Source organism: Pseudoalteromonas sp. M8 (assembly GCF_018141365.1).
Classification (GTDB): Bacteria; Pseudomonadota; Gammaproteobacteria; order Enterobacterales; family Alteromonadaceae; genus Pseudoalteromonas.
This window is the reverse complement of sequence record NZ_CP047240.1, coordinates 2752289-2809342: the sequence shown is the minus strand read 5'-3', so window position 1 is coordinate 2809342 and position 57054 is coordinate 2752289. Positions and strand designations below refer to the sequence as shown.

Below are 57054 nucleotides of genomic sequence, written 5' to 3'. Positions count from 1 at the left end.
TTATCATAGGGTGGTTTGCTGCGCTATGGACTGCTGAGCAGTTGCGTTTGTATGCACTGTGTATTCTCGTACTACAAGTTCCTTGGTTTATTGCAGGCCTTTTGATGCCGCAATGGCGAGGCTTTGCGGTGTAACATCAATTTGCTTAATTAAGTGCTCTATTTTGAGGCGAGAAAATCTTGTCGATAACAAGACAAAGATTTTGCTATTTAGTTATTCTAAATAAGAAATCTTTAACGCAGTTAGCGTCAGATTTGCTCCTTCAAATTGAGCAAGTATAAAGACAAACTGGTGTCATTGTCAGGTTTTGTAAAGGTGCTTGGATTTGTCTGTTTCCTAGTGCAATTATATTTACTTGAAAACTAAAGGCTCTAATAAAAGGATAGTTTATGAAGCAGATGAGCATTCTAGTTGCTATGTTTTGCAGTTTAATAATTTGCGATAAAAGTTATGCCCAAAACAATTACGATTTAGGACAAAAAACACCGGGATTAACACCCGAGTTATTTGCTCCAGGTGTCGTTTCTACGGATGAGCACCGCGAGACTGAAGTGTTGTTTTTGCCAGATATGTCAGAGCTTTCTTTTACTCGCTCTGGTGGGGAATATCAAAAACCAACATGGATTGTGATGCAATATAAAAACAATCAATGGATTGAAAAATCAATACCCGAAGCAGACATAAAAGCATATCAGGAGCAATTTAGCCCACCGGTTTCACACATACAAAACATCGAGCCTTTTAAAGATATTCCAATCAGAGGTTATATCACCTCAGCAAAAGGGACACACTACTTTTATGTCTTAGATTTGAAAGACGGCAGTGGGCATTTGAGTTATTCACGGCTTGTTGATGGCAAATATGAAACACCGCACAAAATGAGTAAGGCAATTAACCAAGGAAAGTACATTGCTCACCCCTACATCGCGCCAGATGAGTCTTATATTATGTGGGATGCTGAAAAGGAAGGTGAAAACACGCCTGATATCTACATTAGTTTTCGTAACCAAGATGGCACATGGACAAACGCAATAAACATGGGAGATACGATTAATACGGCTGCGTACGAGCAACGACCTAAAGTATCACCAGACGGAAAGTACTTATTTTTTTGGCGAGGTGACAAAAAAGTCAAAAAAGACGGCACGAGTTACTGGGAAGGTAATCCATATTGGATGGATGCGAAGGTTATTGAAACGCTGAGACCAACACGCTAGCACTCAATTATTCTTGGTTATACTACCACTAAAAACCTAGACTAAACGGCATGCATGCCTTTTTCTACATCACTGAATTTTTTATTAATGGTCTAATAAAATTACCTTGAAAAAAGGAACAAAGGTGATTTAATAAAAAAGCATGGATACTGCCAGGGTTTGCTGAGAATAGTATCGTATTTAGATAGTATGGTATGGATATCGCAAAATAAATCCAAAAATCTAGTGCGTCTATTTATCTCCCTTACAACCGTCAGCATAAGTACGAACACATTCGAACCGACAATTACGCAGTACGTCTTACTTGATTGAGGCTTAAATTTTTATGAAGGTCTTTTTAATACTGTTATTGGTAGCTGCGTTTTCGGGAGATGTTGTTGCAGACATGCCAATAGAAACTACTTTACCAAACAACTTAGATAAGGAAATAGCAATGGACTTAAAGGATAGAACAATTTATCCCATTATTAAGGCTGGAGATTGGCCAGGTATTCAATACGGTGCGGTTTATTCAGTATTAATTGGCCCAGAAGATGACCCAGAAGTCGTGATTGGTTTTGGTTATGATACCCCAGATAACTTCGTTTTTTTAACACATCAAGATGGTCAAGAGATCGATTTAAATGTGGTAGTTCCACAGGCTTTTCAAAATATTGATGCTTTAGATGTAACCTTTGTCCCGTCCGCAGTGCTAAACAACCAAGTATTAACTGCCAGCGGAGAGTCTTTTAGTAGTGAAGCGATTTTATCTCAAACGCAAATGCTGAAAGCGCACGAAATGCTAGATGCCGAACAGTTACTTGTCTCAATAGCGAGACGTACCGGATTAATGGTGGTATCCAGAGATGCATCGCACGATTTATTGGATAAGTTTATTTATTTACATAGCGAAGCTTGGAACGATGATAGTTACGGTAACGCACCTATCGCAAATAGGCTCTTTTTAATCGAAAATGGCAAAATAGTTGGGTCGATGTCATTAGCGGATAAATAAGCCTGCGGATCTGTTTGGTGTGTTATCCAGAGTGTAGTGTATGGAGGTTGTGCCATGTCAGATTTGATTGACTTTGATAAGTTGAAAAGTCTCGTCAAAGATGCCGTAAAAACTACTTTTACAAACCTCCAACGTATACACCAGCCAGATGAGTTGCTCGGTTATGCCTTATGTACTGATGACAGTGTAATGACGCTCTATCACGTTGCCATGACACAACAATGGCTTTCACAAGATGATAATACTGAGTTTGAGTTCTCTCCCGTTGAGTGGGATTTAAGCGATAGGGATGTGCATTTTAAAGGTGTTGCTACTTTACTCGCAGCTCGCCTTGAACTGGAAGATGCAAAGCTCTATGAAAATTATCTTGAAGAAATTATCAACCCCACTTTCAAGGCTTTTGTATTGGCGCTTTTAGAGTTGAGGCAAGAAGGCGTCTTTGCCAAAAATGTTTTTCTGTCAGTGATAAGTACAGATCCAAGCGAGCATATGTTGGAACTTGAAAGCGCAGCAAATCGTAAGCTAAATAGCGCAGAGTTGCTGAACCGATTCAATGATTGGCATGCTCGGTTTGGTTGAAGGCGGATGAGCAAACACGCGTATTTTAGATATCAATGGAATTAACTCTTAGATTTAAGTGATAAGGAAGTAATTAAAATGAATTTGATTGAATGGGTACAGGCGACATTACCTGAGCTTTTGTGTGATCTTAATCAGCCGGCGACAGCGAGTGAAATAGCAAGTCTAGAGAATAAGCTCGGTGTTGAACTGCCTGAGCGATTGAAAGCGATGTATCTCGAACATAACGGCCAGAAAGATGAGATCAATACTGGTTTATTTTACGGACTCAATTTTTTACCTTTGAACAGAGTTTATGAAGAATGGTGTTCGTGGGCTGAAATCATCGATTCACAAGGTGAAGAGGGAATGAAAGAGCTGAGCATGTTTTCAACCTCTCACGTTCCTGGGTTTATCAAAGAAGTTTATGCCAATAAAAAGTGGGTACCGTTTGCCCATGATTGGGCAGGCAACTACCTTGGTTTAGATTTTGATCCGGCCGAAAATGGCACAGTTGGACAAGTGATAAACTTTGGTCGTGATGAAGACGAAAAGTTTGTGATTGCTAAGTCGTTCTCTGAGTTTATGCAGTGGTATACCGCTGAACTTGAGTCAGGTAATTACAGTATTGTGGTCGAAGACGATGGTGGTAGAAGTTTTAATACTAAACAGCCGCAATCCGGCCATTTTTTAGATGCAGTCAAAGTGCTATTTCGCGCAGTATAAATAACTTTCACCGTGCTATTTATCGCGGTTTGAAGTTATCTCAGTGTTGCGCTTTGAATGTTAAGGAGATCAATATGCAATTTCCAGAATTTGAAACACCACGCTTGAAGTTGACGGCGCTATCCGAATGCGACAGTAATGCTATTTTTGAACTATTTTCAAACCCAGAGGTAGTGAAATACTACGATTTAGAGGCGTTTAGTGAGCGATTACAAGCTGAAAAACTCATAGATTTCTTTCATTCTCGATTTGATAGCGGTGTTGGGATCCGTTGGGCTATCCGATTAAAAGACACTGAGCAGCTTATAGGTACGTGTGGTTTTAACTCATGGAACTCAGCGATGAAAAATGCAGTTATCGGTTATGATTTGATGCCGAAATTTTGGGGAAAGGGTTATACCACTGAAGCATTACACCAAATTATCTCCGCCGCGTTTGGTGGTTTACTAGCATGTGGTGCACTGAATCGAATTCAAGGAGATACGGTGCCGGGAAATCATGCGTCAGAGGCTGTGTTAGAAAAGCTAGGTTTTAAAGCTGAGGGAGTTAGACGACAAAGTGGGTATTGGAAAGAACAATTTCATGACCTAACGTGCTTTGGGTTATTAAAGTCAGAATTTAATCGCTGAGCCAATATTTTTTAAAGGAAAGACAATGGAAATCTGGACACTACTTTTATTTATTCCAGCCTGCTTTGCCTTGAATATGGCACCAGGGCCAAATAATCTTCTAGCGCTAAATAATGCTCGTCGTTATGGTTTTCGTATAGCTCTTCTTGCGGGATTTGGAAGGCTCGCCGCATTTTGTGTGATGATTGCGCTTGCCGCTTCAGGCCTTGCTGTTGTGCTGTATACGTCGGAAATATTGTTTCTTGCCATTAAGATTTGTGGCGCGCTCTATTTATTATGGATTGCTTATAATTTATGGCGCTCAGACGTTAGTCCAGTTTCGGATGATGTCCGCAATCTGAGCATTACCGGACTGATGAAGCAAGAGTTCGCTGTTGCTGCGGGTAATCCAAAGGCAATTTTGATATTTACCGCTTTTCTCCCTCAGTTTGTCGACGTCGCAAAAAATGTGACAGAGCAATTTTCACTATTGGGGGCTACTTTTCTCGTTCTGGAAATCGTGGCTATCGCTATGTACGCTGTTATTGGGCTGTATCTAAGGCAGTGGTTTAGTAAACCTAAACTGGTTAAACGTTTTAATCGTGCATGTGCTTCATTTTTGGCGCTATCTGGCGGCAACTTACTGTTGAGTAGACAGTAGCGATGCCAAAGTTAGTGACTCGCCAGCCCACAAAGTGATGCTACTTCTCAATTCACTCATCTGGCCTGCGTGTGCTTGACAATAACTAATCATTACGTGAAAGTATCGGTATGAATATAAAACTATTTCTCACAAGTACACGAATTATTACCATTCCTTAGGAGTGGTGGTTTTGTGTGCTTTTTTAATGAACCCACCAAAGTAAGGTGGGTTTTTTGTATCTGCCTTGTGGGGCCACAGCAAGGAGGTTACATGAAGAAAATAGCAGTTTTTGGTAAACCGGGAAGCGGCAAGTCTACGGTGAGTAAAGGACTGGCCGCGGCAATACACATCCCGTTATATCAATTAGACTCGATGCTCTACCAAGCAAATGGCGAGTTTGTTGACAGAGCCGCTTTTGATAAAGCACATCAAAACATATTGAATACTGATGCGTGGATCATTGACGGCTTTGGTCCGTTAGATGCGTTTAAACAGCGCTTAGATGCAGCAGATACCTTAGTCTACATCGACTTACCATATCGAGTGAGTTATTGGTTTGTGATAAAACGTCTTTTAAAAAGCATGCTCAATAAGCCTGAAGGCTGGCCAGATGGTAGCTCAGTGTTTAAAGGGACGATTGCCAGTATTAAAACGTTAAGGCGCTGCCCGCAATTTTGGAATGAAAAATTCTTATCGCAGTTAGAGGAAAGTGCGCAAACCAAAACACTCTATGTGATTAAGTCGGTTGCGGCGCTTGATAGCTTTGTACGCCAACATGCGAAGTAATATCATCAAAGGGTAAACGTGAGTAATGTATTGATTTGATTTACAGCCTTTGGTGTTACGTCTTTTGCGCTGTAAATGATGAATAATAAACTGGTAGCGGTCTTACCCACACTAAAACGGTGATAAATCATCTAATCGCAACTATTATTTGCTATTTGCTATTTGCTATTTGCTATTTGCTATTTGCCTTTGTACTTTTTTGTTGTTCTTTATACTTAGCCGGTTTGATAGTTGCGCATGGAGAGGTGCATGAGAAGAGTTGTAATATTTAATAAGAAAAAGCATTTTTTCGCGACAACCAGACGTTGAGTTACTCAACCAACAGATTGAACAGATAGAGCAAGGTGGTTGGAAGGTGTTGTCTGTCACGGCTAACTGCGATTTTTTAGGATATTAGGGCCTGTTGATCTTTCAAGTTTGTTTTTGCAGCAGTTTGATTGGTATTTATACAAGGCAGAGCCAGCGTAGCATAGTCATTCTATGTAAGTCTGGTGATAAAGACTTTGTGCTCCTGCAAAGTCACCTTACCCCACATCCTTGTGGGGCAACACAGAAGAAATGCCAATCAAGCGCTGCCCTTTGGGTTCACCTGAGTGCGCTTTGTTCATTGTTGCTCAACTTTTGCCTAGATTACTAGGCGACAAGTCGAGCGTCGCGACCAAAACACACTCAGAAGAACAAAAATCAAACAGCAAAGGTCAACAGGCCCTCGCTCTTTTACAATTTTAATTGAGTCTTAATTTGTTTGCCGTGAAGCTTGAATTAGCTTCACGGGCGTGCTAATTTTCTCTCGCTCTGGTGGACGACCTCCAGAGCTTTCTTTTACTGGCGGGGACGACCCCATTTTGGAGTTGTCATGAGCTGGTTGCTACTTGTTTTTGCAGGTTTATTGGAAGTCGTTTGGGCTATTGGTTTGAAATTTACCAACGGTTTTACGAAGCCTGTTCCCTCAATTATTACTTTAGTGGCGATGGCCGCAAGTTTCTACTTTCTCAGTGTTGCACTACGAACTTTACCGCTTAGCGTTGCTTATTCTGTCTGGGTTGGCATTGGTATGCTAGGGTCGATTATTGTTGGCTTTGTCTATTTTAAAGAGCCGTTGTCATCACTTAAGCTACTCAGTTTACTGCTGATAGTGATTGGGATTATTGGTCTAAAATTATCCTCTCAGGGTTAAATTACAGCTATAGTTAATCGGAGCTTAGGTTAGATAATTCCACTTCAGATGAAAAGGAAATTCGATGACGATTGAACTGAATATGACGGGCTTACAAACGCTTGTCGAGACTACCCTCACACCACTTAAAGACTATCATGGTGATTTGTTACCTTGGCGCGGGGAAATGGTAGAAAGCCATAGCTTCGCATTGGAAGATATAACCACAAGTGTTACTGGTGAAAGTAAGATAGAGCTTATCAACGCGAGCACAGTCATCGATGAAGACGGTATTATTGGTGAGCAAAAGGAGGTTAATGCAAATCTCGAACCTACCACAACACTTACCTATAGTGATGAGGTGTGCTGGATAAAATACAGCACACACATTGACTTTGATCTCACCGGTGCCTCCAAAGCGGAACTGCTTGGTATTAATACAGATGGGCAGGCACAATGTAAACTAGCAGCCTACCTTTGCCATCAACCACATGAAGCTGTGGGTTTTGCCTTAGGCCGCGACCTTGCAACTATGCCGGTTATTTTCGATGTTGAGGATATTAAGTCACTTGCACCTAATAATGCATTAATGATGGAAACGGCAGGGGCGTTAACGGTGAGCGCCAATTTTAGGTGGTCAGATATAATCGCGCAAAATCTCGATATGTTTAGTCGTTGGTTGGATCAAGGAGAATTACTTGATATTAACCTTGATTCGGCTTTAAATGCGGACCTTAATATCGAGATCCGTGGTGGCTTTCGTGTTGTCTTTTCTAAACGCTTGGATAAACCACACCATACTTTCCTCGCAATTAAAAAATCAACATTGTCGAATACTGCTTTAACAATCACTGGGGGAGTGAACGCCAAATTTGCCGACCAAGCCGGATTTAAGCAAGCTTATTCGAGTATTTTGACAGGGATATTCAATGCACCTCTGGATAAGGTTGAAGAAGTCCTTTCACTCGTCGCAACAGACTCTCCCGATGAAGCGCAAAACGACCTGATCTTAAGATTAAAAGATCGCTTACAGCTTGATCCACTAATGGACAGTTTAGAACGACTCCAAAGCGAGCTGCTGACCATTAAAAAAACGGTGTTAGCAAATATTGAAACGGCTGCAAAGCTGAAAGCCGAGTTAAGTGCTAAGTTTGAATATACGCGTTTATCCAGTCATCAATCGCTGCTTGAAGCTAAATTAACTACCAAAGGCCTAGAGCAGGTGCATCTTGATGCGCTATTTGGGCGGGTTGGTACTATCACTCAGCCTAGTTACCAAGATGAAATCGAGATAGAGCGCTTCTTCTTTCAAACCAGTACTGAAATCAAGCAAGCCTATGGGTTCAATTTAGGCTTTGGTGCTTGGTCGGCCATGAGCCGTAACAGCTATTCATTTAAAACCATTGAAACGAGAGACAAGCTAAATAGAGTGCAACTTGCTACGCTTGGAATGCGTGGTTATCAAGATGATATTAATGGCGATAAACGTCATTACTATCTCAGCTTTGATGCTCAGATGGTGGCCTTTTCAACATCAACGCCGCCCAAGCTAAACGAGTTTACATTGGGTCTGACGCTCTTACATAAACAGCAAGAGGCGAGTGTGACCAGTAACGAGCTGGACCACTTGGTCGATGATTTATCGGTATGGGGTATGATCCCAGAGTTTGACTCTGAGGATACAAAACACCGATTGAGCGAGATACTCAAAGATGCCGATAATGTGCGGATCGTTAAGTCCTTACACCTTGACCATGACGCGTTTGTTCAGCTACTAGCTTTATTAGGTCAGTTTGATAGTAGAAGACTGGCCATCTCGCTTGCCGCTGCATTACCTATCAATCACAAAATACTTCCTGAGCGGGCGACTATAGAAAATCGGGTGAAATTATATGATGCGATTTTTGAGGCATTGTTAAATTCGCAACTTAACTCTCATAACGAAGTGGCTCTGGCGACATATCAATATCTCAAAGCAAAGGGATGTCGAAAACTTGCACGCAAAGAGCGGGATTGGCGCAGGCTAGGTGCGAGTAAATTCCAAACCCTTGCAGGAATAGTCGAGTTGCATCCGCGGATTTTGCACGACATTAAAAACCTATGCGATGGTTTTGCACAACTTAACCTCGCTTATCACCAAGAAGGGGATTATTCTGTGCTTGAAAAAGCATTTAATCTTTTTGATGACATGGGCGAACATGGATTTTATAACCGCTTTTTCGCCCATTATGTATTGCAATGTACGCGCACTTTTCCTCAGGCACAAAATGGTACCAAAGTGACGGTGAAGCTAGAGTTTGTTAAAGACGGTAAAGAAATTGATGTGCTTTGGGGCAAACGCTAGGGGGTTATTGCTCTCGCTTCGCTCTAAACTTGAACAGCCATCACTCTTCTTTAAGATCATTGCTTAATTTTCTCTTCAGTTTCGCTACTGCATCATGTTGGCAATCTAAGCCCATATACAAGTAACACATTGTAATTGTGGGTGACTTTTATTTGTTGGACTTACGGTCGGTTAAATAAAACGAGATCAGTCCATGTAAAGGCGGTTTGTATCCATATGAATGATGTAGTTACTGACAAAGTACGGTTTACTTTTAAAAACCATCCCCAAGGATGTGCTGAAGAATTTATTGTTGCGACGGCAGTGAGCGATAATATTTATCAAATAAAAGGCGCTCCGCTTTTTGCTTTTGGTGTTAACTACGACGACCACGTTTTGGTTGCACCAGATAGCGAAGGTTCTTTAGACGTCATCGAGATTGTGGCTCGAAGTGAGTATCACTCTTTGCGGATCCGCTTTACAAACGAGTTAGAAAATGCCAAAAATATAGAGCTACTTCAAGAGCTTACTCTATCTGGCGTGGAGAGCGAGCAATTGGATGATGGGTGCTTTGCCTTGACGGTTTCACCGCAAAGAGAATACGAATCTTTTATCGATATCTTGCATTATTATCAGGAGCTTGGCGTATTGAAGTATGAACTTACCGGCGAGCCCCACGATAGCTTCGATGGTAAAAGTGCATAGCTAAGGAAAATTACCTAACTCTTCTCAAATTCAGTGGCTTAGTGTTCAGTTTTGTGTTTCACTTGGAACTTTAATAGGCACGGTAATTTACTATCGTACTTGGTTTAGGATAATGGCGAAATACTAAGGAAACACAAGGATGGCTGTCAATTTTGTTGGAGGATGTTTATGTGGGCAGATCCGTTTTACCGCGATTGGCGTCCCTCGTAACCCTCATACCTGCTCATGTAAAATGTGCCAAAGACATAGCGGTGCCCTAACCGTTACATGGGTAGAGTTCGCAAGTGAAGAGGTAAGCTGGGATGGGCCTGGCGGTGCGCCTAAGGCGTGGCGTTCATCGGATTATTCATCGCGCGCTTTTTGCCCTGAGTGTGGTAGCACATTAGGTGCAATAGATGACGCGCCTATCATTGCATTAGTGCTCGGCGTTTTTGATGCCAATAGTCGTAAAACCCTAGAACCCAAATCCCATTCTTATATTTCAAGAAGGCCAAAATGGTGGTGTATAGGATGCAATTAGTCTCTGTGCTGTATGTGAGTAAATTATGACTTATTACGTTATCGAAGATGCGTCGTGGCCTGAGATCCTAACGCTACAAAATCAGGCGTATCATGATGTTGCGCCGGAAACTGTGGATATCCTAAAAAGTATATGGATGCGCTCGCTAAAGAGTTGTTTTGTTTTTAAACAACATCGAGCCGTGGATGCCTATTTACTGGCGCACCCTTGGTACGATGAAAAGCCGCCGAGTCTGTTTACATTACTTCCTGAACAGCCGCCTAGTTCGTCGTTGTTTCTACATGACCTAGTTGTTTCACAAGCCGTATCTGGGCAGGGAATAGGTGCCTTGATGATTAAACGCTTAGTTGAGTTGGCGACCCAAATGGGGTACTGTCGCATTCGGCTCGTGGCTGTACAAAATAGCGTAGGGTTTTGGTTGAACCTAGGCTTTGTTCCAAAGCCAATTAAGGTATGCAAAAGTTATGGTGAAGATGCGCTGCTGATGGAAATGAAAGTGTAAGGTGCGCCAGCTAAGCTTGGAAGTTATGAAAGTAGCCATACGGTAATTTACGATGATAAAAAAAATAGTAATTATATTCTCGCTGCTGTTTGCATCTAGTCACGGCAGTGCCGATGAATTAAAGCCATTCACAAGCGATGGCTGTAGTGCATTTCCTGATGGTACTTTGGCGCAAAATGAACTGTGGTTGAGCTGTTGCACGGCACATGACCTTGCCTACTGGAAAGGTGGTACCGCTATAGAGCGCGAAAATGCCGACATTGCCTTGCAAAAATGTGTTGCTGCGGTAGGTCAAGAAGAAGTGGCAACCTTGATGTTAGCGGGTGTACGACTTGGTGGGCTTCCTTATTTACCTACGCCATTTCGTTGGGGGTACGGGTGGTCTTATCCTAGACGTTACGCCGAATTGACCGCTGAAGAGATAGAGCAAGTAAATAAGCACATGGCAAAACTAGCATTAGACAAAAAATAAATTGACGCAAAGTCAAATTCTGTATATTTTCTCCGCGATGTTTCAATGAGGGCCATACAGTCAACTCGTCAACCCAATATTAGGCAGATCCTCACACGCATTAAGTGCCTGTGATTTTAACCTTTTGTTCTGAATTTGGGAAACGGATAAGACTGCATCAGCCGCTGTTTATAGCCGATGTTGCGTCCCTTTTTTCCGCTGCTCAAATTCCTTTGATTTGGGAAATTCGCATGGCTGAGCCAAGTGCAATTAGCATCATTCCCCCAGTCGTCGTATTGACGCTTGCAATTATCTTACGTCGTCCTATCTTGTCCCTTGTCTTAGGGGCACTTGTAGGACTCGCATTGTTAGACCCTGCCACCGTATTGGCAAATTTTGCTGATGCTTCGCTAAAAGTGATGGGCGATGAAACCATCGGCTGGCTTATTCTGGTATGTGGTACGTTTGGTGCTTTGATAGCATTGTTGGTGCACACGGGTGGTGCCTTAGCATTTGGTCGCAATGCACTGAAAATGGCAAAAGGGCCAAAGTCGTCTTTGCTTATGACTTATTTTTTGGGTGTGATCATTTTTATTGATGATTATCTCAATGCGCTGACGGTTGGTGAGACGATGCGCCGCGTTACCGATAAGTTTAAGATTTCTAGGGAAATGCTTGCCTATGTAGTGGATTCAACCGCTGCGCCTATCTGTGTTCTCGTACCACTTTCGACTTGGGCAGTGTTCTTTGGTGGTTTGCTGGTTGATAACGGTGTCGCCGGAGAAGGGCAGGGGATCAGCACGTATATTCAGGCCATTCCTTACATGCTGTATGCTTGGGTGGCTGTAATTATGGTGCCACTGGTGATATTTGGTGTTGTTCCACTATTCGGCCCAATGAAAAAAGCAGAGCTTGCAGCTAAACAAGGACAGCCTGCGCTTGAGCAGGTTGATTTGGAAGAAGTGCATACACCGGATCACTATGCTGCAAAAGCCATTGAGCAGGAATTTGAACAAGCCGACACTCAAGGCAAACTGGTTAACTTTTTAGTGCCCATTGGTTTGTTGGTGGCGTTTACAGTGTATTTTGACATTGATGTATGGAAAGGCTTGTTAGCGACTTTGGCTGTGACTATCCCATTTTATATGGTGCAAAGGTTGATGCCGCTTGCAGACATGCTTGAGCAAATGATCAATGGTTTTAAATGCATGCTACCCGCGATAGGAACGGTTATCGCCGCATTTATCTTTAAGGATGTGTGCGATCAGCTGCTATTGCCACAATATGTGATAAATGCGCTGAGTCCTTATATGACTGCTGGTTTACTGCCTGCGATGGTGTTTTTATCTATGGCTATTTTGGCTTTTGCAACAGGCTCTAGTTGGGGGATCTTCGCTGTGACTATTCCTATCGTGATGCCATTGGCCGTTGCTGTAGATGCTAATATTCCTTTGGTAATAGGCGCGTTGTTGTCGGCATCATCATTTGGAAGTCAAGCGTGTTTCTACTCGGATTCTACAGTATTGGCAGCTCAAGGCTCAGATTGTAACTTAGTCAGTCACGCCATCACTCAGCTACCTTATGCGTTGATTGCGGCTGCTATCGCCTTTGTTGGCTTCTTGATCATTGCATAATCGCAAGTAAGTTTTAGGGTTAGTTTTGCTAACCCTTCGAAGCTAACTTTCTAAAATACATTACTCTATTGCTCAAGTCTTGCTAGGCTATATAACCAGACTCTCAAAGTGTAAGGATAGCAATGTTCACACCTCGCAAGTTAGCCGAAAATTATCGCGAACTGATAAGTAGTATCGGTTTCTACCCCTCTTTACTTGCAGTTGCATTTTTCATTTTCGCGCTTATAACCACTGCACTTGAATATGCAGCTCCTATCAGCAACTTTAAGGAGCTTATAGCGATTGTACTTGTCGACAGTGAAGAAAACGCACGAACCATTTTAAGCACGCTCGTGGGTAGTATCATCTCATTGACGGTATTTAGTTTTTCAATGGTGATGATTGTGCTGAATAATGCCAGCGCTGGGTTGTCACCTAGGGTACTGCCAGGCCTTATCACCAGAAAGTCGCACCAGCTGGTATTGGGGTTTTATCTCGGCAGTATCATTTATGCCATCATTATGCTGATAAACATTCGTGGTGTGGGCAATGGTGAAACTGGGATCCCGGCGTTAGGGGTTTTACTTTCGCTGGTGTTTGGACTGATCTCATTAGGCTTTTTTGTATTTTTTATCCATTCAATCTCCCGCGCCATACAGGTCGATAATGTGCTAAATGACCTGTTTAACAACACCAAGAATGAGATGAAGAATATTATCACCAAACAGCAAGAACAGCCTTTTGATAACTTTCCTGACTTTTCGAGTTGGCATAATTTACCCAGCACAGAAGAGGGATATTTTAAGGGAGTACACAGTGACAAACTGTGCGGGTTGTGCGAGCAACATGACTTAAAAATATATATTGCAGTTAAACAAGGGTTTTTTACCGTTAAAGGCTATCCGTTTCTTAAGTGTAATAAGGATCTTAGTGAAAATGAGGCGCTACAGGATGCGTTACTTGGCTGTTTTATTTTTTATGTTGAAGAGTACATCAGCGACCATTATCGCTATGGTTTAACACAAATCTCGGAGATTGCAGTGAAGGCCATGAGCCCAGGGATTAATGACCCCGGTACTGCGGTAAAGGCGATTGATATGCTGAGTATTTTACTTATCCAGCGTTTGGATATTTGCGATGTGAACTACTCCTTTAAACACGCTAAAAATGAGCCGCTTTTATATATTCACGAAGCGTCTTTTGATGAATTACTGCATGATAATTTTACGCCGATAAGAAACTATGCAAAGACCGATGGCTATGTCATGGTTAATGTGTTGGAAGCGTTTAAAAATATACTGTTTCGCTCAAGTGCGGGTCAACAAGCGACGGAAAGTTTATTTAATTATCTAGAGGCCATCATCGACGATGTGCGCAATACCATCACTAACCCGTTTGACCGTCAACGGATCATTGAAATGCTCGAGGCCATTGAGAAAATCAATGGCGACAAAGGAGAAGCGCTTATTACTCAATTTAAACGAGAATAAGCGCGAACTTTTTTAATTCAGCGCAAGCTTAGCAAGACCGGCGGCAATGGCAGAAAGGGAGAGTAACCTGAGTAAAATGATGGCAATATCAGAGCTGCCGCCTGCAGACGTATTTCGATAAACTAAGGGATAATCAAAGAATATAAGTAAGTAGAGTAAGTCAAAAAACCGATCCGAGTGCCATTGAGTTCTACTTTTGTACCATCTTTTAATAAGATTTCGGCAAAGCATAAATTGGCCGTTGTTTTTATTCTTCCGCCTTTGCGGTCTTTTAATAGTAAGTAATGAAAGGTGATTTCAGTAATATCTTCTCTAGCAATTTTTTGCGTACCAGTTACCTTTGTTTTTATTGCTTTGGGCGAAATGGTTAATTGGTTTTTCGACACGTCCATCACCCATTGAGAGCCAAAGCCAAATTTTTTGTACAGCATGACTCTTTTAGTGAAAAAGATAATTAAAAATGCGATTAAACAAGCAGGAAAGGCAAGGTAGCGTGGGTACTCGCCATCAATAAACGACGCTGTGATAGCCAAGGCGAAGACTAATAATGCAAATAAAAACTCAGCGCCACCGGAAAGCATGCCCAGCGCTGCGATAGATTTGAGTGATACTTGAGAGTTATCGTTCAATTCATTTTTGTTTTTTAGAGTCACATATTTGAACCAAACTTTATCCGTTAGTGATAAATCGAGTGTGTGTTTAGCTAACGACATGAAACGCTTCCTTGATCTTATGTAAATTATTTTTAGTGTGCGTTGTTTATACCCTATAACCGCAACAACTTGAAATTCATTAGAAATAATACCAGGCTCTATCCGCCCTAAATACCATCGTTTTGTTTAAAATTTTAGTGTTTACCTGAGTTCTAGCCGTTAACTGCAGTTTTAGCAGTGGGTTTTGGTACTATCAGCACTAACTCTTGACTCTGTGGCTGGATCGGCGAGTTATGTGGCCATTCAATAGCATAAAATTGATAATTCAGATGATTTCAATATTAAGTTTCGTTGTGCTAATGGTGCTTTGAGAGGCGGACAATAACGACCGACTTTTTAGCATGGCTTATTATTGCAATCAGCAATCGTGCTGGCAAAGCAATTAGGTAAACAATGGACTAAATTAATGAGATAATATGTCCTATGGCGTATCTAGTAGATACGCAAGCACTGTTAAACACACCAGCAAGAGTACTTTTTGAAGAAGTTAATTTAAAATGTGCGAGAGAATTGCGTGAGATCAATTCAATGCTAGAAGATCATAGCGAGCACGTTCTCGCGTTAGATTTACTCAAAGAACTGCTGATTGGTGAGGGGAACCGAGCTGGACTAGGTTTTGCGTTTGGTTATTTATTCAAGGCCATTTGCGAGATAAAGGGACAATTTTTAAACAATAGTGCGTGGTACCCATGCGATATGGATAATCTTTATGATATCCCGTTCACCATCTATGATGGATATGCCTTATAAATTTCCAATCCCAGATGACTTTCCTGCAATTTTCAGCATTGCACCTGAGAGCATCAATACAGACGAAGCGGACTATGGTGAGCTTAATCAAACCCAAATCGCGCAGCTCGAAAGTTGGTTTAATGAAGCTAAAATGAAAAACCAGCATTTGTATCTTTTCTTGCATTGATCTCGCAAAGTTAGAATGAATCGTTCTCATCAAGAACGGAATGCTCGGCGCATACTTTAGAAGTATGCAATTTTTGTTAATTGTTTGTTTATAAATACTTTTTTTGTATCTAATAGAGGTTTTTTTTACAAGAATCCCTTTTCTAGGTAATTTAACAATGTTAGCATCGCTTCCTTTTGGGTTGTTTATAGGGACGTTTATGTTAACAGTTAAGCATTTACCGATTGCAATTGTATTAACCACTTTGTTAGGTTGCTCTTCAGATAAAGTTAAAGAAGTCGAAGTAGTTAAAGAAGTCGAAGTAGTTAAAGAAGTCGAAGTAGTTAAAGAAGTCGAAGTAGTTAAAGAAGTCGAAGTAGTTAAAGAAATCGAAGTAGTTAAAGAAATCGAAGTGATCAAAGAGGTTGTTCTTGGTCGTGAAAATCTGGGCAGCGTTGTTTTGACATTTGATGACGGCCACTGTGTTGACTCGTGGGTAGAGCATGCGCACTTGTTTGAAGAGCACGGAGCCACCGCGACTTTATACGTGAGTAAGTATAATAGTGATATGGCAGCAAATCTGCTCGACTTGCAAAGTAGAGGCTTTGAAATTGCCCACCATACTACTTATCACGCAAATGCAGTGGAATGGGTTGAAAAACATGGTGTAGAGTCTTGGCTCAAAGGTGCAGTGTTGGATTCTCTTACGAACATGAGAAATGATGGTCTTAACGTAACTGCCTTTGCATTTCCGTTCGGCTCATATAATTTAGAACTAAGTGAAGCTCTGAAAAGCGAGTTCACTTCCGTTAGGGGATATTTAAGTCCCAAAACGGATAGTTTGAGATTTGCGACACAAAGTGATGGCTATTTCTATAATGGTGTGGGTATTGACAGCGTTTATTTTGAACCTCAAGAAAGAGTGTTTGGAGCGATGGAAAGAGCAATGAAGACAGGTAGAGACCTAGTGTTGGTTGGCCATTGTATCGTCGAGGGAGAAGTCACAGATCGCTGGCAAACACCGACAAATACATTGCTAAAAATCTTCGCTCATGCGAAAAAAATAGGAATGGAATTTAAAACAATGAATCAGTTGAGATAGCCAACTTTAAATATGATTGGGTGCGCTCGAATTTGGAAAACACCGACTTAAGCGCACCTAATACGTTAAAATGTGAGAAATTTGCTGTGATTCGACAATTAGACAATCGCGATGCGTTGGTGGCGATAGAGATTTTCAGTGTGTTTCAACGCTCATACAAAGTAGAAGCAGAGTTAATTGGGGCGAGTTATTTTCCGCCTTTATCTCGAACGGTAGAAGATATATGCAGCGCGACGAGTCACTTTTATGGATATTTTGAAAATCAAAATCTTGCTGCTGTCATTGAAATTGTCATTGTTGAGAAAACGCTAGAAATAGATAGCCTGACCGTTGATCCCAGTTATTTTCGCAAAGGGATTGCGGGTAAATTACTGCATTTTGCGTTAGCTGAGTTGGGTGCGGAGAAGGTAATAGTTGAAACAGCTAGCGCAAATATCCCCGCCATAGCGCTTTATCAAAAGTATGGATTTATTGAGTTTAAACGTTGGTTGCCAACACATGGAATAGAGAAGCTGGCGTTTGTATCAGTAATTAAACCCGCTCAATAATAACTCATCCTTAAGATGATAAAATGTACACAGTAAACTTTTTTTGCTATAAAAGGTACGAACTCTAAAAATAAATGTTACAACGGGCTAAGGAGAATTCGATGATTAAAGGATGTTTAATAGGCATATGCGGCTTAATTACACTCAATACAACAGCAGCTTATGCAGAAGATATGGAAATGGATTTTATTAAAAATGAGGTTGAAATATCATTTCAGCAATATAAAGATGGCTCAATTGAAAGTGGAATCTATGCTTTAGAATCGTTGGCTAGGCTTTTGAATCAAGCGGAGTCCTCAAGCGTTCGTGCTGAATTGGGGCCCAATATTTTAGCATTTACTTACATCCGTATCGGATTATTGCACGAAAAGCTTGGAAACTCACTAACAGCTGAGCCGCTTTTCGCAGCAGCCCAGCAAAATCTTAGCAAAGAGTTTAGTGCAGAAAAAGTCACAGTTAATGAGCTAAAGTCGATGGTGAAACAACTCGATGAAATGTCCATTTAGTATTTGTGTAAATTGATTTGCCAATATTAAGTGAAAATATCATTAATGCTTAACTCTTAAACGTTATGTGTCAGAACACAGTGAAAGAGTTTTAATTTATTCTTTAATGTCATAGAGTTGACATACCTATGTCGCCTAAGTGGCGTAATCAGTAGGAAGGTCTCCGAGTATAGTTGAGCTAACTAATACAGGAGACCAATCATGGAAATGCAAATTAACAAACAACTTATAAAATCGAAAAGAGTAGAGCGGGCGTGGAGTCAATCCGAATTGGCACAGGTTTCTGGGCTAAGCCTGCGAACCATACAACGTATCGAAAAGTCAGGGACGGCATCGCTCGAGTCGATAAAAGCACTTGCTGCGGTTTATGAAGTTAAGGTGATAGAAATTCAACATCAGCCTAAGCTAAAAGGTGCCAAATTAACACGCAAAGCTGCGGCATTTTTTGCAGGTACTGCTGTGATGGCTGCAAGTGTTTTTACCTTAACGGCGTCAGCTAAGCCCGTGATGGTTGACCTTATGCTAACCTCTCAGGGACAAACGCTGGCTGATGTTCAGGTTTTGAATGACGAAGGCGCATTCAGCGAGATTGTATTTTCAGATAAGCTAAAAATTCGCCTCACCTCAAAAATTGAACAAGAAAACCAAGTGAAAATAGTGACCGAGATTTACAGCTTATCTTCTGAGGGTCAAGTTCTTATCGCTTCCCCTAGTGTTACGGTTCAACATCAAAAACAGGCTGAAGTACACTTTGATGATTATCAACTCTCGTTGTCACCAAATCTGTAATACAAAAAGCTCAGTAAGTTAAAGCAAACTTACTGAATTTTTTCTGATTATTGAGGCAAAGCAATAACCACACTAAACAAGTCAGTATAAATTGTCATGTAAACTTGATGTTAATAAATTCCTGGTATGTTATATTGTATCTAAAATGGTGCAAGGTTTATTTTATGATCACAATAACGGATGGGCCACTTCATCTTTACCAAGTGGAGCAAGGTGGTATTTTGGTTACAGGCATTTTGGCCGAGCTTGACGTTTCAGTGTTACCTGAGCAAGCGATTCTGCCGCACGAGTCGGTTTCGGTTACCCATGCTATGGCGCTGAAAAAGCGTGTTCAGCTCGAGAAGTTGCTGTTACCCCCGTGTCTTTTGGTCGGAAAACTTAATTTGGACAAGGTGCGATGGCAAGCGGAATGTGTTGAAACTGCGCAGTGGCACAGTGATTGCGGTGAGTGTAGTCATCGCCTCTATGCTGTTGAAAATCGTCACATGCTACAAGAATTCAGACAACAGATCGCAATGCACCAACAATGGCTAATTGCTGATGGACATCACAGGATGTTTGCTGCCAGCCAACGTCATGCGCCTCAATCTCGGATGATGGCATGGTTAGTTCCACAGCAAGATGCGGTGATAACGAGTTTCGCGGTGCAGGCATCTTACACACAAGCTGTAGATGTTACTAAATTCAAACAGCACCTTAGCGATTTTGATATCTGTGAATCCTCGGAGACTGAGGGCGATTATACTATTTGGTTGGGGAAAGCTGCTTTATGTTTTGCTCTCCAACGCGCGACAAGCGATTCTTATCTTATTCAGACCCAGTTGCGTAGAGCACTGCAGGCACTGCCAGCGTTTGAGGAGCTGTGGTCTAAAAATAAAGTTGAGCTAAGTGATGACGCTCATATTGTAACCGCCATCTGTCGCGCCCCCATAATTGAAGACATCTTTGCTGCTGCCAAAGCAGGCAAGTACTTTCCAGAAAAGTCGACCTTATTTACTCATAAGGCCGACAGCCAAGTACTTTACCATTTAAATCAGCAGGCAGCTTGTGCTTAAAAGCCCTCACAGAGGGCGATACTTACAACTGTTTAAAGGCTTCAAGCACCCTAAGGTTTTGCTCCGGCAGTCCGATGCTTACTCTTACAAAATGATCAAAACCTGATTCTAGCCATGGTTTTGTCATTATTCCTTGTTGCAGCAGCAAAGATGCGACATGCGCAGACGGCTGCTTGACATCAATAAATAAAAAGTTGGCTAGACTTGGCGCGACAAAATAACCCAGCTCGGTGAGGGCGGCGCTGAGTTTTTCCCTTTCGCGATTCGTTTGCGTGACCGTGTCTGCCAAATAGGAGGGATCTTGTAGTACCGCGATCGCTGCAAGTTGTGCTAGTCGATTTACATTGTAAGGTGTACGTACGCGGTGCAGATAATCCGCCAATTGTGCATTTGCCATTACGCCGTAGCCCACTCTAAGCCCTGCAAGACCATAGGCTTTGGAAAAAGTCCGTAATACCGCGTAGGGACGAGGCTGTGTTTGAAGTAGTGTTAAGCTATCGGCAAACTGTTTATGGCCTTGGGCATATTCGCAGTACGCTTCATCAATGACGATAACCGTATTGAGCGGACAGGCATCAATGAGGCGCTGCAAATTATTGGCATCAAACGTACAACCTATGGGGTTGGATGGGTTAGCAAGCATAAGCATTTTTAAATCTGGGTGGCATGCGATAGCATCGAGCCAATCATCAATTCGATAGGACAAATCGCTTTGCATCGGCACTTCTAGGACCTTTGCCCCCATCATATTGGCGTAAATCCCATGAAGCGCAAAGGTAGGCTTGGCCACTAACACCTTATCGCCTTGACTGAGGAAAGCTTTACACAGCATTGAGAGTACATCCTCAGAGCCATTGCCGAGTACAATTTGTTCTCTGGCAACGTTAAGTTTAGTTGCCAGCTGCTCATTTAGCTCAGTGCATTGGCTGTCTGGATAGCAGCTAGCGGTATGCAGTTGTGCTTTAAAAGCATTAAGCGCAGCAGGACTTGGCCCTAAAGGGTTTTCATTCACCGAGAGGTTTATCATATTGGGGTGGAGATTACGCGCTGCTGCTTGCTCAATGGTTTGTCCCGCACCATAGGGCGGTAGTGCAATGACTTCCTTGCGGGCTGGGTTTGGCATTGTCGTTGTCATGCGTTTTGCTCCTTGAGTGATGTGGGCTCAAGTAAACGATTAGCCCTATGATTAAAAAGCCAAATCTCAGATAGCGCTGTGACCGCAAGTCCTAACATTAAGGCGTACCAAACGCCCAAAATACCCAAAGAGAAAAATTCTTGAAATAACCACGCACCGGGAAGACCAATGCACCAATAACCAATTAAAGACAGCATTAGGGTGCTTTTAACATCGCCAAGTCCACGCAGGATACCGAGCCCGATATTTTGCCACGCGTCAAAAAACTGCAAAAAGGCGGCAATAACGAGTAGCTCTATAGCGATAACAACGACATCGGAGTTTTGTAATTCTTCTGCACTTAAAAATGGCCGCAGTACAAATTCGGGTGTGAATAAATAGATTAAGGCGAAAACAGACATGACCACGGCACCGCAAATAATCCCCAAATTGCCGATGCGTTTTGCATGATGAAAGTCCCCCGCAGCATTGGCTTCGCTGATGTAAATAGAACAAGCAGATGAAATGCCAGCAGATACCATAAATACGATGTACACCATTTGGCTTACCACGTTGTGGGCGGCTAAGGCATTTACGCCGAGTGTTGCCACAAACAACGCAAGCACGGTGAAAAAACCAGCTTCAAGCCCGTAAGTTGCGCCAATTGGCACGCCCATTTTCCATGTTTTACTAAGTGCTTCACGGTCGGTTTGCCAAAACTTTATAGTGAGGTAGGGGCTGAGTACGTCATCGCGCTTGGCAAATAGTACAAACAGTAAAAACGATAAATACAGCACGATACACGTGGCGGCTGCAACCCCCACAAAGCCGAGTTGTGGTAGGCCAAACTGACCAAAAATTAGACCGTAATTGAGCACGATAGTGAGTACAACAGATACACCCGTTATTAACATCAATGGCCCTGGTCTTTTCAATCCAACACTAAAATGCCGCACGCTTTGAAACCAAAAACAGGGTAATAAGCCCAAAGCGACAACGGTTAAATATTGGGTCGTCAAATTGGCAATTGCCTCGGATGTACCGATAAACCTTAAAAATGGCTCTATGGCAAACATCGCGGCGGCGAATAGCAGACCCAAAAATGTTCCGATAAGCATGCTGGCGTTAAAAAGAGGAGTGATCTGATCTAGTTTAGCCTTGCCGATTGCATCAGATACCAGATTACCCGTTGCCGTGACTACGCCCGTTCCCATGGTTCTAAATTGATTAAAAATACCAATGGCGAGGCCGCCAGCAGCCAGTTCTAACGGGCTCAACATACCGAGCATGATAAGATCTATCGTTGCAATTGCCACGTAGAGCAGATTGGTCAGAATAAGCGGCCCTGCGAGCTGACTTACTTTAAAAATATCGGCGCGCGCTGAAGCTACCATAACGTTACTTCCTCCACGTTTTCTTGTGTGATGGCAAAGTCTGCAACCGCTCTTCCGAGTGCCACGTCAGTAATGATCATGCCGCTGTTATAGACAAAGATAATTTCATCAGGGTGGGTTCGTGCCCGCTTTTCACCATTTAGTATTTCCGTCAATGTCGCATCAACGGCGGGTAGCTTATCGTTCTCGTCTAATAAATCGTCTCCGGTGACCTTCATTTGTTCTGCATCCGTTGTGAGCAATCTATCAGCTCGGTGTAGCACTGGTTTTTCGATCCCATAGCCAACTAAAATCACCACAGCGCCGGGTTTTAACCATTCATATTTTATGTTCTCTTTGGCGGATAACCCAGTAACGGCAAGGATCACATCGGCTTGTCTTACTGAAGCTTCTAAATCTTGTGATACCGCAACTTGTCGCTGTGGGTGATGCTCCTTTAGTTTTTGCTGAACCACTTCCAAACCTGCTTGATAGCTGCCATGAACGGTTAGATTTGTGAGTTGTGGTAATGCCGTGACGAGCATTGGTAAAGCGATTTGCCCTTGAACACCGGTGCCTACAACCAACGCATTTTTAGCATCTGAATGAACGGCATATTTTGCGAACAAGGCGGAGGTGGCTGATGTGCGCATAGGACCTAGTTCTTTTACATCCATTAGGGCCACAGGGTGGCCTGTGGCATCATCGCAAAGGAAAATAAAGGAATAGAATTGATATTGGTTGCGACTTCTGTCTGGGTCGTATTCATAGACGACCTTAAACCCTACGGTATTACTTGCGGCATCTCGGCCAGCCATACTATAGGCAATGGATCGACCATCTTGTGGCGTCATAATCACTTTGAGTGGGTTGGCAGAGTCAGGGTGGTGCAGTGAACGAAAGGCATTTTCCACCACCTCAATGACTTTACTATAGGGAAAATCAAGTTGCGCCAGTCGGGCTTCATTTAGTATCGGCAGAACAGTTTGTTGGGTCATGGTTAGGCTCTCGCGGCAGGTTTATATTGCGTTAATAGGTCATCGAGCTCTTGCTCGATGTTAATGTCGATAAGGTCGTGTTTTGCCATCCAATCATCATTGAATACCGTATCGAGATATTTCTCGCCACCGTCACAAACGAGTACCACAAATAAGCTATCGGCGGGGGCGGTTTTTAACGCCTGTAGCGCTTCGTATATAACCCCACCTGCCGAGCCACCGACCATTAGGGCGTAGTGCTTGGCAAGGTACCTGGCGGTATTAAACGCTTGTTTGTCAGATACCTTCACGCCTTTGTCGATAAGTTCATACTCAATAACGGGACCTATCTCAGCGCCTTCCGGCGTCCCCGTTCCTGACTGATGATAATTCAGTCCTGGTCCACCAAAAATCACAGACCCTACAGGTTCAACTCCAATCGTTGTGAGGTGATGACAACCTAAGTCGCGCAAAGCCCTTGTTGTGCCGCATAGCGACCCACCTGTGCCAACCGCACCGACAAGGTGAGTAATGTGTTCACCAAGTTCATGAAAGACCTCTTGCGCAAGTCCTGTATAACCGCGGCTATTGGCAAAATTATTGTGTTGGGCGGTCCAAAATGCGCCTTGCTCTTGTGCCAGCTTCGCGGCCATTGCATCGCGAATATCAGTAGATAGGCTGTCGTCTCCAGCTTCGCTAACGCAGATCACTTCCGCGCCAAAGGCTTTCATATTACTAATTTTCTCTTTTGCCGCATGGTTATCCACAAGTGCGGTAAAGCGATAGCCACGCTCCGCCGCAAGCAGCGCAAGACCAACGCCGGTATTGCCAGAAGTTGACTCAACGACCCAGCCACCTGGCTTCAGTTGGCCACTGGCTTCTGCTTCATCTAACATAGACTTCGCCATTCGGATCTTAGCGCTACCAGTGGGGTTAAATTGCTCAAGTTTAAGGAACAGTTTGCTACCGTTTGGTAGACTTAAAAACTGCATTAGCGGGGTATTACCAATACTTTGCGAAACCCTTAAATAGGGGGTTAGGGATAATGTCGAGGCGAGCGAATGCTGCACATTTATGTTCATAAATAGGCTCCTTTACGTTGTGTTGTTGGGGTTTTTCTAGCTAAGTAGTTGCCAAGAAAGTCTGTTGTGCTCCCACGTTACGGCGATTTTTCGTGGCAATGGCATAGAGTGAAATTCAGATTCATTTGAATCCATTTGATATCCTGCAGTGTTGAGGTAAACCATTAGGTCATCGCGCTGCGGTAGTTGCGACAAGGGGATAAACCGCCAGCTTATCATGTCGTTATCTAGGCAGGTTGCGCCGCCAAAAGCCACGCGATACGTTCCTTGTTTGCGGTTTGAATGTGCCGTGAGTAACAGCGGACTCGGCAAGTATTCGCTTTCAAACCACTGTTCTGACAGTGATAAGCTTGAGCCCGAAAGTGTGGCGATATGGCAGTCTGATGTGCCTAGGTGCGGCTTTGTCCCTTGCACTTTAAACAAGCTAATGCCAGCCTCGTCGAGCAGTGCGCGCCCAGGTTCAAGCATCAATGTAAGGTTCCTTTGGCGTAATGCCGCTAATGCGGTTTGTCCATGCGCGTTCTTCACTGCCAAAATAGCGTGTAAGGTGTCCGCAGGGCTTTGTTTGTTATGGTAGGGATAAAATCCTGCAAAGGTTTTATCTGCAAAAAAGCATTCAAAGTCCAAGCCTTGTTGCCACTGCTCATTCTGTAAGTAGGAGACGGGCAGGCCACCGCCAATATTCACTTTTGATGGCGACAGCCCCATTTGCTTGGCCTCGTCTATTGCACCGACTAAGGTATGGATACTCTCGCCACGTGCTTGTGGGCAGTACCCGCTTAAGTGGCAGCTAAATCCTTCTAAGCTTACCCATTCCTTGTATTCTCGGCACTGTGCTAATAGCGGCGTAAGCTGGCACAGTGAACTACCAAAGCGTGAGGCTTTAGTTGGTTGTGTTTGTAAACGCAGTAGCACTCGCGCTGGGCGCTTTCGCTGGCGGGCCAGTGTAATGATGGAGCTTAACTCAGCACTTGAATCTATGGCGACAAGTGCTTGATGCACAAGTGCTAAGCTAAGTAGTGCATCTGATTTATGCGGACCAGATACACCAATTTTTACACCTTGAATACCACCGCTTAGGGCAAGTTCAAACTCTTGCACACTAGCCACGTCTATTCCTATATCGTGATTGGACGCGACTTGAGTAAAACATTGGGCTTTGTTGGCTTTTTTGGCAAAATAAATCTCATGTTCAAGCCCGAGCTTTATTAAGTTAGCTTGCAGGGTTTCGATATTTTCCGCAAAACGCTGAGGAAACACTAAATGTAGCGGCGCTCCCAATGCTGCCGCCCATTCAAATAACTTGGCTTGGTGCTCCGCGAGCAGGCTCTGCGTTTGCGGATGCAATTTTGCAGTGAAGGCATCACTCATACGACTAACACCTCTTTGTTGTTTGCACTGTCTATCTTGTTGACACGGCGTTTTGCTATAAGAAGCAGGCCGACTGCTAGTAGCAGCAACCAGATTAATGGCGTGTAGTTGTTCACTGGTGTGGCAAAGTCACTGCTAAATTGAGGAATATCAGCTAAGTCCGTGAGCGTTGGCTTTGCGCTACAACCCTCACAAGGAGCAAAGTCTCCTTTTTGATTGGCTTTGGCGATTTCGCTGGCAAAGAAACCTTGTAGTGCTTGATGATGAGCTTCAACTTCCGCCATGAAGGCGTGATGACGTGCTAATCCATTGCCCGCTAAATCAACCAGCAGTGTTTGTGCGATGAGTGCAGGGGAGAGATACTGTAGCTTTTGTGCATTATGTTGCTGTGCTTGTTGCGCAGTTAAAAAGCGTAAATCTTCGGCCGCCATTGCGCGTTCAACAGAATTAATGGTGGCGATTTTTTTGGTTGCGTAATCGCTGGAACCACTGCCATTCTTCGCAAGTTCTGGATGATCTTGAAAATACTGAGCTAAGGTCTTTTCACTCGCTTTTTGGGCATCGTCGCTAGCGGCACGGAGGCTATCTATATAGTGAATTCGTGAAGGGGTTGGGTCAAGCAAAGCGATGCTGGTATTGACCAAAGCTGGAACCACAATCACTAAGGCAAGCCAACAGGTGACTAAGGTCGCTGCGTTGTTTGCTGCACTTTTGGCTCTGCTATTTACCCAAGCGGTTAAGGCAATCCAAAACCCAGAATAACATAGTGCGATAAGGTTATAGCTCAGCAGTTCAACCACCCCTAGCTGCTCCCGTATTGTTATTAAAAGCAGGCTACTAATACTTAAAAATGGCAGCACAATTAACGCGCTTCGCAGCAATAATTGATAGGTCAGAAGGCGGGTCGCACTGCCTCCTTGAAGCATCAGTAGTCTTAGCTGCCCATCTTGGCGTTCACTTGCCAAGGCATTAAAGCAAATGCCAATAATGAGCAATGGCAGTAAATAGACAATCACAAAACTTAAATCGAACTGGCCTAACAACAGAGATAGCGGATGAACATAGTCATATTGATGAACGATGTGCTGTTTTTCTTTGATTAGCATCTTAAAATAGTAAGGTAATACGTCGGCTTGCCCTGTTGCGATTGGCGACGTTGCAAGCGGGGTTTTGGTGGCGTAATTTTGCATTAAGTAAAAAGCCTGCCCGCGCAGGTCGTATGGGTCTTCCCACCATTTATAGTCTGCTGTACTGGCGAGTCTTTCGGGTAATCCAGCTTTGGCATCTTGGATGGCTTGTTGCTGCATTTGCTGTGCGGCAAGTACCACGTCATGCTGTTTTTTAGCAAAGTAATGGGCGTTAAAAAATGCCACTAGTGCAAGCATGGTAGTGGTCACAAACAGCGCGAGTACGAGTTTTTCTCGCCAGAGGTTTTTAAACTCAGTAGCTAACATTAAGCGTTTCATCTTTGCTCCTCCAAGCGCAGTTTTTTAATCGAGAAGAAACTCAATAACACCAGCGCAATCAACCAAAAGCTCAGGCTAAACAGGCTTATAACGTAGTGAGGCAGGTAACGAATGAAATTGGGGTATTGGAATGCGAACTTTGGGATCTGCTGCCATAATTCCTCGCCCGCGGTGTAATGTCCGTCCGCCTTGTGACCGTGATCTCTTTGATTAAAGTTAAGCACCTCTTGCATCAGGCGGCGGTGCTGCTCTGCCGCATTCTCAAATGCTTGCTGGTGGGTAAAGTCGCTGGCGGCGGTGGCCATCGACAGCGTTTGTATCGCGATAAACGGCGTTAACATTCCTGCAAGTTGATAGCTTTGTGATTGCGCTTCTAGTTGAGCTAAACGCGCTGAAAATAAGCGGTCAAAGATTTTATCTGCGTATTGTTCACCAAATTGGAGCTGCGCTCCGGCATAGTCAAAGGGCAAGTCTTCCACATTGCTAACACCATATTGAGTTAATGTTTGTTGTTTGAACTTTGCGATTGCTTCAACTCGTGCCTCGGTATAAACCTCACTTTCAAGCTTTGCTTGAAACGCTTGACCTGAACCTTGCGGATGAATGGTGGTTGCGATATTCATCGCCAGTTTTGGTAGTAAAAGTGTTGTAAGGGCCCAAATGGTTAATAGCGCTACCAATGCGCGCCTTGCCGTTGGAAGTAAACTTGAAAGCGTGGTGGTGAGTAACGACCAAAGCAATAAGTAAACCAAATAAAATAGTAAAAATAGCCCACTTCTGAGTGTATGAGGCTCCGCGCTTGTTACTTGGCTATAAAGTAAAAAAAGCGCGACAGGCAATAAAAATAAGCAAGAAATAGCAAAAAGCAGCGCACATTTGGCGATAAACAACTTAGCTGGGCTTGCGCCCGATGCGAGCAGTTGTTTTAAGGTGCCTTGCTCACGCTCTCGGGCAAGTAGTGGGTAGCCAATTAATATAATCAATAGCGGTAGTAAGACTTGCAGCACAAAGGCGGGTGATAAGCTACCAAAACGTGACATCGGCAAGTTATCTTGCGCACTTCTAAACATGCTATCGTTGCGAATATGAGCCTCAAGCCTCAACACATTCCCTTGGTATGCTTGTAATCCCGCGTCGAGTGCAGCCAATGGGGTGGTGGGTTTGACCACATAAATACCGTAGTGGGCGGCGGAATGGGGACCTTTTTCACCTTGATTTAACCAGCGTAATTGCTCTGATTGGGACACTTCCGTGACGGCTTGCTGATAGCTTTGGTGGCTTTTAAAACCAGTCAAGCAGGCAAGCAAGAGCAGCAATACTGCAATGCCTCCAAGCCAAAGAGCTTGTCCCTGTCGCTTGGTATCGAGCCATTCCTTTTTTAATGTCGTTTGAAACATCAGACACCCACCTTGATATGTTTGAGGTAAACGGATTCAAGTTGGACTTCTTGCAGCTGTTCATAGACTAAGGTATCGACTAATTGCCCTTGATTAATAATTGCCACGCGATGAGCATCTTCTTGAGCGCGGTATAAGTCGTGGGTCGCCATTAAAATCGCAACGCCTTGCTTTGCTAATGACTGAATGAGCTGGCTAAATTCATGGCTGGCTGAAGGATCAAGACCTGATGTAGGCTCATCTAAGATCAATGCCTTGGCTTGTTTTGCGAGGGCAATGGCTATGCCCACTTTTTGTCGCATCCCTTTTGAATAGGTTGCAACGGGTTTGTCTACAGCGTGACTTGGCAGTTTTACTTCACTGAGCAGTGTGCGAAAGGCCTCGTCGGTCTTTTCTATGCTGGCCATTTTGCTGAAATACGCGAGATTCTCAAGTCCGCTAAGTCGCGGATAGAGCGCGACTTGTTCAGGAATATAAGCCAGTTGCTGCCTTGCCGTTACTACGTCATGTTGTGGATTAATTCCAGCGATGGTGATTTCCCCGGCATCCGGTTGTAAAAAGCCCAGTAAGCAATTAATCGTGGTGGTTTTACCTGCACCATTTGGGCCTAGCAGCGCTAGAATTTCACCTTGATGTACGCTCAAGTTTAATCCCTGTAACGCTTGGTATTCACCAAAGCGCTTTTGCAGGTTATTGATTTGAATAACAGGTGTAGTCATGAATTATCCTTAAAAGCTCACGCTTAATGAGGCGATAAAGGTGCGGCCACGACCTGGAGCGACTCCCCAGTCTATGCCTTTGGCACCGCCAGATAGCCAATATTCTTTGTCGAACAGGTTTTCGGCCTTGAGTCGTAGCGTGGTGTTAATGTCAGTAAAGTGGTATTTAGCGCCCAAGTCGAAGCGCGTGTAGGCTGGTAGCTTTAGCGTGTTATTGACGTTTTGTTCGCGCTCACCAACATGGAAAATACCCGCATTGATGCTTAACGCCTCCCAAAATGGCAGTTGATAGTCGACATAGAGATTTGCTTGAAATTCAGGCACATTGGCTGGGGTGTTGCCATTAAGCGCGGGCTCGCCGTCGAGCTTATCTAAGCTGGGGTCCATCAAGGTGATGGATGCTACGGTTGCAAGACCGTGAGCCAATGAACCACTAGCATTGAGCTCAATACCTTTATGTGACTGGACACCGTCTTGCACGAAATAGTTAGTAATGTGATTGTGGTACTCCAACATTTTTTCTATTTCGAAGACGGCTATCGAGTAGTTCATGGTGTCCGTTTGGTATTTTATGCCAGCTTCAATTTGTTCGCTTTCTTGTGGGCCGAGTGATTCGCCCTCGTTTATTGCACCGCTGCCGATGACTGCAACGCCGCCTTCCCCCGCGCCTTCTGAGTAACTGGCATAAAACGCGAGCTGATCGCTTGGGTTGTAGTTAAGACCTATGATGGGGGTATTAAAAGTTCGGTCGTCTAGCGTGGTTTTAGTTTGGCTAGGTAGAGTTTGCTCTTTTTTGTATTGAATATGACGCAGCCCTAAGGTGGCATAAAATACATCGTTAAAGTGCAAGGTATCTGTGATAAATAACGCGCTTTCAGAGGCTTCAGTTTTGGTTGGTTCTGGATAATCAGGGAACTGCGGTTTACTGCTATGAATTGGATTGAAAATATTGCCAACGGGGTTGGTTAACTCAAACCAACGCCCATCCTTTGACTCATAATCACGAATACTAACGCCGACGACTAGCTCATGTTCAATTGCAGCGGTGGTAAGTTGACCGCTGACAAAACTATGTGCGGAGAGTGTGTCATACGTTTCGTCTGGGGTAATGTGGATAGCGGCAGACAGCACATTACCTTGTGTATCAACCGAGTAGATATCAGGAAAAACGGTAAACCTGTCATTACCAGAAAGCGCAGCTTGGTTTACCCATTGCCAGGTGTCGTTCAACCAAAAATCAGCACGTGCGGCAAGGTTATATGACTCGGTTTGATACTTTGCCCAAGGTTGTCCGAGCAAGACATCACTGGTGTCGACATAGGGCGGTAATATTTTACGGTCAGGATCATTGGGGTCGCTGGCAAGTCCTACCAAAGGCTGTGATACAGTGCTTTTGTCTTGGTAATCGCCGTCTAATCGGATAAATAGGCGGTCTGAGACTTGCCAATCCAGTGCTGCACTAAAGAAATAGCGCTCTAAGTCATCACCACCGGTAAAGTCACCGTTTTTCTCTGCTGCGGCATTAATACGATAGCCGAGCGTTTGCTCTTCGGAAATTGGCCCACCGAGGTCGATGTGTAAATACTTTCCTCCACGGCTACGTACTTCTGTTGTGACATCCAAAAAGGCGTCCATGGTAGGGCGCTTTGTCACATAGTTGATGGTACCGCCGGGGTTGTTAAAGCCTGATACGAGACTTGACGGGCCTTTAACGATATCAATGCGCTGAATATTCTCTAGCGGTACATCTTGGTAGGGGGCAAGCGCTAAACCGTCGCGTCTTAGACCGTTAGTCCAATCTAGTTGAAAGCCACGCAGACTCACAAAGTCGAAAACCGTACCAATTGAGGTGTTTTGAACAGAAGCATCGTTGGCAAGCACTTCGCCTAGCGTTTTTACTCTTTGATTGCTGATCAGTTCTTCAGAAAATGATTGAATGGAAATAGGAAGAAGCTGTGGATCTTTCATCCCCAACGCCGAAGCGTTCACGTCTCTCGTGCTGTAAAGAGGCGCGCGAGTGCCATGCACATCAATTGTTTCAATGGATTGTTCGGCAACACTAAGTGAAGAATATAAGCTACTAAGCACGCTAACTGTCAGGAGTGACCTTGTCATTTTGTTATTCCAACTGCAAAAACGAATGTGAAAAGAACCATCATTTATTTGATACAAATGATTATTTTTAAAAATGTTATAACGTAACGATCTTAATCATGTTTTTGCGTGCTTGAAAAGAGGGGAGTTATTGCCAAAAGGTTATCCTTGGTGATTTTTGTTGTGAAAAGTAAAATTAATGTAGGTCGTTCAAAGTACCGGCTTTACGTGTTGAAAAAGTATAAATCTCAACAAGTATTATTTTTACAAATAAAAATCGTTCTCATTAATTTGTTTTTAAAGCGGGTGAGTTGATTTTTGTTGTGAATTTTTGTATAAAAAACAATGTGAAAGTTTGTAAATGGTTTGCGTGTTATTCAGTACATCGAGCTTAATCTCACTGAATAACGCTGAACATATGCTCAGAGAAGTGCTTGCTGCTTGATAAAGGTAACGAGTTTCTCAGCAATGTCTTGATGCTCTGAAGCGGTTGGATGCCACACACAGCCTTCTAATGGTGAGTCGAATGTATGACTGTATAGTTTACTGATATCTTGCTGATTAAGCTTTGCAATTGCATCGTGAGTTGCTGGAATAATAAAGTTATATGGATATGCCGGACGAGGCATATAAATAATGGGGACTGCAGGATATCTTGCACGCAGCTGTTTGGTGAAAACGACCATCGTTTTTACCCACTGCGTTTTGACTTCATCAATAGTTTGCCAAGGCTCTGCAGGGGTTGGATCGGTACTAAAGTCATTGGTGCCTACTTCAATGACGATAAGCTGTGGAAACTTGTCTTCAAAGTCAGTGTTGTCGGTAAATACTGCTGACATTTTGTCGTAGTAACTACGCAACGTATGATGTGGTTGATTGCCGCTCCAATTTCGAATTAAGCCTAAACCTGAGTATGAAACTTGGGTAAAACTGGCTCCCAGCTGTTGCGCGCTCATATACGGAAATGCTTTACGCGCGTTACTTAAATCAAGAATTTCACTCCATTCACACTGTCTTTGAGTGGACTCACTGCCAAAGCCTGCGCTAATTGAATCGCCAATAAATAAGATATGGGGCTGTGGCTGCTGGATTGAGTCTAATTTTCCGTCCACATCAACACTTAGGATCTGGGTATTGTGTTCGTAGTGCTCCCAGCGTTTAACGAGTTCAATTGTGACGGTTTCTGTCTTTGTACTTTCAAATAGCGTGAAGGTTTCAGCGACTCCATTGGCGTTGGTCTTTAGCTTTTTTGTGAATTTGCCATCGATCAGTACATCGAATTGATCGCCGTAGCCCATCAACTCGATATGAAAGGAACGGCCAGTGAGCTTAGTATGCAGCTGGCTACCCGGCCAATTAAAATTCACACTGCCATCGGCATAGTTTTTACTGACGCGTCCTTCATAATGAATCGCATGATGGGTCGCTGCGTGATTTGCGGCACTGGCTACGCTTCCAGAAGCTAATAAAGCCACCGTAACTAACGTTTTTAACATGTTGTATTCCTTGTAGGGTTATTCATTGAATAATGTAACTGGTTTAAATAGGTTGTGAGTTAATTTGGGCTTGAAAATTATTCACTTAACAAAGGAGAAAATAGAATATATCACTGGCAGGAAGAGAGTCGCTCAGGTACATTACTCTATGTAATCAGGTTAAGGAGAAGTAGCTGATGACGATTGTAGAACAGATAGTTGCTAGAGATATTGAAGCGGTTATTGTATATGAATCAGAGCAGGTGATTGCGTTTGCCGATCATGACCCCATAAACTTTGGCCATATCTTAATTTGCCCCAAATCCCCTTATGAAACGCTTCTTCAGGTCCCTGAATCCATACTGGCTGAAATCCACCGCGTTGCGCGTGACCTTTATGTGCGAATTGAGCGTAAATTTTCCCCAGATGGGATTACGCTGGTGCAAAACAACGGGCATTTTAACGAATTGAGCCACTATCACCTGCATATTTTCCCCCGCTATAAGCGAGATAGTTTTGCGTTTGGACGCGATGGGCTCAATATTAAACCTCAAGAGGTTTTGCGTACCTCACTTGAGGGGTTATAGATGCTCGGGGAAGTATTAATTAAGGTTGTTGTGACGCTATTGCTTTGTATGTCACTTGTCTGGACTTTGTTGCCTTGGGCGTTTGGGTTATTAAATTTCCAAAAGAAACATGGCTACCCACTCTACAACATTGGCCGAGTGTGCTGGTGGGTAATGGTTGCTATGCATCCCGTATTTGCTATTGGCATTTGGTTTTTCGATGCCAGTTTAAGTAAGTTAATATTTAGCCTAGCGGCAATGCATTGCTTTTTTGGGATAATGTTTGCCAGAAATGTAAGCACGCAATAAATCAAAAGGTCATAAGTGAAGATTACCATCAATGCGATTCAGGGCGAGGATGCGGATGCCATCGAAAGGTTAATGCGTGAAGTCTCAGAGGCTGACGTCTTACCGAATTTTTCGCAGCTTGGCAAAGACACTTATCTAAACGAAATAATACCTGAAGTAACTCAAGTCATGTGCAACGCCAACTTTGTCGGTGCCAAGGCGTTGATAAACGGTGAGCTGATCGGGTTTGCTTTATTAAGAGACGGTAACTACCTCACCCATTTATTTGTTGCTAAGTCAGCTCAAGGTAAAGGGGTTGGCCGGCAGTTATTAGATACTGTGTTAGCGAGTACATCCGCAGCTCAAATCTCGCTATGTTCATCGCTTAATGCAGCATCGTTTTATCTTGCGCTAGGTTTTCAGGCGACAGGGCAAGAAGCACAGAAAAACGGTATTAGATTTGTTCCAATGAAGTTAGACCGAACTTAAGCAAGGATATTTTATGACATTTCCAATTAACGGCTCGTGCCAATGTGGTGAAGTAAGCTACACGTTAAAAGCAGCACCTAAAATGGTGGTCGCCTGTCATTGTAAGGCTTGCCAAAAACTGTCAACCAGCGCATTTAGCATTACAGCCATTGTTGATAAAGACGATATTGAATTTTCGGGTCCGATGAAGGAATGGCGACGCCCTGCTGACAGCGGTAACGTTAGCGGAGCTAAGTTTTGCCCAACTTGCGGCAATCGCATTTACCACTTTAATCCAGCAGAGCCGAATTCAATTAAACTCAAACCAAGTAATTTGGACGATACTCGCCTTATTCAACCGACGGCCCATGCATGGGTTAGTGAAAAGCAAGACTGGTATACCATCCCAGAGGGCGTCATCGTATTTGATAAACAGCCTTAGCCTGCTCTGATGTGTTCAACGTCAATTATTAAGCAAGTGATCGCGAAGGAGTGTGCGCTTCACCGCAAAGAAAATAGGCATAATATGGCGCTGTGTCGCGAACTCCTTCACCCTCAATTTATTGAGGTTGGACGCTCTGGAAGCCAATATAACTTAGGCCAGATCCTATGCTTAATGAATGAAGAAGAATGGCCAGATGGGGAGGTAGTAGCAGAGCAGTTTCACTGTGCTTATATGAATAGTGACGCTTTGCTTCTTACTTATCGCTCCGCATGGCGGAACACTGATGGCACGCTTTCAGAGCATGCCTATCGATCATCTTTATGGGTCGAGCAAAATGATAAGTGGCAGTTGTTACATCATCAGGGTACGCCCACCAGTTTATTTTAGTGCTGTTTTTACGACATAGGTTGGGTTGTAAAAAATCACAAAAGTAAATTTTAAGTAATTGAAAATGCGACTACACTAAATCGACATAAGAAGAATATCTGCTAGACCAAGATCTAAGGAACGAGTATGTCAACACCTCAACCCGGCACTGTTGTGAGTAATGCACAAACCAGAGCCGCTAATTTAACGACGACAAACAGCAATGAAGTGCCAGCGACTAAACAATTTGTAGTGAATGCCACCGGCAACTTATTTATCGCAAGTACGCTAAACAGTACCGCAGGTGGAAGTGTATTGCCGCAAGAAGCTGAAAATGCGTTTGGTGAAGTGAGTGTATTTTTTGCTGCTTTAACCAAGGCGATGGCAGAGTCAGGCACGAGTTTATATGACTATGACGCGCTCAATAAATTAGTCTCAAGTTCAGGTCTTTTTGTCAAAGTGACAGAGAGTAATATTCAGTTTGAGAGTAAACAGACAGGGGTCACACTATCGAGCCAGTTGATTCAAACTTTACTAGGGCTCAGTGGTAATTTAGCTTCCATAGGTAAATCATTGATGGATATGATCGCTGGTATGGGGCAAGCCTCGGTAAGTATTAGTGCGAGTTCCGACAGTCAAGACAAAAAGGTCGGCACCATCATTTTTGTTTGCGAATATTTACTCGGTGCTATTTCTATTGCGCCAATTGTTATCTCAGCGGATGCCAATGATGTCAAATCGGTGTGGCAAGCAGGCCCTTGTTTAAAAGGGGGCCATACGGAGATACAACTTACACTTTGTAAGTCTGTTTATTTATTCGTTCCTCCTGCTTTTGTTAAGCAAGCGGCATCGCTCAATGAGGCGATGTCAGATCCAGAGTTTAATAACCTGATTGAATCAATGCGCAGTGTCATAGCCGCACCGCCGCAAACCACAGCAGCCAGTAAAACGACTAAAAAGGACAGTTAATGTTGGGAGTAAAAAATGTTCTCAACTTGGTTTAGCAAGCAAGATAAACCGTCAAAACTGCAATCAAAGCCAATATATACCCCAATTACTAAACATTATGTGTTTAATGAAACGGGTAATATCATGTTGTGTGCAACGGCGGATAGCATTCAGAGCTTTGACACTGACTTAAAAAGTGCATTCGTTGATATTAGTGTGTTTTTTGCTGCGATGACAAAAGCGGTGACGTCGACAACAAATCCGGTGACGGGTAAGCCGTTTTCAATATTTAACTACCAAGCTGTGAAAAATATTTTGGTAGAGTCAGGGCTTTTCATAGAAACCAATGTGGAAGAAGGCACTTTTAGTCACGATGGCGTAGGTAATACGCTTGGCAAAGCGTTGTTTCAGCATGTCTTAAATCGAGAGTTTTCTGAAAAGCAGCTGCCTTTTGCCAAGTCCATGTTTAATGGTATGCAATATCAAAGGGCGAAGATGGCAGAGCAATCTGAGATGACGGAAGCGCAGCAGCAGTTGTGCCGCAGTGGTAGCATCTTTTTTATTGGTGAGCTGTTGATGGGCGTGCCACAAACGTCGGCAATTTTGCTCAGTATCGAACCACAAAGCGTTGCCCAGTCGACCGGCGATACCGAGAGTGACTGGCAAGATTTATTTTCGTTGGCTGGGTTAGATGAAGACAAGCATCAGCCCAAGCACATCGTGCGTCATTGGAAATTTAAAAAACGTACTTATCTATTTGTACCACCGCAGTTTATTTCTCATGCGGTGGCTGGACTTGGTGAGCAAAGCAATATTGATTTTGAGGAATACAGTCGCAAATTGGCGCAAAGTATTACTCCCAATCACAGCGTTAGCTAACTTCAAATATTATAATCTTAAAGCGCCTTAGCTAATTCGGTTAATGCGCTTTTTGCTATGTCTAAATCAACTTGCTCCGTTTGCCAATTACTGAGCGCAGCACGGATCACCTTCTGTCCTTGCCAACTCCCCGGGCTGACAAATATACGGCCGTCCGCATTAATGGCATGAAGAAGGGCGGTTGTTGCTGCGTCGTCTTTGCCACTTGGCTTGAAAAGCACCACGTTCAGCTCTCCGTAGTAGACTAATTCATAGTCTGGAGAATCAGCAAACCAGTCTGCAAGCTGTTTAGTTTGCGCAATATTTTTGCTTACCCATTGACGGATCCCGTCTTTACCATACGCAAGTAATGACATCCAAGCGGGCAGCGCCCTAAATCGACGAGAGTTTTCTACACCCATCGAAAAAAAGTCGGGTTCGGCTTTTGATGTGACTAAGTAAGGAGCTGGAACGTCGCAGCTTTCAACCAAATAGTGCAAATGACGAGTGAGAAAAATACCGCAGTCGTATGGTACATTGAGCCACTTGTGTGCATCCAAGGTGATACTATCGGCTAACTCTAGCCCCTTAGTGCGACCTTCTGAGCCAGAGACCAGACGCTCGAAAATACCAAATGCAGCATCAACATGCAGCCAAGCTTGGTGTTTATCGCATAGACGGCGGATCTGCATTAAATCATCAAAATTAGTGCCAGTAACCGTGGCGGCACTGGCGATGACAATTTTTCCTTTGGCGTTACTTGTTGCAAGCGCTGACTCAAGCGCTGCAATATCTGTAGCCTCATTGCCTACTTGCGTTGCGACTCTCGTGATTTGGTTGCGGCCAAGGCCTGCAAGACCAAGCGCCTTAATCATACTCGCGTGGGGCGTCGCGCAAAAAACCTCAATTTCCAAACCGAAGGCTCCTTCTTCTGCCACATTGATCCCTTGTTGATGTCCTGCAAACTGGCGTGCTATGACCGCACCTAAGTAATTTGCTGCTGTCGCCCCTGTAGTAAAAAGACCATCAAAGCTTGCTGGTAGGTCGAATAATTCGGTTAGCCAGCGAATGGCCTGCCGCTCTATACTGGTCGCAATGGAGCCATCGCCTTTTGAGACATTTTGGTCATAGGTTGACACTAGCCAATCGGCAAAGGTGGCAACAGGTGTCGCGCCGCCTGTGACAAATCCCCAATACCTAGGTCCAATGCTGGTACTTAAGTTTGGAACTACTTGTTTACTAAAAATCTCTATCAGTGATTCAAACTCAATCCCTGACTCTGTGAGTGTTAGGTCGGGCGGAGCAATATCTCGACCTGCGACTGGGCGGCTATTGCTAGACTGTATAAACGCCTCGGTAAGTTTAGAAAACTCAGTGAGCAATTGGGGTAATGCTTGCCATTGGTTGTGTGTCATGGTCATGTGTCAATCCCATTTGTGAACGAATACTGGAATTACAGTGTAACTTCGGTAAAAATGCAGTACAGATACAGAATTCTTGGTTATTAGGGGTACAGATGGCGAAGAAGTTTATTACATTAAGTGAGCAGGTGATTGCAGAGATAAACGCTGGTGAGCGTCAATGCGGTGAAAAAATGACTTCACTTAGGATCTTTGCCAAGCAGCATGGCGTGAGCATGAGTACCGCGATTAGAACCTATGAGGAATTACAGGATAATGGCTTTTTAGCTTCTCAAGAGAAGTCTGGCTTTTATATTTGTAAACCGAAAGCGAAAAATAGTGACATTGACTTTGCCACGTTTACGAGTGAAGTAAAATTTCCCAAAAGTGCGTTAAGACCCTCTGTCGTAGGGCTCAATACGATGTTATCGACGGTGCAAGTAGCACCCGAGTTGATGCCCATAAATCGCCTGACTAAGTTTATAAAGCAAGCGTTCGACTCTCCTCAGTATCACCATTTTCATTATCCCAATGCGATGGGACTGAGGTCGCTTAGAGAGAATCTAACCAAGCACTTTAAACAAAAGGGGTTGGCGCTGAATCCTGATAATCTCGTGGTGACTGGCGGCTGTATTCAAGCCGTGATGGCGGGACTGCAGGCTGTTACAAAAGCGGGGGATTGTGTGGTAGTGCCATCACCTTGTTATCAAGGTTTATTGCAACTGCTTGCAACGCTACAGCTCAAGGTGATTGAGATCCCAACGACGCCCGAAGGACTCGACCTAGAAGCCTTGGAACAGGTAGTGACAACGCAAAGGGTATCTGCGTGTTTGCTTACGGCAAACCATCAAAATCCAACGGGGCACAGTCTATCTGTGCAACAAAAAGCGTGGCTTGCGGATTTTGCTGTGCGGTATCAAGTGGCGATTATCGAAGACGACGTCTTTGGGGAGCTGAGCCATAATCACACAATGCCTTTACCGATAAAGGCGTGGGATAAAGCCGGATATGTAATTTGGTGTAGCTCAGTGTCTAAGACGTTAGCGCCGGGCTTGCAAGTTGGATGGTGTGAAGCTGGGCGTTATCAAAGCCAAGTGGCCGCGCTCATGCAGGCATTTCACGGCATGCCAAATCAATGTTTACAAATGGCGGTATCACGATTTATTGAGACAGGACATTACCAGCGCCATTTACGGACGCTTAATCGCACCTTAGCGGCACACTGCTTCGCTTACCAAAGCTATTTGAAATCGCGTTTACCAAAGGGCTGTAAAATATCTTCCCCTCAGGGCGGGATGGCATTATGGCTGAAACTGCCTAATATTGACTGTGATGCACTCGCTTTACGGCTCGCTGAACTTGGTGTTGAAATTCGCCAAGGCAGCTTATTTACAAGTCGTGAGTTGTATCAAGATCATCTGCGGATCAATTGTGGTTGGCCGCTTGATGTGGCAAAACCTTGGTTAGATAAGCTATGTGATTGGGTACTTCATAATTGCGCCAAATTATAGTGTTAAGCTCGGTTCAGATAATACAACAAGGAATAAAAAAATGACTGTATTACTCAACGCAGAAACCCAAGTAAATAGCGAAGCGCTCAATGCCATTGCACATATGCCAACCAAGAGTCTTGGCGTATTACTCGATAGCGACTTTACGCGTAAGCTTTGCGATCAAGACTTTATGCGCATTGCTGTTTTGCTGGCAAAAAAGGGTTATGAAGAGGGAGGTTGCCCAATTGGTGCGGTTATTGTTGATAACGAGACCAATCAAATTGTAGGTAAAGGACATAATACGTTAGTGCAAGAGAGCCACCCATATAACCATGGTGAAACCTCGGCAATTCGAGATGCGGGACGGATTGATTTTAGTAAAACCACTTTGTATACCAGCCTAAGTCCTTGTGACGTATGCGCAACATTACTCTACATGCGTGGTTTTCAGCGAGTCGTGGTAGGGGATATCACTAATGCTTCAGGCAATGAGCCGTTACTTGAAAGTAAGGGCGTACAAGTCGATATTTTAGAAGATGAGCAAGGTATTGCCTTGTATCAACAATTTCGTGCTGAAAAGCCAGAACAAGATTTAGAAGATTGGCAAGGTCTGGCAGCGGTAAACGCGGGTCATAAGTAGCTAACTGTACCCATGGCGAGGTAAAACCATTACTACATGATGTACTGGATTATCAAATGAAATACTTTCTGAAGCAATCTAGCCATTGCTGCTGATTGAATTGCAATGCAAATACGGGCACACTGACCGAATGATTATTTAATTTATTGAGATAAAATGATTAGGAAAATTTTATTCCTTGTAGCGCTACTTGCATCAACCAAAATAATTGCTTCGCCGCAAGAAACAGTGCATTTTGTAGCGGAAGACTTGCCTCCCTATCATTTTATTAATGGCCAAGGAGAAGTGGATGGTGGCCTAGTTGAGCTTGCTCAAGCGGTAGCAGATAAAGCAAATGTTGCTGCTAAAATTGAAATAATGCCGATGGCACGTGTGTTACACGAATTAGAAACTAAACCTAATGTGGTGCTGTTATCTTGGCTAAAAACACCAACTCGAGAAGTCTATTTCCGCTTTTTGGGGACAATGTGCCATACGTCCGCATCACTTATTGGCCTGAAACAATCTCAAACGCCAATAAACGATCTTGACGCTGCAAAGCGCTATCGTACTGGAACCATACGCGGTTACTATAGTGAAACCTTTCTCAAACAAGCTGGCTTTTCTGAAGGTTATGAGTTGGTATTAGTGTCAAACTACCAAAGTCTTTGGAATTTATTGTTTAAGGGCCGGATTGATTTTGTACTAACCAACACACTAACACTCGAGAAAGAACTAAACGCCCTTAAGCTGGACCCAAAAGCAATTGAGCATAAGTTACTTCTTGAGCATTTCCCAAGTGAGTTGGCTCTGGCGGTGAATGCAGAGTTTCCCAATGAGCTTGCGAACCGCCTGCAGCACGCACTAGCGGAATTAAGTCAAAGTGGTCAACAACAAGCTATTTTGGAGCGCTGGAAAATACACTAAATTGAATGCAGCTGCTTGGTTTCGTATGTTCCTAAATTAGTATAAAGTGTGTAGACATAAATTTAGCGCATTAAGGATAGGCGTGATGTTGCAAGAGTTGGTGAGTTATTTTGGCATACTAGCAAGTATATGGATGCTGGTAGGGGTGTATGGCGTTGCCAAGCGTTATCCAAATTATAGTCACAAAAATCAATTTTGTAGTGAGTTAGGTGCCAGTGGTAGCCCAACAGAACGATTGTCTCCCGCAGTTAATAATTACCCCTTAGCCTTGCTATTTTGTTGTTTTGGTTTTTATATCATCTTGGTACCCGAAGGGAACTGGGCGTTAGGTGTTATTGGCGGTTTGATTGTTTGTCATGGTCTAGCAACCGCTGTTGCAGGTTTCTTTCCTATGGATCCCGATCCATACACAACCTCGCCAAGTCGAGCGTGTACTATTCATTCTTTCGCGGGCATGGTAATGCTATTAAGCTTACTCATCGCCCCTTTATTGGTCTGGTTTGTAAGCCCGTTAAACTCGCTATTTGCTTGGTTTTCTACCGTTTGTGTACTTGTTTGTGTCGGTTTTAGCTATCAGCTTGCCAACGCTTACAAACAAAAACGTAATAGTGGGCTCTATCAGCGATTAAGTTATGGCACTCAGTTAGTTTGGCTGAGTGCGCTGTGTTTTATAGTGTAAGGTGTTGATAAGCCGATAAAATGGCTTGCGCTTCGGGTTTGCCTTTGGCAACTCGTGCATAATGATCCAACGTTTTCTCTAAATAGCGTTTGGAAAGCGTTCCTTGTTGCCAAATCGCTTCGCCCAACGGGGTTATGGCAGCGCCGGTCTTACCTGAAGTAAGATAGAGCACTTCGTAAATACGTCGATTTTCCTCAACCAGTGATTCATGGGTCAGCTTAAGTGGCAAAGATTGCAAGGTTTGCCTCAGGGTATAATGATGATGAACTGGGCAAAGCAAGAAATCGACCTCGTCACGCAAATTGCAGCAAAGACTTGTCATCAGTTCTGCGGTTAAGTCGCCGCCAACACCTGCGATGATCACTAATTGCCTGCCTGAGTATTGTGCAAGAGGGAGCTTCGCAACGTCTTGGGTGTAAAGGCTATAGCGCGTTTCGGCTTCTGGAAAGAAGCGTGTGAGATCCAATTTTACTTTCGCGATAAGCGCTGGGACTACATCAACAAAGTGTATGTGCGCTTGGCTCGAATCTAAAAACTGTGCGCCAAGCTGGCCATGATCGCAGCAGCAGTCCCAAATATGTTGATAGTCTTCAGTAACAACATCATGCAAAGTCTGTAAGCGTTTTCCAAGCTTCAAGTGGATTCCTTTTATTCAGGTGTAGGTATGGTGGCGCGTTGCACTAAAGTGGTTAAGTAGGCGATGAATAAGGTAGATTGCACAGAGACTTACCGTAATTGCAACGCTCACCGAACTGAAGCGATACAGTGCGCTGTAGATCAAATCTTGATTTGGTGCGAGAGACTGACCAAACAAGATCCCAAAAGTGGTAATAATACCAAAGCCAATCCCAGGAGCACCACCACTTAACAAGTGGTAGCGACTAAAAATGAAGACTAAGATCCATAAAATCAAAATTGGAAAAAGTAAAATTTGGCTATAGGTTTGCAGTAGGATTTGCGCTGCTAACGCCAAGTTACAACCTATCAGCGTGCCAACTGCACGTTGCCAGCCCGCTGTGCCCGCCGCTTTCCAACTCAGTGGAAAGAGGATTAATATTGATGCCGCTTGGGCGGAAACGGAATCTTGTAAATCTAGGATTTGGAATATCATAAATGAGAGTGTGGCTACGGTGGCGCACAGTAAGACTTCATGGCGAATACTTGCAGCATCTTTTGCTGGCCGTGGCGGTAATTGACGCACAATAACGTCCGGAAATAACCAATGCATTACATATGCGGTTGCGATACTAATGATAATAGCCAGAGAGTTACTGGCTATGAGTGAATATAAGCCACCACTGGTTGAAGCATAACTGGCAAAATGAAGTTGGATTGATAGTCCCACCACACTCATTGCACCAAATAAGAAATTAACGCCTTTGCTCATTTGCAAAAACAAAAAGGCAAATAAGGCAAAGGTGAGTAAGGACATTAACGCAGGGTGGAAGCCAAATAGCCCTTGTAGCACCAATACCGAAAAGGCACAGAGCAACCCACTTAAGATAAACTGGCGCACTATGTGTGCGTTTAACATTGGTACTAACCCAAGTAGCAGCATGGGATATACGGTAAAAAAGATACCGTACGGCCAGTTGAGCAGTTTGCTTAGTGCAAAGCCTAGCGTACTCCCAGTTGCAATACGCAGCATCTGTCTTAGGTCATTGGCGTTCAGTGCAACTTTCATATCAATAAACGTAGTGAAGTAGACTGACGAATTTGATTTGCGCTTGTGCAAGGGTTGCAAGCAAAGTGCTTTCAGGCAGGACTTGAACTGTCGCTCTGGCACCACTTGCTAGTATAGGTAATGGCTCATCAAATGCTAAATGAACGCGTTGACGCTGCGCATCTCGCACCCAGCGATTGGAGGTCTCAACAGCAGCTAATTGGCCGTCGGCATTGAGTTGTCCATCACTGACGCCAGCAGAAAATTCATGGATCACGGCAGGATAGACTTTGCCCGGTAACGCATCAAAGCTCACTAGCGCTTGTTCGCCAAGTTTGACGTGGTAAAGCGACTTTTCTCTGAAATCCGCAGCTAAGTCAACATTGTCCGAAACCAAACTGGTTAAACTCACACCCGTGCGAGCATAGGTTCCCGTGGTGATCTGTAAGTTACTAATGATGCCATCATGGGGCGCGCGGACTTCGGTGTAGCTGAGTTGCAATTTAGCCTGCTCTACGGCATTTCGTGCTTGCATTAGTGCAATATTCTGTTCGTCGGTTGCACCACGCTTTACTTCAAGCGCATGTAGATTAGCTTTGAGTGCACTGAGCTGTGACTTAGCCGTCGCAAAATTTGCTTGAATTTGATCTGATTCCTGCGTTGAAATTGCGTGTTGTGACAGCAAAGATTGGCTGCGTTTATAAAGTCGCTGTTGCTCATCATACTTGGCTACAGCAGCCTCTATTTGTGCTTGTTGGGCAACTATCTGGGCGTCTAATTGTTTGTTCTGTTGATTAACTTCTGCCAAAGCGAGCTCAGCCTTAGCTAATGCTAAACGATACGGCGCTTCATCGATAGTAAGTAGTAGTTGGCCTTGCTGAACTCTTTGATTATTGCTGACATTCACGGCAAGCACTTCACCACTGACTTTAGGCGTCACTTTGGTTACTTGATGATACACACGTGCCTGAGGCGTCATTGGTATATAGAGATCAGCAAAGATAAAATAGCTAAAGCAGAGGGCAAAAAGGGCGATTGAAACCTTTACGTAGCGGGAAAATTGCTGATCTGGACTAAGTTTACTCACTGGTACTCCCATTTTCAGAAATATTGTCACAACATTGCTGAGCATTGTTCTCAAGTTTGACCAAAGCACGTGCAATAGCATTGAGCTCGTCATCGCTAAGCCCATGATATAAAAGTGCCTTCACTTCACTGATCCGCATCTTTAGCTGCGCTAACTGGGCTTGCCCGTGTTCGGTAAAGTAGATTTTACGACAGCGTTTGTCTTGCTTATCAATGCGGCGCTCTATCACGTTATTTTCTTCTAACTGTTTCATCGTGCGAGTCAGGCTCGGCATTTCGATATCTAAACTGCACGCCAATTGGTGTTGTGTGCAACCTTCACCCAAATGATGAATATGCATCATGGCGGTCCAGCGTGGCTGGGTAAAACCGAGTGGCTCCACAGCTTGGGTTACGGCTTGACGGCAAATTCTATGGACTCGGCCTAACTTGCCACAGAGACTAAGATCGAGCGTTTCATGAAATGGAAGTGACGACATAACTTAAGATATATTTACTTAGCATGCTAAGTATTCTAGATTAGTTAGCATGCTAAGTAAATGGTGTGTGTTTAGGTTATTGCAATATTAGCTTTAACTCTCTGAATTGGCAGTGCTTATTTTTAGTAAGAATCGCGCATAGTGAATACAAACGTGGCTAATTACTGCGATCGCAACGACAAGTTCAAGCCAAACTAGGTATTGCAACACACTTAACCAGCCTGGGCTTAAGTGTTCGCTGCTTAGCCAAGTGACGACTTTACTAATGGCGGTGACGCCGATGACTAATGGAAAGGTATATGCCGCAAAGGCAGGACTAAATGGCAGCCGTAGCAGCTGAATAAAAGCAAGGTATATCGCTAGGGTCATAATAATAGCGACGCTCAGTAGGGCAAACACCACGCCAGCCGCTGGCATTGGATGGACACTTAAATATCCTGCTAAACATAGACTCGCAGGCGCTGCCATGACTGCAATTGTTGGTTGGGTTTGCTGTGGTATGGCACTGCCTCTACATAAACGGTAAATCATGAACGGTAGCAGCAGTAAGTAAAATATCACTCCCAAGTACCAGAGCCCCATCGCCAATGGTTGCAACGCTGACATGCCGTTAAAGGTGACATCGGCAACGACAAACCCCACTGGGGGAATAAACCAACTTGGCACAAGCTGGTTAAGCTCAAAATTGCGGCTGCGAAAATACACAAAGCTGGCTAGCAAACCCAGATGAACTGCAATGGCGAGTAGCCAAACCACAGTTGCAATAAGGTGAGAATAGGCCGCGATGCTATGAGAAATAACCATGATTGTCATGGCGCTGGTTGGTAAGACACTCCCAACCACTGGATGCGCGAGATCTGCTCTTAATTGAGCGGGTTGATGAATAAACTTAAGCACTAACAGCAATAAAATAAAGCCAGCCAGCAGTGCACTTAAAGGTTTTAACACAAAAAATGCGGGAAAGAGGTTACTGATACACCAGCCTAAACTAGCCAGCCCAAGAGCAAGACCAGACATAGGGGTGGGGATATTGGCGGTGAGTTTTTTACTGTAAGAATGAAGAGTAGCCATGCGTAATTTCACAATAATTGTTCGATGAGGGAATAATACGCTTGCGCTTTAATTAAGAATATCTGAATATATTTAAATTAGTGTTCAGTAATTCTTAACGTCAATGGTAACCCTTAAGCAACTCAATGTATTTACGGTAATCGTGCAAGAGCGTTCGATCACGGCTGCAGCGGATAAGCTATGTTTAACTAAGGCTGCTGTTAGCATGGCTCTGGCGGAGTTAGAGCGTCACCTCGAACAACCATTATTCGATCGTGTAAATAATCGATTAATGATAAATCCAGCCGGAGAGTTATTACTACCGCATGCGCATCAAGTGCTAGATAGATGTCGCTTCTTAGAGTCCCTATTTAAAGAAAGCGAGAGGCTATATGGCGAAATTAAAATTGGTGCCAGCGATACCTTAGGCAATCATTTGCTGCCTCCCATGCTAGCGGCTTTTCAGCAGCAAACAGGGCATACGCAGCAGCAGTTGTTTATCACCAATACGGCGAAAGTGTGCGCTATGCTTCGTGACTACGAATTAGACATTGGTTTTGTTGAAGGCCGAGTGATAGGCGAAGGTTTAGACATCATGCCTTGGTTTGAAGATGAAATGTGTATCGTGAGTGCAATGGACTTTGCGGTAACTGACTTTCAAACGCTGATACAAAGTCAATCTCGTTGGTTGTTGCGGGAACAAGGCTCCGGCAGTCGAGAATTTTTCTTAGCGAATATTGCAGCGCAGCTTACGTCGTGGCGAACCGCGTTTGAGTTAAATTCCACCGAGGCGATTATAAATGGTGTGGCGGCAGGGCTCGGTTTAGCGTGTATCTCAAAATACTCCGCTGAACATGCCATAGCACAGCAACGAATTAAGGCGCTTTCAGGTTTAAAAGCCGCACCGAGGCAGTTTTGGTTGGTGACGCGTAAAGATAAATTTCAAAGCCCAATATTAACGCGACTCATTGACTTTGCGACGCACTGGCATTGAACTGGGTTGTGGACCTAACTACTTAGTATACCTTGCAATGGGTATAAACTTCACAAACGCTGAATGAACTTTCTAAAACCTCGGGTCTTATAGACAATAGCATATTAAGAGGTTAGATATGTCGTTTAGAACTATCGATTATTCTATTTCAGGCGTGTTAGCAGTGAGCTTATTACTGCTTGGCATTTCATTTTTGTTTGGCGCTGGGCCAAGTACCATTTCCGGTACCTTTAGCTTTTACGGGTTAACAGAGTGGGTGCCTGTTGCCACACTTGGCATTGTATTTGGCTTTGCGTTAATGGTTGCCGCGGGTCTAGTCATTTTACAGCAATGTAAGATTATTCCTGCGGCGTGGCCGCTTGCCTTAATCGCCATCATTAGTTTATTTACTTTGTTGACGTTGTTTGCCGAAAACCGCTGGATAGCAGCTCATGGCGGCTTTCCCGTTATTGGTTCTGGGCAAGGGATCATCAAGTATTTTGCGTTAGTACCCATCGCACTATTTCTATACTGTCGTCATCATATCAACACGCGAACGCTAGTGTGGGCGAACTATTTCCCGGTGGCATTGGTTTTAGTCTGGATTGGCGGAATGAAATTTCTCGAACTCGAAGCAAAGGCAATCGTGCCGCTAGTGGAAACTTCACCGTTTATGTCTTGGATGTATGACTTGTTTTCCGTGCAAGAAGCCTCAAATGTTATAGGCGTCTATGACGTTTTGATGGCAGGCTTGCTCGGCATTGGCATTTGGTTTAATCAGCGAGTCTTGATTGGCGTTGCAAGCCTTGGGTGTCTTGCGGTGTTTGTTATGACACAAAGCTTTTTGTTTACCGCAGCCGGTGCGTTCAGCGACATGAGTTTGCTTGGTGGTTTAGGACAATTTGTGATTAAAGACTTGTGGTTCATCGCCAATATCATGGTGCTGGTGTTTTTGACATTGGAGTCCAGCTCAGCTGAGTCTTTAGAGCCCGTGGTCGCGTAAATTTCATTGTGATGCAGCCCGGCTGCCAAAAGAGCGTGACCTAAGTTGCGCTCTTTTTATTTTTATCACATATGCCAGATGTACCAAGTGAAGTTTTTTCCGAAAATAGTCTTGTCGGCAGTGAAAATTAAATGTGAATAAGTTAAGGTCATAAAAAGTTGATATCAGTGGTCTAAGCTAGATTATCAAACGTATACAGCAAGATGCCATTGGCATTAAGTGGCAACGTGAGCAAAGTTTAAAAGCTGCATGCATTGAAATGGTGTATGTATCGAAGTAGCAAGTTTAAAGAAGATAATTGTATGGAAAGACCAAATACATTAAAGCCAATCTGGCTTTCAGGTGGCGACGTGGAGAAAAAGCGCGCTGAGATCAAAGCATACTTCAACAATAGCTGGCAGCAGTACGAATCATTATTTAGCAATATCAACAATGACGACGCCTATTTTGTGAAGGCTGAGCGGTTACGGCATCCGCTCATTTTCTATTTCGGTCATACCGCTTGTTTTTACGTTAATAAGTTGATGTTAGGGAAATATATCACTCAACGCGTTAATCCACACATTGAATCTACCTGTGCAGTTGGCGTAGACGAAATGTCTTGGGATGACCTTGATGGCAATAATTACGATTGGCCAACAGTGCCAGAAGTGCGTGCTTATCGCCAACAAGTGAATGCACTTATTAACGGGTTAATCGATGAGATGGATATTACTCTACCAATTACGCAAGATAGCCTTGTGTGGGTTGTTTTGATGGGTATTGAACACGAACGTATCCACCTAGAAACCTCTTCTGTGATAATGCGGATGTTGCCGCTGGCTGACTTGACTTTACAACCCGGTTGGGAAGCGTGTGATGAGTACGGTGATGCACCTGACAACAACCTAATCTCAGTAAGCGGTTGTGATGTTCGCCTCGGTAAACCTGAATCAAATCAAACCTACGGTTGGGATAACGAATATGGTGTACAAGACGTCAAAGTGGCACCATTCAAGGCCAGTAAATATGTGGTTTCAAACCAAGAGTTTTTAACCTTTGTCGAAGCTGGTGGCTACAATCAGCCTGAGTTTTGGACGGCTGAAGGTCAAGCTTGGTTGGCTTCAACTAAATCAACCATGCCGCGCTTTTGGATAAAGAAAGACACAGGCTTTTGGCAACGAAATTTAGCCGAGGAAATTCCATTACCACTCAATTGGCCGGTTGAGGTTAATTACCTTGAAGCGAAGGCTTTTTGTAACTGGAAGTCTGAGCAAAGTGAGCACTTTGTACGCTTACCAACAGAAGCAGAGTGGCAAGTACTACGCGATAAGCTTGATGTTGATCTGCCGACATGGAGTGAAGCACCGGGAAACATCAACCTTGAGGTATGTGCTTCAAGCTGTCCGGTTAACCGTTTTGAAACTGAAGGTTTATTCGACATCATCGGCAATGTTTGGCAATGGACGGAAAGTCCGATCGACGCATACAGCGGCTTTAAAGTGCACCCTTTATACGATGATTTCTCAACCCCTACTTTTGACGGTAAACACAATTTGATCAAAGGTGGCTCCTGGATTTCTACAGGCAACGAAGCCGTGCGAGATTCACGTTATGCCTTTAGACGCCACTTCTTCCAACATGCAGGATTCAGATACATCGAAAGTGAAGAATCACAAGTGCCAGTGCAAAAGGTCAACCTGTGTGAAATGGATGCGGACGTTGCCAATGCGCTACATAGCCACTACGGAAAGCCAGTTATGCATTTTGGCAATCCATTGCAAAGTGTTGTTTCACAGCTAATGGTGCATTATCAAGGTAATACAGATAAAGCGCTGGATTTGGGTTGCTCGGTCGGTCGTGCAAGTTTTGAATTAGCGAAACACTTTACTCAAGTAGATGGCATTGATTTTACTGCGCGCAATATTCAACACGCGTTGGCCTTAAAAGAAGGCACGCCGGTACGCTTTGCTACCGAGATTGAAGGTGAAATTGTGGACTTCCACGAAGTGTCTACTTCGCAATTAGGTTTTAATGAACTCAGTGAGCGTATCCATTTCTGCCAAGGGGATGGGCATAACCTTAAACCACAATTCGCCGAGTATGACTTAATCTTGTGTCATCGTGTTGTGGAATACTTATATTCACCAAAAACCTTTTTAAACCAAATTAAATCGCGCTTGAATGCAGGCGGGATCCTTGCGATAAGCTCAGCCTATCAGTGGGATAAAGCGCTAACCCAAGCACAAAACTGGTTGGGCGGTTATAAGGTCAGTGGTGAGAACGTCACGGGCCGTGATGGTTTAGAAATTTTACTGGGACGAGATTTTGAACTGTTGGCTGAAGATGAAGTAATGTCCGCCATAAGCAAAAACGCACGTAAAGTTGAACTAGAGCGATGCCAACTTACGCTATGGCGTCTTAAATAGTCGTTGATACACATGCCAGCCAAAGTGCTGGCATGACTTTTTAGGTTAGAGAATGGAATTAGTATTACCCGATCACATTAAGTTTAGTCAAAGCTTGGCTACTCCCATCGACATCAACTTGAGTGATTCCTGCGCTCAAGGCGTCACGCTTGGCGAACTTATTGAGCTTGGTGGCGGTAAAATGCCAGACATTGAACTGGGTTACAATCCGATTGCGGGCAGTGAAGGGCTAAAAGCGGCGATTAAAGCTTATCATCTGCCGACGACGGCATGTGTGGATCTTAATCAAATCGTGTCATTTAGCGGTGCTCAAGAAGCTATTTTCACTACGATGGCGCAATTACTAGACCCACAAGATGAGGTGGTGGTCTGCACACCAAGTTACCCATCGCTTGCAACACTTCCCAAACAGTTTGGCGCTATCGTCAACACGGTGGCATTGCGAGAAGAGGACAACTGGCAGGTTGATATAGAAAGACTCAAAAACGCAGTGACGACAAAAACCAAACTCATTATCGTCAATGCTCCTCATAATCCAACGGGCGCAGGCTTGACTGACAATGAAGTTGGACAAATACAACAACTGGCAGAGCAGTGTGGTGCTTACATATTAAGTGATGAAGTATCAGCACAGAGCCATGGCGATGACCGCGCCGCAGGTGGGCGTTTTTCGGCTTATCCGCGGTCGATTACGTTAGGCGTATTATCTAAAAGTATGGGCTTGCCTGGCATCCGAGTAGGGTGGGCAATTTGCGGTTCGAAAGCACTAGCTGATGCGCTGTTGGCCGGTAAAAGCTACTTAAGCATTTGTGGCAGTAAAGTGGATGATTTATTGGCGACGACTGCATTACTGCATAGTGAAACTATCTTAGCGCATAATGCAAAAATCATTGCAAACAACGTCCAATTGATGCGTGAATTTGCCAGTTTATACTCGCAAAAAGTAACTTGGGTTGAGCCGCATGGCGGTGTGTTGTCATTGCTGAAGATTAATTCAGTACGGGATTCTGAAAAGTGGTCACGTCAATTTGCAGAGACCTCGAACACGCTATTGTTACCTGCAAAGTTGTTTCTATTGGAGAGCGAGTGCCACTTCCGTTTAGGAACGGGTAAGCGTAACTTTGCCGCTGGTTTGGCAAGGCTCGAAACACACCTTAGCGACTAGATTAATCCAGCATTCAAACTAAGCGTCTATGATAGGTCGTGTTATTTTAATTAATGCAGGAAAGGAAAAACCTATGGTAAACGTTAAACATATAATGGCTGGCTTTTTGGCCGTCATGCTTAGTGCATGTGCTTCAATGGGGGATGGTGACAAGGTTGAAAAGCAACGTGCCATCCTAGATATGAAAAACGATGTACTTACTCAGCTTTACAGCAAAAAGCCAGATACGCGTTCGCAAATTGCGGCAGCGCCGGGCTATGCTGTTTTTTCTAATGCCAATATTAATCTGCTATTTGTTGCAGCTGGAACAGGTTACGGTGTCGTACACGATAATACGGCAGGAAGTAACACTTATATGAATATGGCTGAAGGTGGTGTAGGCCTTGGTCTCGGTGTAAAAGATTATCGTATTGTGATGGTATTCCATACTCCTGAAGCAATGAATAAGTTTGTGACCTCAGGCTGGACGTTTGGCGGAAATGCAGATGCTGCAGCGAAAGCCGCTAAAAAAGGTGCGTCGGTAGAAGGCGAAGCCTATTATGGTGATGTTACTGTGTACACCTTTACTGAAAGTGGTTTGGCACTGCAAGCAACAGTAAAAGGCACTAAGTTCTGGAAAGATAAAGAGCTAAATTAACCTGATATAATAACGATTTTAGAGAAAAGCCCCGCAAGTCGGGGCTTTTTGTGATTTACTCTTTGATTTCTGTGGCGTTGAGACTTTTCTCAAAACGCCTATTTAACAATTGGCAGACGATAGTCAACACAATGGCAGCGAACATAAAGCTTGAGAACGGCAAAGGTGACTCAGGAACCGCGAGTGCAAGTAAGGGGCCGACCAAAGCGCCGCTACCAAATCGTAGCGTGCCTATCACTGCGGTCGCAGTACCGGTTTGATGCTCAAAGCCCAGTAATATCAGCGCATCAGCGTTGCTGGCAATGATCCCCAAACTCATCATCAAAGGTGCAATGGCAGAAGCTAGCACCCAAACCGAGACTGATTGGCTGCTGAGTATGACCAGTAGTGTCGCGAAGACGATACCAATAGTAAGACCGATATTGAGCATTTTCCTAGAACCAAGCCTTGGCACTAAACGCGTGTTGGCAAAGTTACCGAGCATCAATGCAATCACATTCATGGCGAATAACACTCCAAAAAGCTGCTCCGACACACCATAATATTCAAGATAGATAAACGAAACTGAGGTTAAAAAGCAAAAGAATGCGAATGATGCCAGCATCGAAGAAAGAATATCGTAGCGGGCCTTTTTTTGTGTTAACACAATGCGATAGTTTTTTAAGAAGAACGATAAGCTAAGCGGTACATCGGCTTTGGTTGGGATTGCAATACAGAAAAACTGTAATGCGATGATAACGAGTATTGCATAAACCGCTAAAAACCAAAAAATGGCGTGCCAATCAAAGTACAACAAGATCAACGCACCAAGAGAGGGAGCAATAAGTGGCGCGATCATCATGATCATCGAAACATAAGACATCCCTTTGGCTGTGTGTTCTTTGTAATAATAGCGGATCACGCCTGGTACAACGACAGTCGCTGCGGCACCACAAAATGCTTGAACAACACGTAAGAAGCAAAACATATCGATGTCATTCGTTAGCGCAAGCCCAATTGACGATGCGGTAAAGCCGACCAAGCCCCAAATAGCTAACGTCTGTCTTGAGAATCTATCAGCAAGGGGACCAAACACCATCATGCCGACAGCATAACCTGCTAAATAGCTACTAAGAGAAACCTGTACTTGCTCAAGCGGGCTATTCAAGCTGTCTGCAATCGCAAGCATCGCGGGGAGATACAAGTCGATAGCCAAAGGCGTTATCGCGACAATACTAGCCAGTAATGGCAAGAGTATTGCTGGGAGTGTTGATGACTTCATATGTTGGTATTGTTACCTTGTTAATGTTAAGCAGAATAAATACACCAATCAGAGACGCTTTATATGGAAATGGAACTCGGTGCACTAGAGTGGAGCAACGAAAAGACGGCGTTCTGATCAGCAGAAGTTCATGAAAAATTTTTTATATTGTACTAAGTTAGTCTCGTTAAGTGACGAAATTGCGGTAAACTTAGAGAAACTTAAGTTATAAAATAAGAAAAGGAACAAGTTATGAAAAAACTGGTTCTCGCGATAGCTGTGGCAGCAACGCTTGCTGGCTGCAAAACATCGCCTACCGGACGCACTCAGTTAGCACTCTATTCCGAGCAGCAAATGGACCAAATGGGTGTTGCAAGCTTTGAACAAATGAAGCAAGAGCAAAAAGTTGATACTGATGCTAAAACCAATCGCTACGTTAAGTGTATTGCAAATGCCTTAATAGCACAACTCCCAGCAAACTACGCAAACCAGCAATGGGAAGTTGTGGTATTTGAAGATGACTCTGCTAATGCATTTGCACTACCCGGCGGCAAAATCGGGGTTCATACGGGGATTCTCAAAGTTGCAGAAAACCAAGATCAACTTGCTGCGGTGATGGGCCATGAAGTAGGACATGTTATTGCTGAACACGCTAATGAGCGTGTATCGCAAAACAGTGTGTTACAGTTTGGCCTGCAAGCAGGGGCGGCGGTGCTTGAAATGAATAATATCGAATATCGCAATGCCATTATGCAGGGATTAGGTCTTGGCGCGCAGTATGGTGTCGCGCTGCCATTTAGCCGCTCTCATGAAAGCGAAGCGGACGTTATCGGCCTAGATCTAATGGCCAAGGCAGGCTTTAATCCTGAAGGCTCGGTTGCGCTTTGGCAAAATATGGCGAAAATGAGCGAACAGCGTCCACCAGAATTTATGTCGACGCACCCTGCGCCTGAAAATCGAATTAAGCAATTACAAGCAAACATGACAACTGCCCAAGCAACCGCTAACAAAGCGCGTACGGGTGGTTTTGCACCAAGCTGTAAACGCTAATTTCTCAAAACACCAATTACCCTTAAGTTAAGTGTAATTGGTGTTGCCTTCTGTTTCACACATCAGCATAAATAGCCGTAACTCTAGCTCAAGTTGATGATAGTGGGGTTCCATATGCTGACAAAGCTTGTAAAACGCCTTGTTATGGTCTTTCTCTTTAAAGTGCGCTAGCTCGTGTACAACCAATGCTCGTAGCACTGCCTCGGGTGCGTGTTTTAACTGTGCTGCAATGTGTATTTGGTGCGACGTTTTTTGTTTTTGCCCGTGTCGTGTGGTTTTGAACGTATGGGTTCCTAACGCATTCAATACCATATTGTTGCGCTTTTCAAACTTGGCCTGCGATACCCGTGGGGTATTTTTTAAGTACTGCTGTCTTAATCCTTCCACATATTCGTAAAGTAGCTTATCGCTTTTGATTTGATGCGGTTCAGGATAGCGGCTTTTGAAAAAAGCACTGAGTCGTTTGCTCTCTATTAATTGAGTGACTTGAGTCTGGATTTGCTCTGAGTAGTTTAAAAAATAGGGATGGGACATTAAAACAGCGCCTCTTGCTTTGCTTCTTTTTCAGCGGGGAATGGATTGCTTACTTGATGATGTATCTCTAAATCTGCAATAAATTGTCTCGCTAAAAATGGCGCATCAAAATTGTCTGCGGTATGGAAAAACACATAAGGTGATTTACCTTCGCTGAGCCATTGATTGAGTTTAGTTAACCAAGGCTGATAAAAGTCTCTATTAGACTCAAGCTGAGAGCAACCAACAAATCGCAGAATAGGGCTGTCTCCAGTGGCAATTGCATGCACAGGTAATCGCGGCTTCTTTTGCTGTGCATCTACTATCGCAGGAGTACTGGCAGGCTCGCTGAAGAGTGCGCGAGTATCCATCACGATGCGGTTGTAGTTATTTTCGATTAAATATTGGTTGTATCTGCGCTCAGCATCGCCTTTGCGGTAAAAGTCCCAATGCCGTACTTCAACACCAACAGTTAGCGCTTTGGGCAACCAAGATAAAAATTGTCGCATTTTATTTATATGTTCAGGCGCAAACTGCGCAGGTAATTGCAGCATTAACACGCCTAATTTAGGAAACAGCGGCGCCATGTTTTTACACCAAGCCAATAATTCATCTTGGCAGTGGCTAAGTGCCATTTCATGACTAAAACGCTTAGGAATTTTAAACGTAAAGCGAAAGTCATCGGGCACTTGTTCTAGCCATTTTAATACGGTCTGCGGATTTGGATCGGCATAAAAAGTCGTATTGCCTTCAACGCTATTAAAAATTTGGCCATACTCTTTGAGCATATTTGTGGCACTACAATGGCTGGAAAATACTCGACCTTTCCAGTGTGCGCTACTCCATTGTGGGCAACCCAGATACAACATAGTGATCAAAACAACGATTAAATGTGTGAATAGTGTATCAGATCCTTAGATTGAGGATGACAATGCAGCGTATTTTTATATAATTGGCGGTTATTGAAAATGAGTCTTAGCGACTGGCTTACCAATACTGTGAATTCATATTGTGTGGTGAGAAGTGATTAGTCGTAAGAGCAAACTGGACTGACAGGAATTTTATGCGCTCTATATACTGCGGAAAACTAAATAAGAGCCATGTAGATCAGGAAGTTGAACTATGTGGTTGGATCAATAAACGTCGTGACCTTGGCGGCCTAATCTTTGTCGATTTAAGAGATAGAGAAGGGCTTGTGCAAGTGGTATTCGATCCTGAAGTGGAAGGCTTAATGGATAAAGCGAATACGTTGCGCCAAGAGTTCTGTGTTCAGATCAAAGGTGTTGTCCGTGCGCGTCCTGAAAGCCAAGTAAACAAAGACATGGCAACCGGTGAAGTTGAGATCTTAGGCACTGGCTTAACCATTATCAACCGTTCAGAACCATTACCGCTTGACTTCAATCAGCAAAACTCTGAAGAGCGTCGTCTTAAGTACCGTTATTTAGACCTACGTCGTCTAGAAATGAGCGATCGCATTAAAATGCGTGCTAAAGCGAGTAGCTTCGTGCGTCGTTTCTTGGATGAAAATGCATTCTTAGACATTGAAACGCCAGTACTAACGAAAGCGACACCTGAAGGTGCACGCGACTATCTAGTACCAAGTCGTGTCCACAAAGGCAGTTTCTATGCGCTACCGCAGTCGCCGCAGCTATTTAAGCAGCTACTAATGATGTCTGGTTTTGACCGCTACTATCAAATCGTAAAGTGTTTCCGTGATGAAGACTTACGTGCCGATCGCCAGCCAGAGTTCACTCAGATC

At 43.8% G+C, this 57054-nt stretch carries 61 protein-coding genes (2 of these 61 only partly in view); 41 read left to right on the top strand and 20 right to left on the bottom strand.

What is annotated here, in order from left to right; all coding sequences use genetic code 11:
* The 16 genes from GSF13_RS17380 to GSF13_RS17305 all read left to right on the top strand — a co-directional run.
* Nucleotides 1-134 carry the 3' portion of a hypothetical protein gene (locus GSF13_RS17380; protein ID WP_010605182.1) on the top strand. Its footprint begins 106 nt before the window's first position, so only the last 134 of its 240 coding nucleotides appear in the window; its start codon lies beyond the left edge, outside the window; it ends in the stop codon at nt 132-134.
* Between the two features lie 255 nt (nt 135-389).
* Nucleotides 390-1217, top strand: coding sequence for a hypothetical protein (locus GSF13_RS17375; RefSeq protein WP_211866521.1), 828 nt, complete (start codon nt 390-392; stop codon nt 1215-1217).
* Between the two features lie 325 nt (nt 1218-1542).
* Nucleotides 1543-2211 carry a hypothetical protein gene (locus GSF13_RS17370; protein ID WP_227387014.1) on the top strand — a complete coding sequence of 223 codons (669 nt, stop codon included), beginning with the start codon at nt 1543-1545 and terminating at the stop codon, nt 2209-2211.
* A 54-nt stretch (nt 2212-2265) separates the two neighbouring features.
* Entirely contained in the window at nt 2266-2790 is a 525-nt protein-coding gene (locus tag GSF13_RS17365) for a DUF4303 domain-containing protein (RefSeq protein ID WP_211866520.1), read from the top strand.
* Between the two features lie 78 nt (nt 2791-2868).
* Complete coding sequence (locus GSF13_RS17360; protein WP_211866519.1) at nt 2869-3495, top strand: SMI1/KNR4 family protein; 627 nt, start codon at nt 2869-2871, stop codon at nt 3493-3495.
* A gap of 74 nt (nt 3496-3569) precedes the next feature.
* Nucleotides 3570-4124 carry a GNAT family N-acetyltransferase gene (locus tag GSF13_RS17355; RefSeq protein WP_069018646.1) on the top strand — a complete coding sequence of 185 codons (555 nt, stop codon included), beginning with the start codon at nt 3570-3572 and terminating at the stop codon, nt 4122-4124.
* A 25-nt stretch (nt 4125-4149) separates the two neighbouring features.
* Nucleotides 4150-4764, top strand: a complete 615-nt coding sequence (locus GSF13_RS17350; protein ID WP_211866518.1) for a LysE family translocator — start codon at nt 4150-4152, stop codon at nt 4762-4764.
* A gap of 252 nt (nt 4765-5016) precedes the next feature.
* Complete coding sequence (locus GSF13_RS17345; RefSeq protein WP_211866517.1) at nt 5017-5532, top strand: adenylate kinase; 516 nt, start codon at nt 5017-5019, stop codon at nt 5530-5532.
* 856 nt (nt 5533-6388) lie between these two features.
* Entirely contained in the window at nt 6389-6709 is a 321-nt protein-coding gene (locus tag GSF13_RS17340; RefSeq protein WP_017216036.1) for a multidrug efflux SMR transporter, read from the top strand.
* 64 nt (nt 6710-6773) lie between these two features.
* Nucleotides 6774-9032: a hypothetical protein gene (locus GSF13_RS17335; protein ID WP_211866516.1), complete on the top strand. Its 2259-nt coding sequence runs from the start codon at nt 6774-6776 to the stop codon at nt 9030-9032.
* Between the two features lie 216 nt (nt 9033-9248).
* Nucleotides 9249-9716: a DUF4265 domain-containing protein gene (locus GSF13_RS17330; protein ID WP_174170065.1), complete on the top strand. Its 468-nt coding sequence runs from the start codon at nt 9249-9251 to the stop codon at nt 9714-9716.
* Nucleotides 9717-9855: 139 nt separating this feature from the next.
* Nucleotides 9856-10236 carry a GFA family protein gene (locus GSF13_RS17325; protein WP_211866515.1) on the top strand — a complete coding sequence of 127 codons (381 nt, stop codon included), beginning with the start codon at nt 9856-9858 and terminating at the stop codon, nt 10234-10236.
* A 25-nt stretch (nt 10237-10261) separates the two neighbouring features.
* Complete coding sequence (locus GSF13_RS17320) at nt 10262-10738, top strand: GNAT family N-acetyltransferase (RefSeq protein ID WP_211866514.1); 477 nt, start codon at nt 10262-10264, stop codon at nt 10736-10738.
* A 52-nt stretch (nt 10739-10790) separates the two neighbouring features.
* Nucleotides 10791-11210 (top strand): hypothetical protein, encoded by a 420-nt coding sequence (locus GSF13_RS17315; protein WP_010605173.1) that lies wholly within the window; start codon nt 10791-10793, stop codon nt 11208-11210.
* Nucleotides 11211-11440: 230 nt separating this feature from the next.
* The gene (locus GSF13_RS17310; RefSeq protein ID WP_039497221.1) at nt 11441-12823 is read left to right on the top strand and encodes a Na+/H+ antiporter NhaC family protein; all 1383 of its coding nucleotides are present in this window, start codon (nt 11441-11443) and stop codon (nt 12821-12823) included.
* A 122-nt stretch (nt 12824-12945) separates the two neighbouring features.
* Nucleotides 12946-14292 carry a DUF2254 domain-containing protein gene (locus GSF13_RS17305; RefSeq protein WP_211866513.1) on the top strand — a complete coding sequence of 449 codons (1347 nt, stop codon included), beginning with the start codon at nt 12946-12948 and terminating at the stop codon, nt 14290-14292.
* A 122-nt stretch (nt 14293-14414) separates the two neighbouring features.
* Here the strand turns inward: GSF13_RS17305 and GSF13_RS17300 are convergent, their stop codons facing one another.
* Nucleotides 14415-15005: a hypothetical protein gene (locus GSF13_RS17300; RefSeq protein ID WP_249122693.1), complete on the bottom strand. Its 591-nt coding sequence runs from the start codon at nt 15003-15005 to the stop codon at nt 14415-14417.
* Nucleotides 15006-15428: 423 nt separating this feature from the next.
* Here GSF13_RS17300 and GSF13_RS17295 point away from each other — a divergent pair, with 423 nt between their 5' ends.
* The 7 genes from GSF13_RS17295 to GSF13_RS17265 all read left to right on the top strand — a co-directional run bounded on the left by GSF13_RS17295 (nt 15429) and on the right by GSF13_RS17265 (nt 19903).
* Nucleotides 15429-15755, top strand: a complete 327-nt coding sequence (locus GSF13_RS17295; RefSeq protein WP_211866512.1) for a hypothetical protein — start codon at nt 15429-15431, stop codon at nt 15753-15755.
* Nucleotides 15745-15924: a hypothetical protein gene (locus GSF13_RS17290; RefSeq protein WP_211866508.1), complete on the top strand. Its 180-nt coding sequence runs from the start codon at nt 15745-15747 to the stop codon at nt 15922-15924. Before GSF13_RS17295 ends, GSF13_RS17290 begins: the two co-directional genes overlap by 11 nt.
* Nucleotides 15925-16123: 199 nt before the next feature.
* On the top strand, nt 16124-17005 hold the full coding sequence (locus GSF13_RS17285; RefSeq protein WP_211866507.1) for a polysaccharide deacetylase family protein: 882 nt from the start codon (nt 16124-16126) through the stop codon (nt 17003-17005).
* An 86-nt stretch (nt 17006-17091) separates the two neighbouring features.
* Nucleotides 17092-17553, top strand: a complete 462-nt coding sequence (locus GSF13_RS17280) for a GNAT family N-acetyltransferase (RefSeq protein ID WP_211866505.1) — start codon at nt 17092-17094, stop codon at nt 17551-17553.
* 101 nt (nt 17554-17654) lie between these two features.
* Nucleotides 17655-18059 carry a hypothetical protein gene (locus GSF13_RS17275; RefSeq protein ID WP_174170069.1) on the top strand — a complete coding sequence of 135 codons (405 nt, stop codon included), beginning with the start codon at nt 17655-17657 and terminating at the stop codon, nt 18057-18059.
* A 201-nt stretch (nt 18060-18260) separates the two neighbouring features.
* A complete protein-coding gene (locus GSF13_RS17270; protein WP_102057064.1) occupies nt 18261-18848 on the top strand; it encodes a helix-turn-helix transcriptional regulator in 588 nt (195 codons plus the stop codon).
* Nucleotides 18849-19012: 164 nt separating this feature from the next.
* Entirely contained in the window at nt 19013-19903 is an 891-nt protein-coding gene (locus tag GSF13_RS17265; RefSeq protein ID WP_211866503.1) for a DUF1015 family protein, read from the top strand.
* A 22-nt stretch (nt 19904-19925) separates the two neighbouring features.
* Here the strand turns inward: GSF13_RS17265 and hisC are convergent, their stop codons facing one another.
* The 10 genes from hisC to GSF13_RS17215 all read right to left on the bottom strand — a co-directional run bounded on the left by hisC (nt 19926) and on the right by GSF13_RS17215 (nt 32992).
* Nucleotides 19926-21038, bottom strand: coding sequence for a histidinol-phosphate transaminase (gene hisC / locus GSF13_RS17260; protein ID WP_211866501.1), 1113 nt, complete (start codon nt 21036-21038; stop codon nt 19926-19928).
* Nucleotides 21035-22411 (bottom strand): MATE family efflux transporter, encoded by a 1377-nt coding sequence (locus GSF13_RS17255; protein WP_174170072.1) that lies wholly within the window; start codon nt 22409-22411, stop codon nt 21035-21037. The genes hisC and GSF13_RS17255 overlap by 4 nt, the downstream gene beginning before the upstream one ends.
* A complete protein-coding gene (locus GSF13_RS17250) occupies nt 22405-23388 on the bottom strand; it encodes an ornithine cyclodeaminase (RefSeq protein WP_174170073.1) in 984 nt (327 codons plus the stop codon). Before GSF13_RS17250 ends, GSF13_RS17255 begins: the two co-directional genes overlap by 7 nt.
* 2 nt (nt 23389-23390) lie before the next feature.
* The gene (locus GSF13_RS17245) at nt 23391-24449 is read right to left on the bottom strand and encodes a cysteine synthase family protein (protein ID WP_211866499.1); all 1059 of its coding nucleotides are present in this window, start codon (nt 24447-24449) and stop codon (nt 23391-23393) included.
* Nucleotides 24450-24485: 36 nt separating this feature from the next.
* On the bottom strand, nt 24486-25820 hold the full coding sequence (locus tag GSF13_RS17240) for an alanine racemase (RefSeq protein ID WP_211866497.1): 1335 nt from the start codon (nt 25818-25820) through the stop codon (nt 24486-24488).
* On the bottom strand, nt 25817-27286 hold the full coding sequence (locus GSF13_RS17235) for a DUF3526 domain-containing protein (RefSeq protein ID WP_211866495.1): 1470 nt from the start codon (nt 27284-27286) through the stop codon (nt 25817-25819). The genes GSF13_RS17240 and GSF13_RS17235 overlap by 4 nt, the downstream gene beginning before the upstream one ends.
* Nucleotides 27283-28683 (bottom strand): DUF3526 domain-containing protein, encoded by a 1401-nt coding sequence (locus GSF13_RS17230; RefSeq protein ID WP_102057057.1) that lies wholly within the window; start codon nt 28681-28683, stop codon nt 27283-27285. Before GSF13_RS17230 ends, GSF13_RS17235 begins: the two co-directional genes overlap by 4 nt.
* Nucleotides 28683-29402 (bottom strand): ABC transporter ATP-binding protein, encoded by a 720-nt coding sequence (locus tag GSF13_RS17225; RefSeq protein ID WP_039497249.1) that lies wholly within the window; start codon nt 29400-29402, stop codon nt 28683-28685. The genes GSF13_RS17230 and GSF13_RS17225 overlap by 1 nt, the downstream gene beginning before the upstream one ends.
* 9 nt (nt 29403-29411) lie before the next feature.
* Nucleotides 29412-31517 (bottom strand): TonB-dependent siderophore receptor, encoded by a 2106-nt coding sequence (locus tag GSF13_RS17220; RefSeq protein ID WP_211866493.1) that lies wholly within the window; start codon nt 31515-31517, stop codon nt 29412-29414.
* A 401-nt stretch (nt 31518-31918) separates the two neighbouring features.
* The gene (locus GSF13_RS17215) at nt 31919-32992 is read right to left on the bottom strand and encodes an SGNH/GDSL hydrolase family protein (protein WP_211866491.1); all 1074 of its coding nucleotides are present in this window, start codon (nt 32990-32992) and stop codon (nt 31919-31921) included.
* A gap of 176 nt (nt 32993-33168) precedes the next feature.
* On the opposite strand from GSF13_RS17215, the gene GSF13_RS17210 reads away from it, so the two are divergent.
* The 7 genes from GSF13_RS17210 to GSF13_RS17180 all read left to right on the top strand — a co-directional run bounded on the left by GSF13_RS17210 (nt 33169) and on the right by GSF13_RS17180 (nt 36931).
* Nucleotides 33169-33558, top strand: coding sequence for an HIT family protein (locus GSF13_RS17210; RefSeq protein WP_010605155.1), 390 nt, complete (start codon nt 33169-33171; stop codon nt 33556-33558).
* Entirely contained in the window at nt 33559-33846 is a 288-nt protein-coding gene (locus tag GSF13_RS17205; RefSeq protein WP_174170079.1) for a hypothetical protein, read from the top strand. It begins immediately after the preceding gene.
* A 15-nt stretch (nt 33847-33861) separates the two neighbouring features.
* Nucleotides 33862-34314 carry a GNAT family N-acetyltransferase gene (locus GSF13_RS17200; RefSeq protein WP_174170080.1) on the top strand — a complete coding sequence of 151 codons (453 nt, stop codon included), beginning with the start codon at nt 33862-33864 and terminating at the stop codon, nt 34312-34314.
* A 13-nt stretch (nt 34315-34327) separates the two neighbouring features.
* Nucleotides 34328-34735, top strand: coding sequence for a GFA family protein (locus tag GSF13_RS17195; protein WP_010605152.1), 408 nt, complete (start codon nt 34328-34330; stop codon nt 34733-34735).
* 9 nt (nt 34736-34744) lie between these two features.
* Nucleotides 34745-35125 (top strand): DUF4440 domain-containing protein, encoded by a 381-nt coding sequence (locus GSF13_RS17190; RefSeq protein WP_102057052.1) that lies wholly within the window; start codon nt 34745-34747, stop codon nt 35123-35125.
* A 126-nt stretch (nt 35126-35251) separates the two neighbouring features.
* Nucleotides 35252-36073: a hypothetical protein gene (locus GSF13_RS17185; RefSeq protein WP_010605150.1), complete on the top strand. Its 822-nt coding sequence runs from the start codon at nt 35252-35254 to the stop codon at nt 36071-36073.
* A 15-nt stretch (nt 36074-36088) separates the two neighbouring features.
* Nucleotides 36089-36931, top strand: a complete 843-nt coding sequence (locus GSF13_RS17180) for a hypothetical protein (protein ID WP_102057051.1) — start codon at nt 36089-36091, stop codon at nt 36929-36931.
* Between the two features lie 17 nt (nt 36932-36948).
* On the opposite strand, the gene GSF13_RS17175 is transcribed toward GSF13_RS17180, so the two are convergent.
* Nucleotides 36949-38331: a pyridoxal-dependent decarboxylase gene (locus GSF13_RS17175; RefSeq protein WP_211866484.1), complete on the bottom strand. Its 1383-nt coding sequence runs from the start codon at nt 38329-38331 to the stop codon at nt 36949-36951.
* A 95-nt stretch (nt 38332-38426) separates the two neighbouring features.
* Between GSF13_RS17175 and GSF13_RS17170 the strand changes: the two genes are divergently transcribed.
* The 4 genes from GSF13_RS17170 to GSF13_RS17155 all read left to right on the top strand — a co-directional run bounded on the left by GSF13_RS17170 (nt 38427) and on the right by GSF13_RS17155 (nt 42028).
* Nucleotides 38427-39821, top strand: coding sequence for a PLP-dependent aminotransferase family protein (locus tag GSF13_RS17170; RefSeq protein ID WP_211866482.1), 1395 nt, complete (start codon nt 38427-38429; stop codon nt 39819-39821).
* A 40-nt stretch (nt 39822-39861) separates the two neighbouring features.
* Nucleotides 39862-40443, top strand: a complete 582-nt coding sequence (locus tag GSF13_RS17165) for a nucleoside deaminase (protein WP_174170083.1) — start codon at nt 39862-39864, stop codon at nt 40441-40443.
* Between the two features lie 156 nt (nt 40444-40599).
* Complete coding sequence (locus tag GSF13_RS17160; RefSeq protein ID WP_211866480.1) at nt 40600-41349, top strand: transporter substrate-binding domain-containing protein; 750 nt, start codon at nt 40600-40602, stop codon at nt 41347-41349.
* An 85-nt stretch (nt 41350-41434) separates the two neighbouring features.
* Entirely contained in the window at nt 41435-42028 is a 594-nt protein-coding gene (locus tag GSF13_RS17155; protein WP_174170085.1) for a DUF998 domain-containing protein, read from the top strand.
* Here the strand turns inward: GSF13_RS17155 and GSF13_RS17150 are convergent.
* The 5 genes from GSF13_RS17150 to GSF13_RS17130 all read right to left on the bottom strand — a co-directional run bounded on the left by GSF13_RS17150 (nt 42018) and on the right by GSF13_RS17130 (nt 46327).
* The gene (locus tag GSF13_RS17150) at nt 42018-42665 is read right to left on the bottom strand and encodes a tRNA (adenine(22)-N(1))-methyltransferase TrmK (RefSeq protein WP_174170086.1); all 648 of its coding nucleotides are present in this window, start codon (nt 42663-42665) and stop codon (nt 42018-42020) included. The genes GSF13_RS17155 and GSF13_RS17150 overlap by 11 nt on opposite strands.
* 15 nt (nt 42666-42680) lie before the next feature.
* Nucleotides 42681-43712 (bottom strand): DUF2955 domain-containing protein, encoded by a 1032-nt coding sequence (locus GSF13_RS17145; protein ID WP_211866478.1) that lies wholly within the window; start codon nt 43710-43712, stop codon nt 42681-42683.
* Between the two features lies 1 nt (nt 43713).
* A complete protein-coding gene (locus tag GSF13_RS17140; RefSeq protein ID WP_211866476.1) occupies nt 43714-44778 on the bottom strand; it encodes an HlyD family secretion protein in 1065 nt (354 codons plus the stop codon).
* A complete protein-coding gene (locus GSF13_RS17135; protein WP_010605140.1) occupies nt 44771-45256 on the bottom strand; it encodes a MarR family transcriptional regulator in 486 nt (161 codons plus the stop codon). The genes GSF13_RS17140 and GSF13_RS17135 overlap by 8 nt, the downstream gene beginning before the upstream one ends.
* Nucleotides 45257-45349: 93 nt before the next feature.
* Nucleotides 45350-46327, bottom strand: a complete 978-nt coding sequence (locus tag GSF13_RS17130; RefSeq protein WP_174170089.1) for a TDT family transporter — start codon at nt 46325-46327, stop codon at nt 45350-45352.
* A 103-nt stretch (nt 46328-46430) separates the two neighbouring features.
* Here GSF13_RS17130 and GSF13_RS17125 point away from each other — a divergent pair, with 103 nt between their 5' ends.
* The 5 genes from GSF13_RS17125 to GSF13_RS17105 all read left to right on the top strand — a co-directional run bounded on the left by GSF13_RS17125 (nt 46431) and on the right by GSF13_RS17105 (nt 52492).
* Nucleotides 46431-47300: a LysR substrate-binding domain-containing protein gene (locus GSF13_RS17125; protein ID WP_010605138.1), complete on the top strand. Its 870-nt coding sequence runs from the start codon at nt 46431-46433 to the stop codon at nt 47298-47300.
* Between the two features lie 118 nt (nt 47301-47418).
* Entirely contained in the window at nt 47419-48282 is an 864-nt protein-coding gene (locus GSF13_RS17120; protein ID WP_174170091.1) for a DUF417 family protein, read from the top strand.
* Between the two features lie 302 nt (nt 48283-48584).
* Nucleotides 48585-50690 carry a 5-histidylcysteine sulfoxide synthase gene (gene ovoA, locus GSF13_RS17115; protein ID WP_211866474.1) on the top strand — a complete coding sequence of 702 codons (2106 nt, stop codon included), beginning with the start codon at nt 48585-48587 and terminating at the stop codon, nt 50688-50690.
* Between the two features lie 52 nt (nt 50691-50742).
* Nucleotides 50743-51855 (top strand): aminotransferase class I/II-fold pyridoxal phosphate-dependent enzyme, encoded by a 1113-nt coding sequence (locus tag GSF13_RS17110; RefSeq protein WP_211866472.1) that lies wholly within the window; start codon nt 50743-50745, stop codon nt 51853-51855.
* Nucleotides 51856-51928: 73 nt separating this feature from the next.
* Nucleotides 51929-52492, top strand: a complete 564-nt coding sequence (locus GSF13_RS17105) for a YSC84-related protein (RefSeq protein WP_211866470.1) — start codon at nt 51929-51931, stop codon at nt 52490-52492.
* Between the two features lie 55 nt (nt 52493-52547).
* Here GSF13_RS17105 and GSF13_RS17100 read toward each other — a convergent pair whose 3' ends face one another.
* Nucleotides 52548-53753, bottom strand: a complete 1206-nt coding sequence (locus GSF13_RS17100) for a Bcr/CflA family multidrug efflux MFS transporter (RefSeq protein ID WP_206470999.1) — start codon at nt 53751-53753, stop codon at nt 52548-52550.
* Between the two features lie 231 nt (nt 53754-53984).
* Here GSF13_RS17100 and GSF13_RS17095 point away from each other — a divergent pair, with 231 nt between their 5' ends.
* Nucleotides 53985-54782 (top strand): M48 family metallopeptidase, encoded by a 798-nt coding sequence (locus tag GSF13_RS17095; protein WP_010377574.1) that lies wholly within the window; start codon nt 53985-53987, stop codon nt 54780-54782.
* 27 nt (nt 54783-54809) lie between these two features.
* On the opposite strand, the gene GSF13_RS17090 is transcribed toward GSF13_RS17095, so the two are convergent.
* Entirely contained in the window at nt 54810-55316 is a 507-nt protein-coding gene (locus GSF13_RS17090) for a YgjP-like metallopeptidase domain-containing protein (protein WP_174170096.1), read from the bottom strand.
* A complete protein-coding gene (locus GSF13_RS17085; protein ID WP_045989769.1) occupies nt 55316-56083 on the bottom strand; it encodes a DUF72 domain-containing protein in 768 nt (255 codons plus the stop codon). The genes GSF13_RS17090 and GSF13_RS17085 overlap by 1 nt, the downstream gene beginning before the upstream one ends.
* Before the next feature lie 275 nt (nt 56084-56358).
* Here GSF13_RS17085 and aspS point away from each other — a divergent pair, with 275 nt between their 5' ends.
* Nucleotides 56359-57054, top strand: partial view of an aspartate--tRNA ligase gene (aspS, locus tag GSF13_RS17080; protein WP_174170097.1) — the start only. The gene runs 1089 nt beyond the window's last position; 696 of the gene's 1785 nt are visible here — the first part of the coding sequence; it begins with the start codon at nt 56359-56361; its stop codon lies off the right edge, out of view.

Bases quoted from the DNA above. Each gene is read 5' to 3' on its own strand.
- GSF13_RS17265 (WP_211866503.1), top strand. From the start codon at position 19,013: ATGATCACAATAACGGATGGGCCACTTCATCTTTACCAAGTGGAGCAA.
- GSF13_RS17135 (WP_010605140.1), bottom strand. From the start codon at position 45,256: ATGTCGTCACTTCCATTTCATGAAACGCTCGATCTTAGTCTCTGTGGC.
- GSF13_RS17125 (WP_010605138.1), top strand. From the start codon at position 46,431: ATGGTAACCCTTAAGCAACTCAATGTATTTACGGTAATCGTGCAAGAG.
- GSF13_RS17330 (WP_174170065.1), top strand. From the start codon at position 9,249: ATGAATGATGTAGTTACTGACAAAGTACGGTTTACTTTTAAAAACCAT.
- GSF13_RS17325 (WP_211866515.1), top strand. From the start codon at position 9,856: ATGGCTGTCAATTTTGTTGGAGGATGTTTATGTGGGCAGATCCGTTTT.
- GSF13_RS17095 (WP_010377574.1), top strand. From the start codon at position 53,985: ATGAAAAAACTGGTTCTCGCGATAGCTGTGGCAGCAACGCTTGCTGGC.
- GSF13_RS17110 (WP_211866472.1), top strand. From the start codon at position 50,743: ATGGAATTAGTATTACCCGATCACATTAAGTTTAGTCAAAGCTTGGCT.
- GSF13_RS17100 (WP_206470999.1), bottom strand. From the start codon at position 53,753: ATGAAGTCATCAACACTCCCAGCAATACTCTTGCCATTACTGGCTAGT.
- GSF13_RS17240 (WP_211866497.1), bottom strand. From the start codon at position 25,820: ATGAGTGATGCCTTCACTGCAAAATTGCATCCGCAAACGCAGAGCCTG.
- GSF13_RS17225 (WP_039497249.1), bottom strand. From the start codon at position 29,402: ATGACTACACCTGTTATTCAAATCAATAACCTGCAAAAGCGCTTTGGT.
- GSF13_RS17175 (WP_211866484.1), bottom strand. From the start codon at position 38,331: ATGACCATGACACACAACCAATGGCAAGCATTACCCCAATTGCTCACT.
- GSF13_RS17130 (WP_174170089.1), bottom strand. From the start codon at position 46,327: ATGGCTACTCTTCATTCTTACAGTAAAAAACTCACCGCCAATATCCCC.
- GSF13_RS17245 (WP_211866499.1), bottom strand. From the start codon at position 24,449: ATGAACATAAATGTGCAGCATTCGCTCGCCTCGACATTATCCCTAACC.
- GSF13_RS17370 (WP_227387014.1), top strand. From the start codon at position 1,543: ATGAAGGTCTTTTTAATACTGTTATTGGTAGCTGCGTTTTCGGGAGAT.
- GSF13_RS17205 (WP_174170079.1), top strand. From the start codon at position 33,559: ATGCTCGGGGAAGTATTAATTAAGGTTGTTGTGACGCTATTGCTTTGT.
- GSF13_RS17145 (WP_211866478.1), bottom strand. From the start codon at position 43,712: ATGAAAGTTGCACTGAACGCCAATGACCTAAGACAGATGCTGCGTATT.
- GSF13_RS17105 (WP_211866470.1), top strand. From the start codon at position 51,929: ATGGTAAACGTTAAACATATAATGGCTGGCTTTTTGGCCGTCATGCTT.
- GSF13_RS17335 (WP_211866516.1), top strand. From the start codon at position 6,774: ATGACGATTGAACTGAATATGACGGGCTTACAAACGCTTGTCGAGACT.
- GSF13_RS17165 (WP_174170083.1), top strand. From the start codon at position 39,862: ATGACTGTATTACTCAACGCAGAAACCCAAGTAAATAGCGAAGCGCTC.
- GSF13_RS17285 (WP_211866507.1), top strand. From the start codon at position 16,124: ATGTTAACAGTTAAGCATTTACCGATTGCAATTGTATTAACCACTTTG.
- ovoA (WP_211866474.1), top strand. From the start codon at position 48,585: ATGGAAAGACCAAATACATTAAAGCCAATCTGGCTTTCAGGTGGCGAC.
- hisC (WP_211866501.1), bottom strand. From the start codon at position 21,038: ATGACAACGACAATGCCAAACCCAGCCCGCAAGGAAGTCATTGCACTA.
- GSF13_RS17305 (WP_211866513.1), top strand. From the start codon at position 12,946: ATGTTCACACCTCGCAAGTTAGCCGAAAATTATCGCGAACTGATAAGT.
- GSF13_RS17250 (WP_174170073.1), bottom strand. From the start codon at position 23,388: ATGACCCAACAAACTGTTCTGCCGATACTAAATGAAGCCCGACTGGCG.
- GSF13_RS17320 (WP_211866514.1), top strand. From the start codon at position 10,262: ATGACTTATTACGTTATCGAAGATGCGTCGTGGCCTGAGATCCTAACG.
- GSF13_RS17230 (WP_102057057.1), bottom strand. From the start codon at position 28,683: ATGTTTCAAACGACATTAAAAAAGGAATGGCTCGATACCAAGCGACAG.
- GSF13_RS17315 (WP_010605173.1), top strand. From the start codon at position 10,791: ATGATAAAAAAAATAGTAATTATATTCTCGCTGCTGTTTGCATCTAGT.
- GSF13_RS17215 (WP_211866491.1), bottom strand. From the start codon at position 32,992: ATGTTAAAAACGTTAGTTACGGTGGCTTTATTAGCTTCTGGAAGCGTA.
- GSF13_RS17210 (WP_010605155.1), top strand. From the start codon at position 33,169: ATGACGATTGTAGAACAGATAGTTGCTAGAGATATTGAAGCGGTTATT.
- GSF13_RS17195 (WP_010605152.1), top strand. From the start codon at position 34,328: ATGACATTTCCAATTAACGGCTCGTGCCAATGTGGTGAAGTAAGCTAC.
- GSF13_RS17155 (WP_174170085.1), top strand. From the start codon at position 41,435: ATGTTGCAAGAGTTGGTGAGTTATTTTGGCATACTAGCAAGTATATGG.
- GSF13_RS17340 (WP_017216036.1), top strand. From the start codon at position 6,389: ATGAGCTGGTTGCTACTTGTTTTTGCAGGTTTATTGGAAGTCGTTTGG.
- GSF13_RS17300 (WP_249122693.1), bottom strand. From the start codon at position 15,005: ATGTCGTTAGCTAAACACACACTCGATTTATCACTAACGGATAAAGTT.
- GSF13_RS17120 (WP_174170091.1), top strand. From the start codon at position 47,419: ATGTCGTTTAGAACTATCGATTATTCTATTTCAGGCGTGTTAGCAGTG.
- GSF13_RS17350 (WP_211866518.1), top strand. From the start codon at position 4,150: ATGGAAATCTGGACACTACTTTTATTTATTCCAGCCTGCTTTGCCTTG.
- GSF13_RS17375 (WP_211866521.1), top strand. From the start codon at position 390: ATGAAGCAGATGAGCATTCTAGTTGCTATGTTTTGCAGTTTAATAATT.
- GSF13_RS17290 (WP_211866508.1), top strand. From the start codon at position 15,745: ATGCCTTATAAATTTCCAATCCCAGATGACTTTCCTGCAATTTTCAGC.
- GSF13_RS17085 (WP_045989769.1), bottom strand. From the start codon at position 56,083: ATGCTCAAAGAGTATGGCCAAATTTTTAATAGCGTTGAAGGCAATACG.
- GSF13_RS17255 (WP_174170072.1), bottom strand. From the start codon at position 22,411: ATGGTAGCTTCAGCGCGCGCCGATATTTTTAAAGTAAGTCAGCTCGCA.
- GSF13_RS17190 (WP_102057052.1), top strand. From the start codon at position 34,745: ATGTGTTCAACGTCAATTATTAAGCAAGTGATCGCGAAGGAGTGTGCG.
- GSF13_RS17180 (WP_102057051.1), top strand. From the start codon at position 36,089: ATGTTCTCAACTTGGTTTAGCAAGCAAGATAAACCGTCAAAACTGCAA.
- GSF13_RS17090 (WP_174170096.1), bottom strand. From the start codon at position 55,316: ATGTCCCATCCCTATTTTTTAAACTACTCAGAGCAAATCCAGACTCAA.
- GSF13_RS17275 (WP_174170069.1), top strand. From the start codon at position 17,655: ATGATTAAAGGATGTTTAATAGGCATATGCGGCTTAATTACACTCAAT.
- GSF13_RS17220 (WP_211866493.1), bottom strand. From the start codon at position 31,517: ATGACAAGGTCACTCCTGACAGTTAGCGTGCTTAGTAGCTTATATTCT.
- GSF13_RS17360 (WP_211866519.1), top strand. From the start codon at position 2,869: ATGAATTTGATTGAATGGGTACAGGCGACATTACCTGAGCTTTTGTGT.
- GSF13_RS17270 (WP_102057064.1), top strand. From the start codon at position 18,261: ATGGAAATGCAAATTAACAAACAACTTATAAAATCGAAAAGAGTAGAG.
- GSF13_RS17160 (WP_211866480.1), top strand. From the start codon at position 40,600: ATGATTAGGAAAATTTTATTCCTTGTAGCGCTACTTGCATCAACCAAA.
- GSF13_RS17295 (WP_211866512.1), top strand. From the start codon at position 15,429: ATGGCGTATCTAGTAGATACGCAAGCACTGTTAAACACACCAGCAAGA.
- GSF13_RS17310 (WP_039497221.1), top strand. From the start codon at position 11,441: ATGGCTGAGCCAAGTGCAATTAGCATCATTCCCCCAGTCGTCGTATTG.
- GSF13_RS17185 (WP_010605150.1), top strand. From the start codon at position 35,252: ATGTCAACACCTCAACCCGGCACTGTTGTGAGTAATGCACAAACCAGA.
- GSF13_RS17235 (WP_211866495.1), bottom strand. From the start codon at position 27,286: ATGAAACGCTTAATGTTAGCTACTGAGTTTAAAAACCTCTGGCGAGAA.
- GSF13_RS17170 (WP_211866482.1), top strand. From the start codon at position 38,427: ATGGCGAAGAAGTTTATTACATTAAGTGAGCAGGTGATTGCAGAGATA.
- GSF13_RS17355 (WP_069018646.1), top strand. From the start codon at position 3,570: ATGCAATTTCCAGAATTTGAAACACCACGCTTGAAGTTGACGGCGCTA.
- GSF13_RS17345 (WP_211866517.1), top strand. From the start codon at position 5,017: ATGAAGAAAATAGCAGTTTTTGGTAAACCGGGAAGCGGCAAGTCTACG.
- GSF13_RS17365 (WP_211866520.1), top strand. From the start codon at position 2,266: ATGTCAGATTTGATTGACTTTGATAAGTTGAAAAGTCTCGTCAAAGAT.